Source organism: Paraburkholderia sp. Cpub6 (genome assembly GCF_014201065.1).
Taxonomy (GTDB): Bacteria; Pseudomonadota; Gammaproteobacteria; order Burkholderiales; family Burkholderiaceae; genus Paraburkholderia; species Paraburkholderia tuberum.
In genome coordinates this window covers 1-55,466 of record NZ_JACHDM010000036.1, presented here as the reverse complement: position 1 = coordinate 55,466, position 55,466 = coordinate 1, and the positions used below count along the sequence as shown (strand labels likewise).

General features: G+C 64.6%; 51 protein-coding genes and 1 pseudogene. 15 read left to right on the top strand and 37 right to left on the bottom strand.

Translation table 11 applies throughout. The features are described from left to right. Positions 1-100: 100 nt before the first annotated feature. The 7 genes from HDG33_RS33670 to HDG33_RS33640 all read right to left on the bottom strand — a co-directional run bounded on the left by HDG33_RS33670 (position 101) and on the right by HDG33_RS33640 (position 9,713). Entirely contained in the window at positions 101-2,362 is a 2,262-nt protein-coding gene (locus HDG33_RS33670; protein WP_184039784.1) for an ATP-dependent DNA helicase, read from the bottom strand. Continuing rightward, positions 2,359-4,128: a VRR-NUC domain-containing protein gene (locus tag HDG33_RS33665; RefSeq protein WP_184039781.1), complete on the bottom strand. Its 1,770-nt coding sequence runs from the start codon at positions 4,126-4,128 to the stop codon at positions 2,359-2,361. The genes HDG33_RS33670 and HDG33_RS33665 overlap by 4 nt, the downstream gene beginning before the upstream one ends. A 69-nt stretch (positions 4,129-4,197) precedes the next feature. Next, complete coding sequence (locus tag HDG33_RS33660) at positions 4,198-4,782, bottom strand: LUD domain-containing protein (protein WP_184039778.1); 585 nt, start codon at positions 4,780-4,782, stop codon at positions 4,198-4,200. After that, the gene (locus HDG33_RS33655) at positions 4,769-6,172 is read right to left on the bottom strand and encodes a lactate utilization protein B (protein ID WP_184039775.1); all 1,404 of its coding nucleotides are present in this window, start codon (positions 6,170-6,172) and stop codon (positions 4,769-4,771) included. The genes HDG33_RS33660 and HDG33_RS33655 overlap by 14 nt, the downstream gene beginning before the upstream one ends. After that, positions 6,169-6,912, bottom strand: coding sequence for a (Fe-S)-binding protein (locus HDG33_RS33650; RefSeq protein ID WP_184039772.1), 744 nt, complete (start codon positions 6,910-6,912; stop codon positions 6,169-6,171). Before HDG33_RS33650 ends, HDG33_RS33655 begins: the two co-directional genes overlap by 4 nt. Positions 6,913-7,057: 145 nt before the next feature. Continuing rightward, entirely contained in the window at positions 7,058-7,804 is a 747-nt protein-coding gene (locus HDG33_RS33645) for a FadR/GntR family transcriptional regulator (RefSeq protein WP_184039770.1), read from the bottom strand. A gap of 94 nt (positions 7,805-7,898) precedes the next feature. Then, positions 7,899-9,713: a S10 family peptidase gene (locus HDG33_RS33640; RefSeq protein ID WP_184039768.1), complete on the bottom strand. Its 1,815-nt coding sequence runs from the start codon at positions 9,711-9,713 to the stop codon at positions 7,899-7,901. A 215-nt stretch (positions 9,714-9,928) separates the two neighbouring features. Here HDG33_RS33640 and HDG33_RS33635 point away from each other — a divergent pair, with 215 nt between their 5' ends. Next, entirely contained in the window at positions 9,929-10,918 is a 990-nt protein-coding gene (locus tag HDG33_RS33635; RefSeq protein ID WP_184039766.1) for a ferritin-like domain-containing protein, read from the top strand. Between the two features lie 86 nt (positions 10,919-11,004). On the opposite strand, the gene HDG33_RS33630 is transcribed toward HDG33_RS33635, so the two are convergent. Both HDG33_RS33630 and HDG33_RS33625 read right to left on the bottom strand, forming a co-directional pair. Then, the gene (locus tag HDG33_RS33630; protein WP_184039764.1) at positions 11,005-12,180 is read right to left on the bottom strand and encodes a pyridoxal phosphate-dependent aminotransferase; all 1,176 of its coding nucleotides are present in this window, start codon (positions 12,178-12,180) and stop codon (positions 11,005-11,007) included. A 194-nt stretch (positions 12,181-12,374) separates the two neighbouring features. After that, positions 12,375-13,862: an RNA polymerase factor sigma-54 gene (locus HDG33_RS33625; protein WP_184039762.1), complete on the bottom strand. Its 1,488-nt coding sequence runs from the start codon at positions 13,860-13,862 to the stop codon at positions 12,375-12,377. A gap of 509 nt (positions 13,863-14,371) precedes the next feature. Here HDG33_RS33625 and HDG33_RS33620 point away from each other — a divergent pair. Further along, positions 14,372-14,710, top strand: a complete 339-nt coding sequence (locus tag HDG33_RS33620) for a BON domain-containing protein (protein WP_018425284.1) — start codon at positions 14,372-14,374, stop codon at positions 14,708-14,710. Between the two features lie 94 nt (positions 14,711-14,804). On the opposite strand, the gene HDG33_RS33615 is transcribed toward HDG33_RS33620, so the two are convergent. The 6 genes from HDG33_RS33615 to HDG33_RS33590 all read right to left on the bottom strand — a co-directional run bounded on the left by HDG33_RS33615 (position 14,805) and on the right by HDG33_RS33590 (position 18,300). After that, the gene (locus HDG33_RS33615) at positions 14,805-15,257 is read right to left on the bottom strand and encodes a PA2169 family four-helix-bundle protein (protein ID WP_184039760.1); all 453 of its coding nucleotides are present in this window, start codon (positions 15,255-15,257) and stop codon (positions 14,805-14,807) included. 291 nt (positions 15,258-15,548) lie between these two features. Continuing rightward, positions 15,549-16,130 carry a hypothetical protein gene (locus HDG33_RS33610; protein WP_184039756.1) on the bottom strand — a complete coding sequence of 194 codons (582 nt, stop codon included), beginning with the start codon at positions 16,128-16,130 and terminating at the stop codon, positions 15,549-15,551. Between the two features lie 97 nt (positions 16,131-16,227). After that, a complete protein-coding gene (locus HDG33_RS33605) occupies positions 16,228-16,572 on the bottom strand; it encodes a DUF1488 domain-containing protein (protein WP_184039753.1) in 345 nt (114 codons plus the stop codon). Beyond that, entirely contained in the window at positions 16,569-17,141 is a 573-nt protein-coding gene (locus tag HDG33_RS33600; protein ID WP_184039750.1) for a DUF4142 domain-containing protein, read from the bottom strand. Before HDG33_RS33600 ends, HDG33_RS33605 begins: the two co-directional genes overlap by 4 nt. A gap of 60 nt (positions 17,142-17,201) precedes the next feature. Beyond that, complete coding sequence (locus tag HDG33_RS33595; RefSeq protein WP_184039747.1) at positions 17,202-17,753, bottom strand: type 1 glutamine amidotransferase domain-containing protein; 552 nt, start codon at positions 17,751-17,753, stop codon at positions 17,202-17,204. 202 nt (positions 17,754-17,955) lie between these two features. Continuing rightward, complete coding sequence (locus tag HDG33_RS33590; protein ID WP_184039744.1) at positions 17,956-18,300, bottom strand: chemotaxis protein; 345 nt, start codon at positions 18,298-18,300, stop codon at positions 17,956-17,958. Between the two features lie 176 nt (positions 18,301-18,476). On the opposite strand from HDG33_RS33590, the gene HDG33_RS33585 reads away from it, so the two are divergent. Continuing rightward, positions 18,477-19,784 (top strand): DNA topoisomerase IB, encoded by a 1,308-nt coding sequence (locus HDG33_RS33585; protein ID WP_184039741.1) that lies wholly within the window; start codon positions 18,477-18,479, stop codon positions 19,782-19,784. A 77-nt stretch (positions 19,785-19,861) separates the two neighbouring features. On the opposite strand, the gene HDG33_RS33580 is transcribed toward HDG33_RS33585, so the two are convergent. Next, a complete protein-coding gene (locus tag HDG33_RS33580) occupies positions 19,862-20,173 on the bottom strand; it encodes a hypothetical protein (protein WP_184039738.1) in 312 nt (103 codons plus the stop codon). 299 nt (positions 20,174-20,472) lie between these two features. Here HDG33_RS33580 and HDG33_RS33575 point away from each other — a divergent pair, with 299 nt between their 5' ends. Beyond that, positions 20,473-20,979: a PRC-barrel domain-containing protein gene (locus tag HDG33_RS33575; RefSeq protein WP_184039735.1), complete on the top strand. Its 507-nt coding sequence runs from the start codon at positions 20,473-20,475 to the stop codon at positions 20,977-20,979. A 62-nt stretch (positions 20,980-21,041) separates the two neighbouring features. Further along, positions 21,042-21,455, top strand: a complete 414-nt coding sequence (locus tag HDG33_RS33570) for a DUF3175 domain-containing protein (RefSeq protein ID WP_184039732.1) — start codon at positions 21,042-21,044, stop codon at positions 21,453-21,455. Positions 21,456-21,493: 38 nt separating this feature from the next. Here HDG33_RS33570 and HDG33_RS33565 read toward each other — a convergent pair whose 3' ends face one another. From HDG33_RS33565 to HDG33_RS33550, 4 genes are all read right to left on the bottom strand, one after another. Then, on the bottom strand, positions 21,494-24,259 hold the full coding sequence (locus tag HDG33_RS33565) for a LuxR C-terminal-related transcriptional regulator (RefSeq protein WP_184039728.1): 2,766 nt from the start codon (positions 24,257-24,259) through the stop codon (positions 21,494-21,496). Between the two features lie 159 nt (positions 24,260-24,418). Continuing rightward, positions 24,419-25,204 (bottom strand): response regulator transcription factor, encoded by a 786-nt coding sequence (locus HDG33_RS33560; protein WP_184039725.1) that lies wholly within the window; start codon positions 25,202-25,204, stop codon positions 24,419-24,421. Further along, positions 25,164-25,490, bottom strand: coding sequence for a hypothetical protein (locus tag HDG33_RS33555; RefSeq protein ID WP_184039721.1), 327 nt, complete (start codon positions 25,488-25,490; stop codon positions 25,164-25,166). The genes HDG33_RS33560 and HDG33_RS33555 overlap by 41 nt, the downstream gene beginning before the upstream one ends. After that, positions 25,480-26,091, bottom strand: a complete 612-nt coding sequence (locus HDG33_RS33550) for a YadA-like family protein (RefSeq protein ID WP_184039718.1) — start codon at positions 26,089-26,091, stop codon at positions 25,480-25,482. The genes HDG33_RS33555 and HDG33_RS33550 overlap by 11 nt, the downstream gene beginning before the upstream one ends. Positions 26,092-26,150: 59 nt before the next feature. Here HDG33_RS33550 and HDG33_RS33545 point away from each other — a divergent pair. Both HDG33_RS33545 and HDG33_RS33540 read left to right on the top strand, forming a co-directional pair. Next, positions 26,151-26,408: pseudogene (locus HDG33_RS33545) on the top strand (PLP-dependent aminotransferase family protein); the annotation flags it as partial. A gap of 71 nt (positions 26,409-26,479) precedes the next feature. Further along, positions 26,480-27,052, top strand: a complete 573-nt coding sequence (locus HDG33_RS33540; protein ID WP_184039715.1) for an aromatic acid exporter family protein — start codon at positions 26,480-26,482, stop codon at positions 27,050-27,052. 25 nt (positions 27,053-27,077) lie between these two features. On the opposite strand, the gene HDG33_RS33535 is transcribed toward HDG33_RS33540, so the two are convergent. After that, complete coding sequence (locus HDG33_RS33535) at positions 27,078-28,058, bottom strand: AraC family transcriptional regulator (protein WP_184039712.1); 981 nt, start codon at positions 28,056-28,058, stop codon at positions 27,078-27,080. Between the two features lie 117 nt (positions 28,059-28,175). Here HDG33_RS33535 and HDG33_RS33530 point away from each other — a divergent pair, with 117 nt between their 5' ends. Then, entirely contained in the window at positions 28,176-28,517 is a 342-nt protein-coding gene (locus HDG33_RS33530) for a carboxymuconolactone decarboxylase family protein (RefSeq protein ID WP_184009880.1), read from the top strand. 69 nt (positions 28,518-28,586) lie between these two features. Next, positions 28,587-28,784: a hypothetical protein gene (locus HDG33_RS33525; RefSeq protein WP_184039793.1), complete on the top strand. Its 198-nt coding sequence runs from the start codon at positions 28,587-28,589 to the stop codon at positions 28,782-28,784. A 170-nt stretch (positions 28,785-28,954) separates the two neighbouring features. Here HDG33_RS33525 and HDG33_RS33520 read toward each other — a convergent pair whose 3' ends face one another. Then, complete coding sequence (locus HDG33_RS33520; protein ID WP_018425310.1) at positions 28,955-30,010, bottom strand: aldo/keto reductase; 1,056 nt, start codon at positions 30,008-30,010, stop codon at positions 28,955-28,957. A gap of 261 nt (positions 30,011-30,271) precedes the next feature. On the opposite strand from HDG33_RS33520, the gene HDG33_RS33515 reads away from it, so the two are divergent. Then, the gene (locus tag HDG33_RS33515) at positions 30,272-34,951 is read left to right on the top strand and encodes a DEAD/DEAH box helicase (protein WP_184039709.1); all 4,680 of its coding nucleotides are present in this window, start codon (positions 30,272-30,274) and stop codon (positions 34,949-34,951) included. A 204-nt stretch (positions 34,952-35,155) separates the two neighbouring features. Beyond that, on the top strand, positions 35,156-37,162 hold the full coding sequence (gene pdeR / locus HDG33_RS33510; protein WP_184039706.1) for a cyclic di-GMP phosphodiesterase: 2,007 nt from the start codon (positions 35,156-35,158) through the stop codon (positions 37,160-37,162). A gap of 18 nt (positions 37,163-37,180) precedes the next feature. Here the strand turns inward: pdeR and HDG33_RS33505 are convergent, their stop codons facing one another. Together HDG33_RS33505 and HDG33_RS33500 are read right to left on the bottom strand one after the other, a co-directional pair. Then, the gene (locus HDG33_RS33505) at positions 37,181-38,284 is read right to left on the bottom strand and encodes a malate/lactate/ureidoglycolate dehydrogenase (RefSeq protein WP_184039703.1); all 1,104 of its coding nucleotides are present in this window, start codon (positions 38,282-38,284) and stop codon (positions 37,181-37,183) included. A 123-nt stretch (positions 38,285-38,407) separates the two neighbouring features. Further along, positions 38,408-39,868: a M20 family metallopeptidase gene (locus HDG33_RS33500; protein ID WP_184039790.1), complete on the bottom strand. Its 1,461-nt coding sequence runs from the start codon at positions 39,866-39,868 to the stop codon at positions 38,408-38,410. Between the two features lie 168 nt (positions 39,869-40,036). Between HDG33_RS33500 and HDG33_RS33495 the strand changes: the two genes are divergently transcribed. Next, on the top strand, positions 40,037-40,348 hold the full coding sequence (locus tag HDG33_RS33495; RefSeq protein WP_184039700.1) for a superinfection immunity protein: 312 nt from the start codon (positions 40,037-40,039) through the stop codon (positions 40,346-40,348). A 103-nt stretch (positions 40,349-40,451) separates the two neighbouring features. On the opposite strand, the gene HDG33_RS33490 is transcribed toward HDG33_RS33495, so the two are convergent. The 4 genes from HDG33_RS33490 to HDG33_RS33475 all read right to left on the bottom strand — a co-directional run bounded on the left by HDG33_RS33490 (position 40,452) and on the right by HDG33_RS33475 (position 44,060). Then, the gene (locus HDG33_RS33490; RefSeq protein WP_184039698.1) at positions 40,452-40,721 is read right to left on the bottom strand and encodes a YodC family protein; all 270 of its coding nucleotides are present in this window, start codon (positions 40,719-40,721) and stop codon (positions 40,452-40,454) included. Positions 40,722-41,206: 485 nt separating this feature from the next. Continuing rightward, positions 41,207-42,754, bottom strand: a complete 1,548-nt coding sequence (locus HDG33_RS33485; protein ID WP_184039696.1) for an MFS transporter — start codon at positions 42,752-42,754, stop codon at positions 41,207-41,209. A gap of 58 nt (positions 42,755-42,812) precedes the next feature. Next, positions 42,813-43,442, bottom strand: a complete 630-nt coding sequence (locus HDG33_RS33480; RefSeq protein WP_184039694.1) for a TetR/AcrR family transcriptional regulator — start codon at positions 43,440-43,442, stop codon at positions 42,813-42,815. 192 nt (positions 43,443-43,634) lie between these two features. Next, positions 43,635-44,060, bottom strand: a complete 426-nt coding sequence (locus tag HDG33_RS33475; protein ID WP_184039692.1) for an OsmC family protein — start codon at positions 44,058-44,060, stop codon at positions 43,635-43,637. Positions 44,061-44,380: 320 nt separating this feature from the next. On the opposite strand from HDG33_RS33475, the gene HDG33_RS33470 reads away from it, so the two are divergent. Beyond that, entirely contained in the window at positions 44,381-44,689 is a 309-nt protein-coding gene (locus HDG33_RS33470) for a DUF4148 domain-containing protein (protein ID WP_184039690.1), read from the top strand. Positions 44,690-44,843: 154 nt separating this feature from the next. Here HDG33_RS33470 and HDG33_RS33465 read toward each other — a convergent pair whose 3' ends face one another. The 5 genes from HDG33_RS33465 to HDG33_RS33445 all read right to left on the bottom strand — a co-directional run bounded on the left by HDG33_RS33465 (position 44,844) and on the right by HDG33_RS33445 (position 48,878). Beyond that, positions 44,844-45,398 (bottom strand): carboxymuconolactone decarboxylase family protein, encoded by a 555-nt coding sequence (locus HDG33_RS33465; protein ID WP_184039688.1) that lies wholly within the window; start codon positions 45,396-45,398, stop codon positions 44,844-44,846. A 32-nt stretch (positions 45,399-45,430) separates the two neighbouring features. Further along, complete coding sequence (locus HDG33_RS33460; protein ID WP_184039685.1) at positions 45,431-46,759, bottom strand: aspartate aminotransferase family protein; 1,329 nt, start codon at positions 46,757-46,759, stop codon at positions 45,431-45,433. 5 nt (positions 46,760-46,764) lie between these two features. Next, a complete protein-coding gene (locus HDG33_RS33455) occupies positions 46,765-46,995 on the bottom strand; it encodes a hypothetical protein (protein WP_409259121.1) in 231 nt (76 codons plus the stop codon). 224 nt (positions 46,996-47,219) lie between these two features. Beyond that, positions 47,220-48,074, bottom strand: a complete 855-nt coding sequence (locus HDG33_RS33450; RefSeq protein WP_184039682.1) for a MurR/RpiR family transcriptional regulator — start codon at positions 48,072-48,074, stop codon at positions 47,220-47,222. Between the two features lie 81 nt (positions 48,075-48,155). Then, positions 48,156-48,878, bottom strand: coding sequence for a haloacid dehalogenase type II (locus tag HDG33_RS33445; protein WP_184039679.1), 723 nt, complete (start codon positions 48,876-48,878; stop codon positions 48,156-48,158). Positions 48,879-48,970: 92 nt separating this feature from the next. Here HDG33_RS33445 and HDG33_RS33440 point away from each other — a divergent pair, with 92 nt between their 5' ends. Next, positions 48,971-50,092, top strand: a complete 1,122-nt coding sequence (locus tag HDG33_RS33440; protein WP_184039676.1) for a branched-chain amino acid ABC transporter substrate-binding protein — start codon at positions 48,971-48,973, stop codon at positions 50,090-50,092. 29 nt (positions 50,093-50,121) lie between these two features. After that, positions 50,122-51,129, top strand: a complete 1,008-nt coding sequence (gene lhpH / locus HDG33_RS33435) for a trans-3-hydroxy-L-proline dehydratase (RefSeq protein ID WP_184039673.1) — start codon at positions 50,122-50,124, stop codon at positions 51,127-51,129. A gap of 133 nt (positions 51,130-51,262) precedes the next feature. On the opposite strand, the gene HDG33_RS33430 is transcribed toward lhpH, so the two are convergent. From HDG33_RS33430 to HDG33_RS33415, 4 genes are all read right to left on the bottom strand, one after another. Further along, positions 51,263-51,934, bottom strand: coding sequence for a hypothetical protein (locus tag HDG33_RS33430; protein ID WP_184039671.1), 672 nt, complete (start codon positions 51,932-51,934; stop codon positions 51,263-51,265). A gap of 61 nt (positions 51,935-51,995) precedes the next feature. Then, complete coding sequence (locus HDG33_RS33425) at positions 51,996-52,622, bottom strand: DUF429 domain-containing protein (protein WP_184039669.1); 627 nt, start codon at positions 52,620-52,622, stop codon at positions 51,996-51,998. Next, entirely contained in the window at positions 52,619-54,898 is a 2,280-nt protein-coding gene (locus HDG33_RS33420) for an amylo-alpha-1,6-glucosidase (RefSeq protein ID WP_184039787.1), read from the bottom strand. The genes HDG33_RS33425 and HDG33_RS33420 overlap by 4 nt, the downstream gene beginning before the upstream one ends. A 328-nt stretch (positions 54,899-55,226) precedes the next feature. Next, positions 55,227-55,466, bottom strand: a 240-nt coding sequence (locus HDG33_RS33415; RefSeq protein WP_311548408.1) for a citrate/2-methylcitrate synthase, incomplete at its 5' end; no start/stop codon positions are given.

The following is a 55,466-nucleotide window of genomic DNA, read 5'->3' as shown; positions in this document are numbered from 1 at the left end:
GAAATGAGCGTCGATTCGATTCGTTATCCAGAAAATTTGACGCGTCTTGATCTGCAAGCCGATCCGACAGTTCATTAATCAGCGTTTCCCTAGCGCGGTTCTAGCGAACCTGCCACCAGCGCGGCAACAGGCGCCGCACTTCCGGCCTCCGAAAGCGGTCGTCGATCAGATGCACGACGCCGCGGTCCTCTTCGGTGCGGATCACGCGCCCCGCCGCCTGCACGACTTTCTGCAAACCCGGATACAGGTACATGTAGTCGTAGCCATTGCCGAAGCGCGCATCGAGCGCGCGGCGCATCTGCTCGTTGACGTCGTTGATCTGCGGCAGACCGAGCGTCGCGACGAACGCGCCGATCAGTTGCTGCCCGGTCAGATCGACACCCTCCGAAAACGCGCCGCCGAGCACCGCGAAGCCGATGCCCTGATTCATCGTCCTGAAGCGCGCGAGAAACGCATCGCGCGCGGCTTCGTCCATGCCGGGTTCCTGCGCCCACACCGGCAAGCCGGGGTGCCGCTCGCGCAGCAGCGCGACCACGCGTTGCAGATAGTCGAAACTGCTCAGGAACCCCAGATAATTGCCGGGCTGGGAGTCGTACTGCTTCGCGATCAGCTCCACGATCGGCGCGAGCGAGCGTTCGCGGTCACGCCAGCGCGTCGACACATGAGCGGCCACGTGCACCTGCAACTGCTCCGCGCGAAACGGTCCCTCGACGTCGAGCCATTGCGTGTCCTCGGCTAGCCCAAGTGTGTCGCGATAGAAATGCTGCGGATTCAGCGTGCCGGAGAACATTACCGTGGTACGCGCGGCCGCATAGCGTGGCGCGAGGAACGGCGCGGGGATCACGTTGCGCACGCAGAGCGTCGCACTGGTTTTGTCGCGCGGCGCGTAGCGGTCGGCGCTCAATGTCACGTCGAACATCGAGTGCTCACCGAACTGCTCGGCGAGCGCGACGAAGTGCATCGCGTCGAAGAAAATGCGCAGCGCATGTTCGTCGATCGACAACGGCGCGTCGGCGAGCTGATCCGTTACCGCGCCGATCAGGTTCTGCGCGGCGGACAGCAATTTACCGGGCACCTCCGCATACACCTGATAGCTGGACGTCTGCGTGCGCTTCACCGCATTCCACTCGCGCTGCAAGCGTTCGAGCGGCTTCTTCAGCGCCGCCGGCGCGCTCTTGCGCGCGAGCCGGAACGCGCTTTGATCCAGCGACGCGGTATACATGCGCCGCGCGCGTTCGAGCAGGTTGTGCGCTTCGTCGACCAGCACGCCGACGCGCCACTGGTTGATCTGCGTGAGCGCATGCAGCATCGCGCTCCCGTCGTAGTAGTAGTTGTAATCGCCGACGATCACATCGGCCCAGCGCGCGAGCTCCTGCGACAGATAGTACGGACAGATATTGTGCGTGAGCGCAGCCTCGCGCACCGCCGCGCGATCGAGCCGTGGCGTCGCCAACGCGGCGGCGCGCGCCGCATCGAGACGGTCGTAAAAGCCGCGCGCGAGCGGACAGGACTCGCCGTTGCAGGCTTTGTCCGGATGCTCGCAGGCTTTGTCGCGCGCGACCAGTTCGAGCGTTCTGAGCGGCAACGGCGCGCTCTGGTGCAGCGAGTCGATCGCATCGAACGCGAGCGCGCGGCCTGGCGTCTTCGCGGTCAGAAAGAACACGCGATCGAGCCGGTCTTCGCCACAGGCTTTCAGCAACGGAAAAATCGTCGCCAGCGTCTTACCGATACCGGTCGGCGCCTGCGCCATCAACGGCTTGCCGTCGCGTGCCGCGCGATACACGGCCACCGCGAGCTCGCGCTGCCCGCGCCGAAACCGCCCATACGGAAACTGCAACGCGACGAGCGCCGCGTTGCGCGCGACGCGATGCGCGTCTTCCTGCACGGCCCAATCGAGAAATCGTTCACACTGGTCGACGAAGAAGATTTCGAGTTCGCGCGCGCTGTGCTGCTGCGTCAGCACGGTTTCCTTCTGACTGCCGATATCGAAGTACACGAGCGCGATCGTCAGCTCGCCGAGCCCGCGCGCCCGGCACAGCAGATGCCCATACACGAGTGCCTGCGCCCAATGCAGCACGCGATGATTCGCGGGCATACGCGCGAGATCGCCGCGATACGTCTTCACTTCTTCGAGCCGGTTCGCGATTCCGTCGTAGCCGTCCGCGCGGCCACGCACGGTCAGACTGCGATGCGTGCCCGTCAGCGTGAGTTCGGTTTCGTAGCCGCTCGCGCGACGGCCGGCGACCATCTGATGACCCGCGATGCCTTCGAGCGAAGTCGGCGCGGGCGTGAAGCGCAGATCGAGATCGCCGCGCCGGGCGGTGAATTCGCACATCGCGCGGACGGCCACCACGTAGCTCATACGACGCGCTCCGCTGCGGCTTGCGTCGTGGCGTCCGCTTCGCTCTGCGCCTCTTGCCCGGCCCAGCGCACGTCGACGACGCGCACCGGCATGCCGTGCTGCGCGCAGTACTCGAGCCAGCGGATCTGGTTGTCCTGCAGACGATCGCCGGGGCCTTTCACCTCGATCAGTTCATAGCGACGCTCGGCCGGCCAGAACCGGATCAGGTCGGGCAAGCCCGAACGATTGCCGCGAATGTCGCGCAGCAAGCGCTCGAAGCACAGCTTCAGATGCGCGGCGGGCAGACAGTCGAGCGCGAGCGCGATGAGGTCGGGCGTCAGCAGTCCCCAGAACACGAACGGCGACTGCATGCCGGCCTTGTCGTGCAGATGCCGCAGAATCGTGTCGCGATAGACGCCGCTATCGAGCTGCGCGAAGCACGCGGCGAACTGCGTGGCGCGACGCGCGTGAAAGTCCGGCGCGTGCAGATCGGCCGGTCCGCGTTGGAACGGATGAAAAAACGCGCCGGGCAACGCCGTGAACACCGGCTCCCAGCACAGCAGGCCGAACAGCGAATTGATCAGCGCGTTCTCGACGTAGTGCACCGGCGCGGCGTCGCTGCTCAAATGATCGCGCACCAGGTACTCGACGGCCACCGGCGTATCAGGCTTCGGCAGCACCAGCGTGCCGCGCTCCACAGGCCTCGCCGCTGGCGCGCGCGGCACCGGCTCGCCGCACTTGCGCCGCAAGCGCGGCAACATCCGGGCGACGCGCTGCGCCTCTTCTTCGCTCTCAGGCGCGGCATCGGCCTGCGAGGCCAGCGCCAGCGCTTCGCCGTAACGCTCGCTGCGCTCGAGCACGCGCATGCGTCGAAGACGCGTGCCGGGCCAGGCGCACGCGTCGTACACCGCGAGCGCGGTGTCCCACTGCCCGCGCCGCTCGCAATCCTGGCCGATCCGGAACAGCAGTTTCGCGCGACGCGTTTCGAGCCACGGATTCGCGGTGCCGATCGAGCGGACGGTCGCGATCAGTTCGTGAAGGTTGGGGGTGTCGGTGCCGACCGGTAGCCATTCGAGCGCTTCGCGGCACGCGTGCAGCGCGAGATAAACGTCGACGTCCGCGCGTTGCTGGAACGCGCGCGACAAAGGCCCGAACGCGACCTTCTCGTACTGGAACACGCCAAGATCGGCGAGCACGAACTCCGACCAGTCCTGATGCAGATTGCCGAAGAACATCAGGCGCAAGCGATCGCACAACGGCGCGATCGCGACGTGCAGCACGCGGTCCGTAGAAGCGTCGTGCCAGGCGGCGAGCGGACGTGATGTGCACGCTTGCGCGTCGCCGCTTGCGGTTTCATGAAACTCGCGCAGCGTTTCGAGCAGATCCGGTTTGCGCAAAGCCTTTGCGCCGGGAATCCGCGCGATCGCGTCCGAGAAGATGTCCAGCAATTGCGCACGCGTGCTGAGCGCAAACAGGTCGTCGAGAGACAGGGCCGGCTCGGTGTCGATCCAGCGATGCACCGTCATCGGCATCGCCGCCTGCAACGGACAGCCGATTTCGTCGTAAGCCAGGCGGCTCGCGCGGAACAGCATGCCTTTGCGCATCAGCATGCGCACCAGCAGCGCACGCGATGCCTGCGGCAACGTCGCGAAAGTTTCCAGAAAAGCGTGCTCTTCGTCGTCGAGCAGATGGTCGTAACGCGCGGCGAGCCACGCAAGCGCGCGCTCGAAATTCAGCAGGTAGTAAGGGGCTTCAGAGCGGATCTCTGAGCGAGCATCGGTTGCCACGGACTTTGTACGGGACCTGTATGTTTATACAGTGATGATAGCAAAGTCCGGCGCTGCAACCGCCTCGCATCAGCCCGCGAGCCACACGACCGTCAGCGAGCGCACGCCCTGCGCGCCGCGAATCAGTACGCCCTCGATATCGGCGGTGGCCGAAGGGCCGGTAACCAGCGCCGCGTAGCGCGCCCTGCGGAAATCGTCGCGACGATAGACGTCTTGCAGTCCATCGAGCAATTGCGCCGGATCGAGCAGCACGACCAGATGCTGAACGATGTAGCCCAATGCATTGACCACATATTCGCGCTCGCTAAACCACACCGAGCCGGTTTCGGCGACGCCAAAGCGCGCACGGACCAAACCGACGTCGACGTCCTGCAGCGATGCGGGGTCCGTATCCGCGCCGATCACGCGCGTGCCCGGCACTTCGGCGCTCGCCGATGCGATCGATGCCGCCGCGCCAAAACGCTCGCGGATCAGCTCGCTGACGTCGCTCGCGCTGGCCGCTTCGACGCAAGTGCCGCCCATCGTTTGCAACGCCGCGGTGAAGCGCGCCCGCAGATCGCCGCCAACCGCTTCGAACAGCGGCACGTCGGGACGCGGCCGCGCGGCCGGTTGCGCGGCGCGCACCTTGGCGAGAAAAGCCTCACGCGTTGTCATCGCCGCCTCCGCGATTCTTTTTGTACCAGGCATGAAAAGTCATCTTCGGCGCTTCCGGCAATTCGCGCTGCCGGCCCCAGATATTCAGAGGGTTGTACAGCACGAAATTCGGCAGCCGCCGCAACGCGCTGCCCATCGACGACACCGTCGCGCGATACAAGGTCGGACTCGATAGCAGACGCCCCGCCATCTTCAGGACCTCCTGCTTCACGAACGGCACTTCGTGCTGCTCGGCGATCACCGCGCGCCATTTATAGATCTGCTCGTGAATGTTGATCTTCACCGGACACACATTCGTGCAACTGCCATTGAGTGTCGATGCGAACGGCAACGCGCTATAGCGTTTCAGATCGAACGTCGGATTGATGATCGCGCCGATCGGCCCCGAATAGGTGCCGCCATACGACAGGCCGCCGCTGCGTCGATAGACCGGACACGTATTCATGCACGCGCCGCAGCGTATGCATTTGAGCGAGTACCAGAAGTCCTCCATCGCGAGCCGTTCGGAGCGGCCATGATCGACGAGGATGAAATGCATCTCGGTGCCCGGCCGCGGCGCACGAAAATGCGACGTGTACTGCGTGATCGGCGAACCCAATGCGCTGCGCGACAGCATGCGCACGAACACGCCGAGATCCGACACCTTCGGTATCAGCTTCTCGATTCCGATCGATGCGATATGCAGCGGCGGCACGTTCGCCGAAAGATCGGCATTGCCTTCGTTCGTGCAGACGACGACCGTGCCCGTTTCCGCCACCGCGAAATTGCAGCCGGTCATGCCAGCCGTTTTCTCGCGCACGAAATACGGCCGCGTATTCATGCGCTGGCTTTCGGCCAGATAGTGGATGTCGCTATTGCCCGGATCGGTGCCGATGGTCCGGCCGAACAGCTCGGCCACGTCCGCGCGCAGCTTGTGCACGGCCGGCACGACCATATGACTCGGGTCCTGATGATCGAGCTGCTGGATGCGCTCGCCGAGGTCCGTTTCCATTACGGTAATGCCGCGCGGTTCGAGATACTCGCGCATCCGGCATTCGTCGGTCAGCATCGACTTGCTCTTCACGAGCGTCGTCATGCCGCGCTCGGACATCAGCTTGTGGACGATCGCGTTGTGCTCTTCCGCGCTCGCTGCCCAATGCACAACCACGCCATTGGCCTCGGCCGCCGCCGCGAACTGCTCCAGGTAGTCGGCCAGATGCGACAGCGTGTGTTCCTTGATGCCCGACGCCAGCGAGCGCAACGTTTCCCATTCGGCAATGCCGTGCGCCTGCGCGTCGCGCTTCTCGCGCAGGTCCCACAGACGCTTGTCGTGAAACGCGACATGCTCGGTCTTGCTGATGAAAGAACCCGCGGCTTTGGCGTGATCGATGCGGTGATGGTCGCCGCTCATGCGCGTGCTCCATTGAGAACCTGCGCGATATGAATGAAGCGCGCGTCGGCCTTCATGCGTTCCGCGCAACCCTGCTGGTGCATCAGGCACGACATGTCGCCCGAAACGATGTACTCGGCGCCCGCATCCAGATGGTCGCGCACCTTGTCCTGCCCCATGCGCACCGACACCGCCTCTTCGGTGACCGAGAACGTGCCGCCAAAACCGCAACATTCGTCGGGCCTCGCCGGCTTGACGAACTCGATGCCCTTCACGCCTTCGAGCAACGCGCGCGGCTTCGAAAACGGCGTGCCGGCGATTTCCGACGCCGACGCCTGCTTCAGATGACGCAGCGCGCTGCAACTGGTGTGTAGACCGACGCGATGCGGAAACTCGGCCCACGGAAATTCGCGCGCGCCGATCACGTCGTGCAGAAACTCGACCAGTTCGTAAGCGCCTGCGCGTACTTTCTTCACTTCGTCGGTCTGCTCGAGCGCGGTCAGATGTTCGCGCACGTGATGAATGCAACTCGCGGACGGCCCGACGATGTAGTCGTAACCCGCGAAGTTGCGCGCGAATAGTCGCTCCGTGGCGGCGGCGTCCGCATGCGCGCCGCTATTGGCCATCGGCTGGCCGCAGCAGGTCTGCTGCGGCGGATAGTCGACCTCGATGCCGAAACGTTCGAGCAGTTCGAGCGTCGCGATACCGACCTCGGGATAGAACGCGTCGATAAAGCACGGGATAAACAGCGCGACTTTCATAGGCTCTTCAGGAAAAGCGGCGGGAACGATGTCTGTTGACCGGTGTGGCCTGTCTGGCCGTCTTGGTCATGTTGGTCTGACCAAGACTATAAAAAAGTCCGTTGGCGGTGTCAATTCGGACGGCGCGGGCCTTGAAATCAGGGAATCAGGAAATCACCGCGGCCGACGGCTTCGTCGCATCGTCCTTGTAAATCTCTCGCACGAACGCCAGATGCCGCTCGGCGGCCTTGCGTGCCTTGGGCGCATCGCCTGCGACGACCGCGTCGTAAATCGCCTGGTGCTGGCTCATCAACTGCTTTTCCATCGCGTCGTCGTAATCGATCAACCGATGATACTGGCGCATGCCCTCGCGAATCAGCGCATGAATGCCGTGCATCACATGCGCCAGCGCGACATTGTGCGTGGAGTCGGCGATCGCGAGATGAAACGCGGCATCGAGTTCGGCGAGATTCGCGCGATCGCGCGAGAGCGACGCGGCCTTCAACGCCTCGAACGCCGCGCGGATTTTCTTCAGATCGGTGGCGGTTGCGCGCTGCGCGGCATAGACCGTCGAAATCGCTTCGAGCCCCTGGCGCAACTCCAGAATGTCGGCGCTGGCGCGCGGATTCCGCAGCAACAGTTCGGCAAGCGGCTTCGAGATGATGGGCGCGGTCACGTCGACCACCGTGAAACCGCCACGCCCCGACGTTTCGATGTAACCGTCCGCCTCCAGCCGGATCAGCGCCTCGCGCAGCGATGGTCGCGACACGCCGAGCTGCGCCGCGAGATCGCGCTCGGCCGGCAGACGGTCGCCGGGCATCAGCGCGCCCTCCGAGATCAACTGCTTGATCTGGTCGGACACCACGTCGGAAATGCGCTTGCGCGCGAAGGACGGAATCGGGGTGAATGGCATAAGCGGCGAACGATGAAGCCGGTTGACAGAGCGCGCGGCTACTCCACGGTGCTGGGAATTATACCGTTCGACACCATGCGACGATTCGCCGATCTTAACGCGGCTGCTCCGTATAAAAGCTCACGAGGTCACGCTTCATCGCGTGCAGCGCGGCATCGTCGAGATACACCATATGACCGGTCGGATAGTAGGCGCTGCGCACGTTCTCGCGCAGCGACCGATCGAGGCCGAGATGCGCGAGCGCATATTCGGTCGCATAAAACGGCGTGGCGAGATCGAAGTAGCCGTTCAGCGATAACACCCGCAACTGCGGATTCTGCCGCATCGCTTCGGCCAGATCGCCGCCCGCGTAGGGCAGCTCCAGCCGTTCGCCCCACCATTCGCGATGTTTCCAGTCCCATTGCTTCAACGCGTCGTCGCTGAACACCAGGTAACGGTCGGTTGGCGTGTAGTGCAGGTCGTCCGACAGATGCTGATGAAGCGCCGCATTGAACGCATTCGACACGCTGCTCACCGACGCATCGAAGTCCGGATCCTCCGATGCATCGTCGTAGTTCAGGCCTTCGAAACGCGCATCGTAGCGGCCCACGCTGCGCGACTCGTTGCGCAGCAACTCGTTTCGAAAACGCGACGGATAAAGACGCAGACGGTTACGCTTCACGAACCCCACGTCCAATCCGGTGAAGTACGCGATGCGCGCGGCGATCGCGTCGCGCTGATCGTCGGGCAGCGCATCGCCCTGTTCGAGCGCCTGCGCATAGGGTCCACGGGCGAACGCGCGTGCTTCGTCGAGAAAAGCCGGCAGGCTCGCGGGCTTCGGCGTGACCTTGTCGTGATACCACGCGATCGCCGCGAAACTCGGCAGATAGCTCTCGCTCCTGAAATCGTTGCCAGGCGCGAACGCCGCGGAATTGAGCACCGACGACAGCAGGATCACGCCGTTCAGCGCGATATTGTTCTGCCCCAACTGATAAGCGAGCATCGCGGCGCGCGCGGTGCCATACGATTCGCCGAGCAGGTACTTCGGCGAATTCCAGCGCTGATTCACCGTCAGATAACGGTCGATGAATTGCGCAAACGCACGGACGTCCTGATCGACGCCCCAGAAGTCCTTGCCCGTGCCATGCCCGACCGGTCTCGACAGGCCCGCGCCGACCGCGTCGATGAACACGAGGTCGCTGGTGTCGAGGAGGCTATCGGGGTTGTCGTCGAGCTTGTACGGTGCGGGCGGCGTGCTCGCGGGGCTCGCGGTGCGCACCCGTTTCGGGCCGACCGAGCCCATCATCAGGAATACGCTGCCGGCGCCTGGGCCGCCATTGAACAGAAAGGTGATCGGACGCGTCGCAGGCGTTCTGCTCGGCACCGTGTACGCGACATAGAACACGCTCGCGTTCGGCGCGCCGGTCTTGTCGTGCAGCAACAGATTGCCCGCGCTCGCCGTGTAGTCGAGCTTGCGGCCGTTCAGGCGAAGCGAATGCGTGGTGACGCTGGTGGTTTCGGGCGGCACGGGAATCGCGGGCGTCGAAGCCCTGTCGTTGCGAGGCGTTGCCGTCGCGTCGGCCGAGTCCGGTGCATTCGATGCAGCCTGCGTGTCGCCACGCGCCGCCGTCCGCTTGCGCGGCTCGCCGTTCGGGCGCGCCGTCATCGCGTGCGGCTCGCTCGATTCGCCGACCAGCGACGCGTTCGCCTCCGGTCCCTGGCGTGGTGCGATCGGCGCGAATGCGGCGGCGTCCGTGCTTCCCCCCGTTGCCGTACTTTCCGAGGTGCTCGACGCATCGGCCTGTTCGGCTGCCATGCACCGTTCGCCGAACGGCACCACACCAGCGACAGAAAGCGTCACCATCAGCGCCGCGGCCGGTAATCCGGCTGTCAGCAAGCGGCGCAATGAAGAAGAGAAGCGATGGATCATGAAGTTTTCCGCGGCGAGTCGAAACGCGCTGGAATCGGGCTAGCCGGGTTCGGGAGCACACCCGGCGCTCGATTCTTGACGCAAGTTTGCGCGGCGTCAACCGTCGGCGCCACCGCACGCCGAACATTACAAAGCGCTTTTTCCTCGACGTGGCGCAGACCTGCGCAGTCGTGGCAGAATCGACAGCGCCTTCGTCGCCTTGTCGAGAATACCCAATGGACCAACTGGTACTGGATGCATTCGACGCTGCCGCGCTGATCCCCGGCTTTCGCGCGCCGCAACTGCCGCACGAGCAGCCCGACCCCTCGACCCTCGCCGCCGCCGACCACGCGATGCGGCACTGGACTAGCACCGTCAGCGGCCCGCTGCCGCCCGGCTCCGACGTGCACCGGCAGGAAATGTGCCGCATGTTTCGCGAGACCTTCAATCCGTATCGCCCAGCCGTGCTCGCATGGCCGCAGCTCGAAGCCGCGACGCTCAAGCGCATCGTCGATCTGCCGATCTGGGACATCGCCGTGCAAACCGAAGGCAGGGCGCGCCTGCGCATGGCCGCCTACGCGGCCTCGCTCGACACCCCGGACCTGCGCGACGCACTTGCGCTGAACGCGTGGGAAGAGAACCGCCATAAGGAAGTGCTGTCGCGCATGGTGCATGCGTATGGCATCGCGCTCGCGAGCGAGCCGTCGTACGTCTATCCGAAAGACACGGAACGGGCTTACCTCGTGACCGGCTATAGCGAATGTATCGACAGCTTCTTCGCGTTCGGCCTGTTCGAGGTGGCGCGGCGCTCGGGCCTGTTCCCGCCGGCACTGACCGAGACATTCGAGCCGGTGATGCAGGAAGAGTGCCGCCATATTCTGCTGTTCGCGAACTGGGTCGCGTGGCATCGCGCGCAGCTTTCATGGTGGCAGCGCATCCGCTTCGAGCTCAAGGTGGCGGGCGTGTGGGCGTTTCTGGTGTGGGAGCGCATTGGGCTCGCACGTGCGATGGATGGTGAGGGCAACGTCCACGAGCACGATAACAACTTCACGGTAAACGGCGCGCAGTCGGTAACGGATGTCGATATCAGCGTGCCCGAATTGATGCAACTGTGTCTACAGGAGAATGAGCGGCGATTTGCTGGGTATGACCCACGGCTGTTGCGGCCCGAAACGATGCCGCGGCTGGTGCGCTTCGGCTTGAAATTCGTGCGCAGGAAAAAGTAAGCCGCGCCGAACGCACTGCCCAGCCACCTTCGGCTGGCCGTGGTGCCCACCGACCGGATCGTCGCAATCTACAACCCACCGCCCTCTCAGCCCCGCCCCCCTTCCACGAACCGCGCGATCCTCTCGCACGCCTCGATCAATCGATCCTCGCCCACCACCAGCCCCAACCTCACGAAGCCGTTCGCCGTCTCCCCGAACGCACTCGCGTCGAGCACGGCCACGCCTTGTGCGCGAAACAGCTGCCATGTGAACTCGGTCGTATCGAGCCCGGTCCCGCTGACGTCGACCATCATGAACATGCCCGCTTCGGGCAACAGGCACCGCAAGCCCGGCACACGATGCAAGCGCTCGAACACGACGTCGCGCCGCCGCCGGTAGATCTCGCGAATATCGGCGACGATCTCCGCCCTGTTCTCCAAAGCCGTCAACGCGGCCTGCTGGATGAAACCCGGCAGGCCGTACAGCATCGCGAGCGCGAGCCGCGCCATGTGCTCGATCAGCGTCGCGGGCCCGATTGTCCAGCCGACACGCCACCCCGCCATCGCATGCGACTTCGACAGGCTGCCGAGCGTGACCGTGCGCTCCGCCATGCCGGACAACGACGCAATGCTCACGTGATCGCGTTCGAACGTGAGTTCCGCATAGACCTCGTCGGACAGCACCCACAGGTCGTGCTCGCACGCGAGCCGCGCGATGCGTTCGAGATCGGCGCGCTGCATCACCACGCCGGTCGGGTTGCACGGCGTCGCGAAGAATATCGCCCTCGTGCGCGGCGTGATCGCCGCTTCGAGCGCGTCGCAGTCGACGTGAAACGCGCGCGCCGGATCGACCGGCACCGCGACGAGCGTCGCACCCGCCGCGCGCACGCAAGCCTCGTAGGTCAGGTACATCGGCTCGGGAACGATCACTTCGTCGCCCGCTTCGAGCAGGCACAGCGACACCGCGAACACGCCGTTTTGCGCGCCGGCGGTCAGCACCACGTTGGCGGCGCTCACGTCGCGGCCCGTCGTGCGCGCGTGCTCGGCGGCGATCGCGGCGCGCAGCGGCTCGCGACCGGCCATCGCCGTATAGTGCGTATCGCCGGCCCGCAACGCATCGATGGCGCGCTCGACGATCGGCGCGGGCGTCGAGAACTCGGGATCGCCGACGCTCAGCACGATCACGTCTTCTCCCCTGGCAGCCGCCTGCTGCGCGACCCGATGAATTTCCCACGCCGACGTGCGCCGCCCTTGCAGTCGCTCGACCAGATTCGAATACTTCATTGCGCTCACCCGTTGTAGTGCGATCCGTTCCGCCGATCTCTTTCCAATTGACCCGCCAATGTAAAGGCACGCCGGCGAAACGTCCAGATACGAAAAAGGGTCATGCGAGCGGATAACCTCGCATGACCCTGTGCGCAATGTACTGCTGTTTGAATGACTGTTTTGCTTCAAACCCCCGTTAAAACTTCGGCGCTTCAAAGCTGCCGGCGCAGTTCAGCCGGCGGCACCTTCATCAGATGCCGGTATTTCGCCACCGTGCGTCGCGCGACCAGCACGCCCTGATCCGCGAGCATCTTCGCCAGCGTCACGTCCGACAGTGGATCGCGCGTATTTTCCGCGGCGATCATCTCCTTGAGCAGCGCGCGCACCGCGGCGGCCGAGCAGGTTCCGCCGCTTTCGGTGCCGAGCTCGCGCGGGAAGAAATGCTTGAACTCGAAGATGCCGCGCGGCGTCGCCATATATTTGTTGCCCGTCGCGCGCGAGATCGTGGATTCGTGCAGGCCCAGCTCGTCAGCCACGTCACGCAGCACCATTGGCTTCAGCGCGATCTCGCCGTACAGGAAGAATGCCTTCTGATGCGCGACGATGCATTCGGCAACCCGCTGGATCGTATCGAAGCGCTGTTGCGCGTTGCGGATCAGCCAGCGCGCCTCCTGCAGCTGCTGCGCGAGCGGCGAACGGCTCGCGCCGGCCGACTGCGCGAACAGCTGCGCATACATGCGATGGATTCGCGCCCGCGGCTGCACCGCCGGATTGATCGACACGACCCACTTGTTGCGCACCTGACGCACGATCACGTCGGGCACGACGTAGTTATCCTCGGTGCGGCCGTAGCAATTGCCGGGCTTCGGATCGAGCTTGCGCACCAACGCGCAAGCCACACGCAATTCCTCCGCGCTGCAGCCGATCTGTTTTTGCAACTCGGCCTGCTCGCGGCGCGCGAGCCTTTCCAGATGATGCTCGGCGATCTGCCGCGCGACGTCACGTCCCGGCGTATTGGCGGGTAGCGCATTGATCTGCAGCGCGAGGCATTCCGATAGCGAACGCGCGCCGAGCCCCGGACGATCGAGCGCCTGCACGAGGCGCAACGCCACCAGCAGTTCTTCCTCGGTCAGCGTGGGTTCCAGATCGACGCTATCGGCCAGGTCGGCCAGCGACTGCCGCAGATAGCCGTCGTCGTCGAGCGCCTCGATGATGAAACGGGCCACCGCGCGATCGCGGTCGTCTAGCCGGTACAGGCGCAACGCGTCGTGCAACTGTTCGCGCAGCGTGGGTTGCGAGCGAGCCCAATCGGCCGGGTCGCTGCCGTCCGCGTCGCCGTTCTGGCGCATGGAGTTGCGCGAACCGTAGTCGCCGGAAAAATCGGCGGGCATGTCGTCCTGGCCCGCGCTTTCGAGCGTATCGCTACCGGCGCTTTCCGCCGGCAGTCCGTCCGGCTCGGCGGCGGCAAGCGTATCGATGGCGGGCGGCGCGTTGGCGTCTTCACCTTCGCCTGGCGTCGTGCCGGCGAGCGCGACGTCCTCCGCTTCGGATGAGTCGTATTCGAGGAACGGATTGGTATCGAGCGCCGTGCGCAATTCCTGCTGGAACTCGAGAGCCGACAATTGCAAGAGCCGCACCGACTGCTGAAGACGAGGCGTCAGTGCGAGAGACTGCCTTGTACGTAGTTCGATTGAAGGCATTGGAGTGATCCCGTTCGTTAGTAGCCTCAGACTCAACGAGCCGAGTTCACTGACCAACGCAACGTCCGTACCAGATCGCGCAAGACGCTGTTTTGATTGCGCTTTGTTTATTCAGGAGGATGAATTGCCCTGACCGGGCGCGCCGGTTTTTACAAACGGCAGGCAATTTCCGGTCCCTTTCTTCACCTCTCCGGCGGCCTCGCGCATGGCCGCGCCGCAGCCCTATTCGTCAGTCGAAACTCACCAGTGCATGCGGCTTTCGCGAGCGGCATGGATTGGCTCGCAGCCGGCAGGCACGATGGTTGCGGAGCGACGGTGTGTGGACGGACGCCGCCCTTCGCAAACGCCTCGATCGAGCGCGGATGCGAGTACAGCGTCCGGTGTCGAGAAACGGGCCCCTGACGGTACCGTAGCGGCGACGACCCCACGTGTGTCATCAGCGGCTTCGGCCGCGATCGGCCACCGGCCAACAAGACCGCCATTTTCATTACCACCTGATGGAGAGAACCATGAAGACGATCCAGCTTCTGAAGACCGCAGGCAGCATCGCCGTCGTCGCGTTCGCGCTGAACGCGAACGCCCAGACCAGCGCTTCGGCCCCGCCCGCGGCGTCGGAAAGCGTCGGCCAGCATATCGACGATGGCACCATCACGACCAAGGTCAAGGCTGATCTGCTTGCCGCCAAGAACGTCAAATCGACGCATATCCACGTGAAGACCCGCAAGGGCGTCGTGTGGCTCACGGGTTCGGTGCCTTCGGCCGACGACAAGTCCGCCGCCGAAGATGTCGTGCAAAGCGTGAAGGGCGTGACCAGCGTGAAGAACCATCTGAAGGTCGCGGCTGACTGATATCCGCGCGATCGGGTCGCACCGATTCGACTGAACAGAACGTAACAGAGCCGGCTGGCAGAGCCGGCTCTTCCTTATTGCACTGACGCGTCGATCAGCGCTTCATCGCCGCATACTGGTCGCGCAGATCGCGCACGCGGTCGTGCGTTTGGAGCACGCCCTGGTACTGCCGCTCGACGATTGCCCGCACGTCCGCCGGCAAATCCTTCTCCAGCGCGTCGTGATAGCGTTTCTTCGCGACGTCCTCGCCTTTTTCGCACTCGGCAAGAATCGCATGGTCGCTGCGATTCGCTACCGCCGATTTCACGTCGACCCAGCCGCGATGCAGCGCACCGCTCATGCTGCCGCCGGTTTCGGGCTTGCCGCCCAGGGTCTGAACGGCATCCTGCAACTCACGCGCGCCGCGCGAGCAGTCCTCGGCACTCGAGCGGAACAGCATCTTCAGCTGGTCGTCGTGCGCATCCTCGGCTGCCTTCATAAAGCCCTTTTCGCCATCCTTCGACGTTTCGACCAGATCATTCAATACGGAAACAACGTTGGTAGCCATTCAATACCTCCAAGGGTTTCGTTCGTCGCGGAATCCGCCGCGCGGGCCTTTTTATGTGCCTCGCGATGAATCGGTTCGACGCGCGGCGGGCTGCATTTGATAGCACGCATCACGCGTGCCCGGCACCTCGCGCGAGCCGATGCGTAGCGAAAGGCAGCTCGAACGATCACAGCCGCCGCGCGATGCGCGGCAACCGCGGGTATAGCGCGACGTCGAAACAGCGCGGTAAACGGAAAACGGCCCGATGATCGTCATCGGGCCGTTTTTTGTCTGTATGCCGAGTCGCCCATATCACGCGCGCTTCTCCGCGAATTCCTTGATTGGCTCCGGCGTCTTCAGCGGATCGAAATCGGCCCAGCGTCCCTGCTGCCAGCGGCCGGTCGCCTTCTCGATCGACACACCGCCCGCTTCACGTAGCACGCGCGCGGCGTCCAGCTGATTGTCGGGCGACACGTGCACGGCGACGAGCACGCCCGAATCGCGCGACTCCTCGTGATACGGCACGCGATGGTCCGATTTGCCGCGCTCCGTGGTGCGCGACATCGCGCCGACCAGCGAGCCGACATACGCGCCGACGCCGGCCGCGATCAGCGACACCAGCAGCGGCGCGGAAAACACCGCGAAGATCGCCACGCCAATCACCGCGCCAATCACCGCGCCGATCGTCACGCCCATGCCCGCGCCTTTAGGCGCTTCTCGCGCGCCGGGGTCGGTATCGGTGTCGCCGCCGATCGGGAAACGCGCATGCTGGCCGCGCGGATTGACGAAAAACAGCGTGACGTCCTCTTCCACGAAACCCGCATCGAACAGTTTTTGCGCCGCGCTTTCCGCAGCGGGAAAAGTCGTGAAGCGTGCTGCGACGATGAGTGACATACGGCCTCCTTATCGTTAATTGCCGCTCGCGGACCATCCTGTCGCCGGTAGCACGAGTCGGAAGCAGTGCGCCCAGTCAATGCGACACGCAGCGGCGCTACGCCGCGGCGCCGCGATCCGGTTCCAGGCCTTCCACTCTGAACAGTCCGCTATGCAACACTACGCCTTCTCCGTTGTTCTGGTCGAGCGCTTCCGCGCAGACCGAGCGGATGCGCTGACGGCCTCTGTCGAAAGCGGCCATCAACGCCGCTTCAAGCGCGGACTCCGCGCCGAAATGATCTTCCAGAGCCTCGGCAGTGATCGTGCAAACCACTGGCTCGCCATCGACGCGCGCAAGAAAGCGCACGGTCAGATTGGCGCCGTCGAAGGCCGCTTCGTCATCGGGGAAAGTGATCTGCATCAGAGAGTCCTCATAAGCAGGCCGTGGCAGGATCGCGTTCATGACGAGCCCTTCAATTTGCCGGCCAGTTGCTGCGCCATCTCGAGGTGATGCTTGATGGTTGGCAGCGCTTGCGCGGCCGCGGCCTTCAGTTGCGAGTCGGTGCCGCTCTCGCTTTGCTGCTGGAACAGGTCGACCGCGCGCTGATGCGCTTCCACGCCGACCTGCTCGACATAGGCCTGATCGAACTCGGTGCCCTTCAACGTCTGCAGTTTGCCGACCAGCGCGGAATCCGCGGACGGCGTTTGCTTGAAGCCCTTCTTCGCGACCAGCCCGGCCATTGCGTGCGACAGCTTCGTGTGGTCGGCGATCATCTGTTGAGCGAACTTCCTGACATGCGGATCGTTGGAGTTCTTCAGCGCGACCTTGCCAGCGGCGATTTCAGTGGCGTCCGACTTCGACGCTTCGAGCACGAACTGCTGATCCGCGGGTGACAGCGTCGTGCCGCCGGTCGGCGCTGCGCTCGCGGGCGCATCGCTCGCCTGCGCGCGGGCCGTGTCGATCGATGCCGCGCTCACGCCCAACACGGCCAGCGCGGCAGTCAACACTTGTAGGGAATACCGGAATTTCATGCATTTTCTCCCTGTCGAATCACCGATGCGCAGGCTCCGAAGCCAACCGGCCGCCCGCGATCAAGCCGCCTTGCGCTTCGTCAGTTGCCCGATCAGCGCCTTGTTGAACGCGGGAAGGTCGTCGGGTTTGCGGCTCGAAATAAGATTGCCGTCCTCGACCACTTCCTGATCGACCCACGTGCCGCCCGCGTTGCGAATATCGTCCTGCAGGCTAGGCCAGCTCGTCACCGTGCGCCCCTTGATGATCCCCGCCGATACCGGCAGCCACGTGCCGTGGCAGATCACCGCGATCGGCTTCTTCGCGTTGTCGACCGCTTTGACGAACGCCTGCGCCTGCGGCAGCAGTCGCAGCGCGTCGCCGTTCACGACGCCGCCCGGCAACACCAGCGCGTCATAGTCGTCGGGACTGGCCTTGTCGAAGGTCGCATCGACGTCGACGGCATGACCCTTGTCGACGTGTTTGAAGCCCTGGATCTTGCCCGGCTTCGCCGAGATCACGTGGACCGTCGCGCCCGCCTCGGTGAGCGCGCGTTTCGGCTCCATGAGTTCTGCCTGCTCGAAACCATCTACGGCGAGTACCGCTACCTTGTAGCCATTCAGTGCATCAGTCATGCGTGCTCTCCTTCGTGCGGCGCCGCGCTCATGCACTTGCCCGTGATGCATGTGCATAGGTCTGCGCCTTCGCTAAGCGTGGTTAAGCAAAACACGTGCCTGGTTAAGGCAGCGTTCAGCGGGCTGACATTACGTTGGCGGTGCACCGACGCTGCGGTTGCCCCGTTCAGCTCGAGCCGCCGCGTGTGCAAAAGCGTCGTGGTCAGACGTCGTTTTCGTCTTCGTCGGAGCGTTTCGCGCCCGGCGGCGCTTGCGGTTCGACGACGTGGTCGGTGTCGATATCGCGGTCCATCTCCAACGTCGAATCGCCATCGGCCGACGCGCGCTCGCCCGTACCTGAGCGATCGGTATCGCTGCCGAGTGCGGCGTCGCCGGCTTCGAGCGCGTGATTGTCGAGCTCCGTATCGACGTCGAAATCGTGACGCTTCGCGCCCGCCACGTCGCTGCCGCTATCGGACGAGTCGCTGGGACCCAGCGCGCCCGTCGTGCCGGACGTTTGCTTGACGGTCTGCTGCGGCTCTTGATCGGGGTTGAGTGTGCTGCTCATGAAAGCTCCCTTTCCGGTTGGTCACGTCGACTTTTCCGCAAGGACCGTTCCGCCTCAGCGCGCTGGTCACCTACCAGTGGAGTGGCATCGCCCTTGCTTCCCGCCGATCACACGGCACACATCGCACCTACCCGGCGAACCGGTTCGAACCGGGTTTGAAACTTCTACCTGCAACAATGGCTACCGCGACTCATTCCACGACCACATCACGCAGCCCGACCACCGCGAACGGCAACACCGCACCCCAACCGATGCCGCCGGGACTGCGCCACGCCGACGACACGAGGCCCGGCTACACACGCAAGCGCGACCGGAACGGCTTCATTTATTTCGACGTCGACGGCAAGCGCATCGTCGATGAGGACGAGATTCAACGCATCAATTCGCTCGCGATTCCACCCGCGTACGAAAACGTGTGGATCTGCCCCGATCCGCGCGGTCATCTGCAGGCGACCGGCCGCGACGCGCGCGGCCGCAAGCAGTACCGCTATCACCCCCGCTGGCGCGAAACGCGCGACGCCGACAAGTACGAACGGATGGCCGAGTTCGGCCGCGCATTGCCCAAAATCCGCGCGCGCGTGGCGCGTGATCTGAAGCTGCCCGGCATGCCGCTCGACAAGGTCGTCGCGGCCATCGTGCAGTTGCTCGACACGACGCTGATCCGCATCGGCAGCGCAGAATACGCGCGCGATAACCACTCGTACGGATTGACGACGCTGCGCAAGAAGCACGTGAAGATCAGGGCCGGTCAATTGCGCTTCCAGTTTCGCGGCAAGAGCGGCATCGAGCACGACGTGACAGTGGACAATCCGAACATCAAGCGCATCGTGCGACGTTGCGCGGAGCTGCCCGGTCACGACCTGTTCCAGTATCTCGACGAAGACGGCACGCGCCACAGCGTCGGCTCGACGGATATCAACGACTACCTGCGCCGCGTAAGCGGCGCGGACTTCACCGCCAAGGACTACCGCACGTGGGCCGGCAGCGTGTACGCGCTGGCGGCATTGCGCCGCTTGATGTGCAGCAGCGCGGCCGAAGCGCGTCGTCATATCGTCGCGATCGTGAAAGAAGTGGCGACGCTGCTACGCAATACGCCCGCCGTCTGCCGGCGCTGTTATATCCACCCAGCGATCATCAGCGCGTTCGAGGCGGACGAGTTGCAGAGCCTCGCGCCAGGCCAATCGCGCCGCGGACTCAAGGTAGATGAAGTGGCCTTTGCGGTGCTGCTCGCGCAGGCGGAAAAGCGTACGGCGAAACTCGCGCGCGCATCCGGTGGCAAAGGACGCAAGACGCGGGAGTCGTCGGTCGACGACAGTATCAACGGTTCGTTGACGAGTCTGCTAGAAAAGTCGCGCGTGGTGCGCAAGAAAGCCACCGCCGCGAAAGAGAAAAGCGCCGCGGCACATTTGCGAGCCACGGTATGCGTGCGTACGCGGCGCGCTGCGCGGGAAATGGCCTCCGAACCGAAACCAAGGGCCCAGTGACGGGCTCAGCGCTGAATCGACCCCGGCGCGTTACGATGAACGCACAGGTGCATGGCCGCGCCCGCATCGATCCAGCGTTACTGTCCCTTCGCATCGCTGCTGGCATTGGCGCCGGGCGTGTTCGTCGTATCGGTCATCGGCTTGTTTGCCTTCGACTTCTTGTGATGATGTTTCATCGACGAAGTCGATCCCATGGTGCTGCCCGTGACGTTCGATGCGGGCTCGTTGCCCGCCGTCGGCGCCGCGGTCGCCGCGCCATGCGCGTTGCCGCCGCCGGTGCCGCTATTGCCGTTACCGCCGCCCGCCTGCGCGAACGCGGCGCCCGACGCGACGGCGCCCGACGCGACCACACATGCCGCGAACAGCCATGCCTTCGGATACTTGCTCATCTGGGTTCTCCCTGAAGTAAAAGGACGGGTGCGATCCTTCGGTTCCCTGCTGCCATCGCTGAGAGTCGAGCAAGGCCTATGCCGCGCGATGCAGTCGTCGCATGCGCGCATCGCGCTTTGTTGAGCAGCGCTTGCGTCGGCACTGACGAAATAATTGCAAACGCGCTCGCATCCTTTACGCGCGCGCTGCCTCGTCGCGCGGATGCGCCGCGCGCCACGGCGTAACGGCGCCGCATGGCTGGATGGAACGGCCGTTGCTAAATGCCTCGGTACATTCACCCCTTCAAAAGGAGCCCATCATGGTGATGCAGACCCAGACACAAGGTGCGAACATCGTCGGTAAAGGCGCCGCAACCGCGGAAGGCCCAGGTCCGGATGTAATGGCCGCGGCTACGCTCGACGGCAACAAGGTTATCAGCAGCGACGGCGAGCACATCGGCAAGATCAAGGACATCATGCTCGACGTGCGTTCGGGCCGCGTCGCGTATGCGGTGCTGTCGAGCGGCGGTTTTCTCGGCATCGGCGACAAGCTGCTCGCGATTCCGTGGAGTGCGCTGACACTCGATACGCAGGAAAAATGCTTCGTGCTGAACATGGTGGCCGAGCGCGTGAAGAACGCACCGGGATTTGATAAGGATCACTGGCCATCGATGGCGGATCAGACGTGGGCCACCACCGTGCATCAGTACTACGGCAGCGAACCGTACTGGGGCGGCGACGTCTATACGAGGCGCGACAACCTCGGCGTCGATGACATTCCCGCGGGTTCGTCGGATGCGCCCGAGGCCGGTGGCGTGAAGCTCTGATCGCCAAATCGACCATTTTCGACGCGTGGCGAGTCGGACATTCCGCTTCAGGAGACAACACAATGGCGACCCGAAAGACCAGCAGCAAATCGAAACGCCCTGTGTCTCGTGGCAAGTCGGGACGGCCACCGCGTCAACGCCACGCGCGGGCGCACGCCGCGCATCGCGCCAAAACCGCGAAGTCGAACGGCGCGTCCGGCGCGAAGAGATGGTCGCATCACGTAATGGAAACGAGCGACGCGATGGACATCCAGAAGGATATTTTCAAAACCGGCAGCGCGGAGTCCATCGCGCAATCGTTGAAGCACTCGTCGACGGCGAGCCGTCGACGCAAGGGCACGCCGTTTCAATCGGCGATGTCGATGCTCAATTTCTACATCAATCGAGCGGGCCGAAACCTGCCGAAGGAGCGGCGCGATACGTTGCAGCGGGCCAAGCGCAAGCTGCGCGAAGCGTTTGGACGAGAGCCGCGGTGAGGTGACCGGATGGCGGCGCCATCACGTGGCACGGCGCTTCAGTCGGCTCCAGGCTGAATGCCGAAGGCAGTCTGCACGGCTTCGTACCGCGAATTGACGTTCAGTTTTTCGAACACGTTCTTCATGTGCCATTTGACCGTCTCGGGTGCCAGATTCAATGATCGTCCGATTTCCTTGTTGGACAGCCCGCGAGCGACGTAGCCCAGTATTTCGAGTTCTCGCGCGCTCAGTGTGCCCGGCGTTATCTTCGTGTCGGCATAGCTCGACGAAGTAGATGGCGTGTTATCCGCCTCGTCGAAAGCCGACAGCACCGTGCCGATATACGTGGCGTGCCCGGTCGCGATTTCCGATGACGTGCGGCGAAAGCGTTCCAGTAACGCACGCATCGGCGGCCCCTCGTCCACGAAGCTATTGATCATCCCCATCGCGCCGCCGATCCGCAGCGCGTTTCCCAGCGCGGCGAACGCCTGTTCCGAAGCACCGTTCTGCTCATGCGCGAGAGAAAGCAGCAGCGAAACGACGGCCTCGGCATAGCGCCAGCCCAGTGCAACCAGATTGTCGAGTGAGCGCGAGAGAAAACCAACGGCGTCGCCGGCGGCATTCTCAGCGAGTAGAACGCGGGCTTGCAGCACGCAGTAGCTTGCCCACGTTTCCATCGCCGAGCCCCGTCGCCCTTCGCACATCATCGGTACACTCGCGCTCAGTTCGTCGGTGACCTGTCGCGCCTCGACCACCCTACTGTCGGCAAGCAGCTGTCTGACGGTTTCCGCATCGCACGCGAGCTTCAGACGCAACCATCGACGGGTTATCGCGAGCTGTCGACCGTCCTCGAGAACGGCGAGCGCCGGCCCTTTTTTGCCATCCCGCCACAGCAGGCGCGACGCGGTAAGCATATAGCGCATCAATGCGGCGAGCGGCGAAGTCTCCAGCGCGATGGTCATGCGACCGTCGATCAACTTGCGCGCCTTGGACAGCTCGTTGCACTCGTAGTAAATCGACGCAAGGCAACCGGCTACCGCGGCCGCGCCCGCCGACCACTCTCCTAGCTTGTCTTCGGAGTACCGCATCGCGACCTCCATCACCCGCCTCGCATCGGGAAGTTCGCCGTGTATCAGCGCGGCGATGCCGTACACCGCGTCGCGCAACATATCCGCGCTGTTCGGTTTCCGGCTGAGTCCCACCTGATCGACCCGCGCTCTCCATACGCGGGAGATGTAGGCGAACTGCCCTCTATACATCAAGCCGAAAATCTCCGCGCTTTGCCCGTAGTGGCGTACCCACGGTTCCGCAGGCGCCGTCGATGCCTCAACGGCACGCCCGAGTTCCAGCGCATGTTCGCTGTCGTCGTTCACGCAAGCGATCACCGCGTGGATCGCGTTGATCTCCGCCCATGCGACCTCGTCGGCTACCGACCGATCATCACGGGCCATTCGTTCGAACTCGTCGGCAATCTCGCCGATCTCCTTCGACGCGCGCGCGGTCTCAAGCGACATCGCGAGAGCCCAGGCTTTCACCAGACGCAAGCGCAGTCGACCCGCGATCACGTCCGGCGGCAGTTTGCGAATCCAGCCCGGCAGCCTGAACGGGTCGCCGCGTTGGAGCATCTCCATCGCACAGTTTTCGGCCCACTGCGCCGCCTGCCCGATGTCGCCCGCGGCCAGCGCATGTCGCACGGCTTCGCGCCACAGGCGAGCCCGCGCGAACCACAGGCTGGCCCGGCGATGCAGCAACGGAACCTGTCGTGGCGTCTGACGCATGAGACGGCGGCGAAGCGCATCGCTCAGCAATGCGTGATAGCGATACCAGTTCTGCGTCTCATCGAGCGGCCGGATGAACACGTTATGCCGCTCGAGCCAGTCCAGCTTTTCTCCGCTTTCGCCCTCACCGCCCATGACATCGTCGCACAGCGTCGCCGTAAGCCGCTCGAGAATCGACGTGTAAAGCAAAAACGTCAGCATGGGCGGCGGCAAATGCGCAAACACCGTATCGTTCAGGTAGCGATCGATGCCGAAGCGGGAACCGGCGAGATGACTGGCGAGCGCGGCCACGTCCTCGATCCGGGTCAGTCCGAGCGAAGCCAGTTGCAAACCGGCCACCCAGCCTTCGGTCGCGCTGTTCAACAACTCGACGCTGTTGCGGTTGAGCAGCGCGTTACCGGTGTGGTCGAAAAACGACTGAGCATCGTCGAGCGAAAAGCGCAGATCGTCGACATTCACACGCGAAAGTTTGTCGGGCGAGCGCAGCCCGCTCAGCGACAGCGCCGGTTCGCCGCGCGCGCCGAGCAGCACGTGCAGGTTGTCGGGCGCGTAGCGCAGCAGGCGCGACACGATCGCGAGAACGGGTTTCGCGCTCAGACGGTCGACGTCGTCGAGCACCAGGAAAACACCGCGGCCGTATGCGGCGATGCCATTGAGCAGCACTGAAATGACCGTTCTGACCGGCGTGTGTGCATCGTTATCGAGAAGTTGCTGTGCCTGCCACGCGATCTCCTTCGACGCGCGACAAAGCGCCGCAACCAGATAGGCCCCGAGTTGCTGCGGATCGTCGTCTTCTCCATCGAGACTGAGCCACGCAACGGGACGCTTCTTTCTCGTTTGCGCTTCGCTCCACGCAGCAAGCAAGGTCGTTTTGCCGAAACCCGCGGGCGCGGTCACGAGCGTAATGTGACGCGGACGTCGTTCATCGAGTCGCCGGAGCAATCCCGGCCGTTGCACGCAACCCGCGGGAAGACGCGGCGGCATCATCTTGGTCTGGATCAGCGACACGATCCATTCACGCTCGAAACTATCAGCGGTTGTATTCATGAGATGTCCTCTCACCGGCTATCCGTGAGAGGCATGGAGGGTCGTTGTGAATTTGCTTTCAAGATACGCCGAACCGTATGACGACTCAATGAGGAGCCGCACAACGAGGCGCGACCAGCGCAATCCGCTTCAGGTCGCTCATGGCCTCCTGTCGGATCGCTAGCGGAGATCGCTTTGCGCGCCCTGCTCGGACCTGTCCTTCTCCGCGACAGCGTCTTCCGGCTCGGCGCTCGCCGGCGCTTGCGCTTCCGCGCTGCCAGCAGCGACCTCGTCGAGCCGGTAGCCGTGCGTATAGACTGTCGTCAATCGCACGCCGTTGTCCGGATGCAGGGTCAGCTTGCGTCGCAGCCGGTAGATATGCGTGTCGATCGTGCGCGACGTACTATCCAGCTCGCGGCCCCACGCAAGCTTCGCCAGAAGGCGCTTGGAAACGACCCGTCCGAGGTTCGCGAAGAAATAGGCCGCCACGTCGAATTCCTTTTCCGTCAACAAGATCGATTCGCCGTGCAGAAAAACACTGCGCTGCGTGACGTCGAAGACATACGGCCCAACCGCGATTGCACTTTCCACCTTGATGCTGCGTCGTGTGCGACGCAACAGCGCGCCTACCCGTGCCCCCAGCTCTTTGGCCCGGAACGGCTTGACGACGTAGTCATCCGCGCCGGCGTCCAGCGCCTGCACGATGTCCACTTCCAGAAGCCGGCTGGTCACGAACAACACCGCGGGTTCGCGGCCCAGGTGACGGCGTATCCAGTACAGCACCTCGAAGCCGCTCATGCCCGGCAATTCCCAGTCGAGCACCACGAGATCGACCTCGTTGGCCTGAAGAAAACTGATTGCGTCCTTGCCCCGCTCGACCTTGTTTATTCGATGCCCGGATTGCCCGATCTCCCTTTCGACCGAATCAGCTTGCGCGGGATTGTCTTCCACCAACAGGATATTCATCTATCGCCTTTTTTCTTTCGCCCTGGCGACTTGAAGACCGGCCCGCTCGACAGATGCGGCGAAAGACATTCGCATCTGGAATTTCACTCACACGAGCAACCAGTTCAAACAGGACGAAAAAGCCAACATAGAAAATCGCATACGGCACCAGGTCGGCGTGAGCGGCCAGCGGCGCCGGCCCCGTATGCCTTGTGAATTTCGAGAAGAACGATAGAGCCAGTCGCTTTTCAAATCGCCCCCCTTTGGGAGGGGGGATTGTGTTTTCGAAGGGGGGGTCATATTGCACGATCACCCCCCCCCTTATCAGTGATTCGATCTGGCGCGCGAGCATCCGGCCGCGCGTCGGCGGCGATAATGCATCGGGATCGTCGCGGACATACAGCCGGTTTCCCCGTCGCGCTCGTACCGACGCCGCCCTTGACCTTCAGGTTGGCGGTCACGCGCGCGGAAAAGCCGATTGCAACGGCCGTGTAGCCCTTGTAGTTGCCCGAGCCGATTCCAACCGAGAGGGTCTTGCCGGGGTCGACGTCCGGGATCATCGTCAACGAGGTCGCGCCGGCGATGCCTGAATAGGCCTGGCGCGCCACCGCGTTCACCCCCTGCTGAACCGAGTCCAACCGCTGCATGTTGACCGCGTCGGTCGGACTGACGCCCGGCGCGACGTGCGAGATCGTCCGTTCGTGACCGAGCGAGCCGATCGACACCGAGTTCGCGTCGCTGGCGGCGGAGCCCGCACCGAGCGCGACCGAGTTGGGCGCGGCCGCAACCGCATTCGCGCCGAGCGCCGACGAACCCGCGCCGCTCGCCTGTGCGCCCGACCCCAGCGCAACGCTGGCGCCGACACCGCCGAGCGTCACGCTTGCATGGGACGCGTTGTCGTACAGCACCGCGTCGTTGTCTGCTGAAGCTGGTCGCGGTCGAGGTCGACAGCGAGGTCAACTGGCCGAAGAGCGACCCTGCATGCATGTTCATGTGGTTGCGCGTGCCGCCGGCGTGGCGCTCGGACGACTTCGCGGCAAACGCGCTCGCGCGCGGGGTCAACACGATGCCCGCATCCGCGTTCGCGGTCGATCGCTCGACGGTCGAGCACGGCGTGCGCATCAACCTCGCTTGCGCCGAGTCGCGCGAGCAGTTGACGCGTAGCCTGCAGATTCTCGCGCACACGCTGCGCGACCGGCCGCGCGCGCTGTTCGGCACGATCTAGCTAGCGGTGGAAGCGTGAAGCGGACCCGCTAGAATATGGCACCCCCTGCCCAGCCGAGCCGCCTTCATCCGATGACTCCGTCCGACGATTCAAGCCCTTCCTCGCGCACGCACGCCGCCGATGCGCTGTTCGCTTTCCTGAAGACGCTGCCGCTCGGCGACCGCTTGATCGAGGGCGGTTTCATGGCCGTGCAGGCCGTGGCGGGCGCGAGCCTCGCGTTCGGCATCGGTCGCACGCTGCACACCGAGCAGGCGTTCTGGGCCGCGATCACCGCGATCGCGGTGAGCCAGCATAGTTATATCGACACCCGCAAGCTGTCGCGCGACCAGTTCATCGGTGCGATGGTCGGCGGTATTTGCGGGCTGATCGGCACGCTCGCGGGCGGCGGCCATTTTGCCGCGTACGCGGCGACCGTGGCGGTCGCGATCCTGATCTGCTGGGTCGTCAACGTCGGCAGCGCAGCGCGCCTCGGCGGCATCACCGCGACGATCATGCTGCTGGCGCCAGGCATCGGCCCGGCGTGGGACAAGGCCTTTCTGCGGCTTGCCGAAGTGACGCTCGGCACGGTCTGCGCGCTCGTGGTCGCGCGACTGATGGCGTCGCTCGAAAGGCGCGCGTTCAGCAAGGGCGGACCGCCCAGATAGAATCACTCACGCGTTGCGTCTTTAGTCAGTCATCCAGAGCATTGTCCGTTGGTGTGCGGCGCCGGTAACGTCCCGGCGTCACACCGACGCTTTGCGCGAACGCCTTGCCGAACGCCGCCTCCGATTGATAGCCGACCGCCTCGCCGATGTCCGCCGCGCTGCGTTGTGTGCGCAACAGCAGATCGCTGGCGATCGCCATGCGAATCTGCGTCAGAAAATCCATCACGGTCACGCCCGCGCGCTCGTTGAAGTGGCGCGCGTAGGTCGCGCGCGACATCGCCGCGCGCTCGCCGAGTTCAGAGATCGTCCATGCGCGTTCGGGCGCGTCGAGCATGGCCTGCACCGATGCGCCGAGGCGTGCGTCCGTCAGCAACGCGAGCATCCCGGTGCCGTTCGCATTGCGCTCGCCGTGCACGCGCAGTGCCATCGCGAACAGCGCGTGGCTCAAGGCCGTCACGATCGCGAGCGCGCCAGGCTGACGCCGCTCCGCTTCGCCGCGCATCAGAGTGATCATCGTCTGCAACGCATCGAGCGTTTGCGCGTCCCCGAGCGATACGTGCAGCGGATCGGGCAGCACATTGAGCAGCAATGCCGATGAACCGGGTGCATAGACGAAGCGGCCGCACAGCAGATCGACGCCGTCATGAATCGCGGTGTCGTTGGGCGCGTGCGCGGCCGTGGCAGTGGTTTCGTGGCCATCGTTGCGCCGCACCGGCAGCATGCCGTCATGCCCGAGCGTCAACGGCAGGCCACCCGCCGAGCGCTTTACGTCGCGCATGCGATGCGCGGCGCCACGCGGAAACAGCATGAAATCGCCGGCCTGCAATTCGAGCGGCTCGCCGGCGGCGGTCTCGATCACACAGCTGCCGTCGAGCACCAGATGAAACGGCGCGACGCCGGCCTCCAGCGGCGCGTGATCGATGTCGAATGCGCCTGATAGCAGGCAGCGAAGATCGAGACTCGCTTGCGGCCGGGCAAGGTCGATCAGGCGACTGAGCGTGTCCATGAGACGAGCGCGCTAAAAGTTGAGTCGAATCAGTATTCAGGATATCGCGGCGCGGCGCAATACTTTGTCCCACGACGCCGGCAACCGCCGGCGCGCAACGGACCAAGGAGCACTGCCATGTTGAACTGGATCGATTACCGCAAGGAACTGTTCGGCCGTATCGGCGAAATGTCGAAGCTCGCGCCCGAAAGCGTGAAGGCGTATCAGGCGATGTCGAGCGCCGGTCAGAAGACCGACCTGCTCGGCGCGAAAACGCGCGAGCTGATTGCGCTCGCGGTAGCGGTCAGCCTGCGCTGTGACGGCTGTATCACGGTCCACACGGCCGAGGCGCTGAAGCACGGCGCGACCCGCGAGGAAATCGCCGAAGCGCTCGGCGTCGCGATGGCGATCAACGCGGGCGCGACGCTGGTGTATTCGGCGCGCACGCTGGACGCGGTCGCCGCGCATACGCAGGGGTAAGCGAGACTGATGATTAGACGCAGCGATCGCCAAGTCATCGTCCGTCCTTACGTGCCGCATCGACCCGTCATGTCCGGCGATGCGGCGCGCGGCCCTTGTTGCAGCGATCGATCAAACGCCTACCAGCCTGGTGACCGTTCCTCAGAACTGAATCGTCGTGCGCAAACCGGGAACTGCTTCGTTCTTGATGCGCTGGGTCGTTACGCGGAAATCTTCTCGTACAACGACAAGACGGAGACTTTCAGTCTCGCGGACGTCGAGACCTGAGCGAGTGCCGAAACGAAATGGCCGCGGAGAACCTGAGAGCGGTGAATCGTCTTCACGAGTTGGCGTTTTTTCCAGTCGACCGCCTCAGGCCCGCGCGCGCGAGCATGAAACTCGCGCGGCCCATCGATGAAGATTCGGGCTTCCAGGGCGAACGCGAGTACGCCGTCGCGTTATCGCTGCACGACGTGCCGAACCTCGGCCAGCTGCTGCCGGCGTTGCTCGCCCTGCCGCTCCAGCATCCAGCCGGGGTACTCCGCCGGCAGCGCGCTGACTTCGGCCAGCTTCGCGAGCTCATCGGCGGATAGCGCGACGTTGGTCGCCGCGATGTTGTCGTCGAGCTGCTCGATTTTCTTCGCGCCGACGATGACCGTGCTGACGACACGCTGATGCAGCAGCCACGCCAGCGCGATCTGCGCGACCGAGACGTTTTTCGCTGCAGCGATTTCGCGCATCACGTCGATGCAGTCATACGCGCGTTCGCGATCGACCGGCGGAAAATCGAAGTTCGTGCGACGGCTGCCCGCTTCGGCCTGCTGCTCGCGTCCGTATTTGCCGCTCAGCAAACCGCCCGCGAGCGGACTCCACACCATCAGGCCGAGGCCTTCGCTTTGCAGCATCGGCACGAGTTCGCGTTCGAGATCCCTGCCCGCGAGTGTGTAATACGCCTGCAGCGTTTCGAAGCGCGCGGTGCCGAGCCGCTCGGCGATGCCGAGCGCCTTCGCGATCTGCCACGCGGCCCAGTTCGACACGCCGACGTAGCGCACGTGGCCGTGCTGCACAAGCGTATCGAGCGCGCGCACGGTTTCTTCGATCGGCGTGGCCGGATCGAAACCGTGGATCTGATACAGGTCGACGTGATCGAGTTGCAGACGCTTCAGGCTCGCCTTGATGCCGTCGAGGATGTGATAGCGCGACGCGCCGCGCGCGTTTGCGAACTCGCCGGTCTGGCCGAACACCTTGGTCGCGATCACGACCTTGTCGCGCGGTACTTGCAGATTCTTCAGCGCCTGGCCGGTGATCTGCTCGGACAGGCCGCCCGCGTAAACGTCGGCGGTGTCGATGAAATTGATGCCCGCGTCGAGCGCCCGGCCGACCAGCCGCTCCGCGTCGTTCTGCTGCAGATCGCCGATCTGCCGCCAGATGCCTTCGCCACCGCCGAAGGTCATCGTGCCCAAACACAACTCTGAAACAAACACACCGGTACGGCCCAACTGGTTATATCGCATCGTCGACGCTCCATCGTGGGTGCAGGAAGAGTCGTCAAGCGTACTGCAATTGGCGGAGGTTGGTAGGCGTGGCACACACGCCGCAAAAGACTACGAATTCCAGCAGCGGCGCGAAGCCCGATGCGCCGCGCACGAGCGGCGAAAACCTGCGAGACTGACGGCTATTGCGCCGTCAGCGTGGAATGACCCACCACCGCCAAACCGGTCGACATTGCCCGGCACCGACTGGATATCCCCCGCGCCGCCCTCATCTGCACAAGCATGACTTCGGCAAAGACTTCCGCCGCACTCGACGCGGCGCCCCGCTCCCGCAAGGCCCGCTCCACCGCGAGCGCGGCGCGCGCCGCCGCGCCAGCCTTACCGCCAGCCCAGCAGGCGCTCGACGGCTTTCACCCTGCCGTCGCCAACTGGTTCCAGCAAACCTTCGCCGCTCCGACCGACGCACAAACCGCCGCGTGGCCGCAGATCCGTAGCGGCCGCTCGACGCTGGTCGCCGCGCCGACGGGCTCCGGCAAGACGCTGACCGCATTCCTGTCCGCGCTGAACGACCTGGTCTCGCAAGGCCTCGCGAACGGCGGCACGCTGCCCGACGAAACGCTGGTCGTCTACGTGTCGCCGCTGAAGGCGCTTTCGAACGACATCCGCGTGAATCTGCAACTGCCGCTGCAAGGCATCGCCGCCGAACTCGACAGGCTCGGCCTGCCGCCGCTCGACATTCGCACCGCGGTGCGCACCGGCGACACCACGCAGCAGGAACGCAATGCGTTGAAAAAGCGTGCGCCGCACATTCTCGTGACGACGCCCGAGTCGCTGTACGTGCTGCTCGGCTCGGATTCTGGCCGCCGCATGCTGGCAACGGTGCGCACGGTGATCGTCGATGAGATCCATGCGCTCGCCGGCAGCAAGCGCGGCAGTCATCTCGCGCTGAGCCTCGAACGGCTCGACGCCCTCTGCGCCCGGCGCCTGCCGCGCATCGGGCTGTCGGCGACGCAAAAGCCGGTCAGCGCGGTCGCGCGGTTTCTGGTCGGCGGCGCGAGCCTCGAGAGCGACGTACCGGCCGAGTGCGCGGTGATCGACGTCGGCCACGTCCGCGCGCGCGACCTCGCGCTCGAGATCCCGCCGGTGCCGCTCGAAGCGGTGATGGCCAACGAAGTGTGGGAGCGCGTCTACGACCGGCTCGCCGAGCTGGTCGCGCAGCACCGCACGACGCTGATCTTCGTCAACACGCGCCGGATGGCCGAGCGCGCCGCGCGTCATCTGACCGAGCGGCTCGGCAAGGACGCGGTCGCCGCGCATCACGGCAGTCTCGCGAAAGAACATCGTTTCGACGCCGAACAGCGCCTGAAGCGCGGCGAACTGCGCGTGCTGATCGCGACCGCTTCGCTCGAACTCGGCATCGATATCGGCGACGTCGACCTCGTCTGCCAGATGGGTTCGCCACGCGCGATCGCGCCGTTCCTGCAACGCGTCGGCCGCTCGGGCCACCACGTCGGCGGCATGCCGAAGGGGCGGCTCTTTCCCGCCTCGCGCGACGACCTGCTCGAATGCGCGGCGCTGCTCGATTGCGTGCGGCGTGGCGAACTCGATGCGCTACGCATCCCGCGCGCGCCGCTCGACGTGCTCGCGCAGCAGATCGTCGCGGAAGTGTCGAGCGCCGAGTGGAGCGAGGATGCGCTGTTCGACATGCTGCGGCGCGCAGCGCCGTACGCGGATCTGTCGCGCGAGCAATACGACGCGGTGCTGCGCATGCTCGCCGAGGGCTACACGAGCCGCCACGGTCCGCGTGCCGCGTACGTGCATCGCGATGCGGTAAGCGGCACGCTGCGCGGCCGGCGCGGCGGCAAGCTGGTCGCCGTAACGTCGGGCGGCACGATCCCCGAAAACGCCGATTACGCCGTCGTGCTCGAACCGCAGGCGATCAATATCGGCACCGTCAACGAGGACTTCGCGGTCGAAAGTCTCGCCGGCGATGTGTTCCAGCTCGGCAACGCGTCGTACCGGATTCTGCGAATCGAGAGTGGCCGGGTGCGGGTCGAGGACGCACAAGGGCAACCGCCGAACATTCCGTTCTGGCTCGGCGAGGCGCCGGGGCGCAGCGACGAGCTGTCTTTCGCGGTCACGAGATTGCGGGAGCAGGTCGAGCGTTTGCTGACGCAGGGCGAGCCGGCGTCACACGCGGTTGCGTCGGTGCCAATCGCCGCGGCGCAATTCGAAGCAGCCGCAACGCGCGCGAAATCCGCGGCAAAGAGAGGACGCAAAGCCAAAGCTGCCGTGGCGCAGAGCGCGACGCAGACCACAACGGCGTCCGCAACCGCCGCAGCCACGTTGCCCGCGAGCGAAGCCGAACCCACGGCCGCGCGCCTCGACCGCGCCATCGCCTGGCTCGCCGACGAGCTCGCGCTCGACGAGTCCGCCGCGCGCCAGATCGTCGAATACCTGGCGCGTGCCCGCGCCGCGCTCGGCGTACTGCCGACGCAGAGCACGCTGGTGATGGAGCGCTTCTTCGACGAATCGGGCGGCACCCAGCTCGTGATCCACTCGCCGTTCGGCAGCCGCGTGAACCGCGCGTGGGGGCTCGCGCTGCGCAAGCGCTTCTGCCGCAGCTTCAACTTCGAGTTGCAGGCCGCCGCCACCGAAGACGCGATCGTGCTGTCGCTGACCGGCAGCCACTCGTTCGTGCTCGACGAGGTCTGGCGCTATCTGCACTCGAACAGCGCCGAACATCTGCTGATCCAGGCACTGCTCGATGCGCCATTGTTCGGCGTGCGCTGGCGCTGGAACGCGACGACCGCGCTCGGCCTGCCGCGCTACACGGGCGGCCGCAAGACCGCGCCGCAACTGCAGCGCATGCGCAGCGAGGACCTGCTCGCGAGCGTGTTTCCCGAGCAGGCCGCGTGTCTGGAGAACGTCGTCGGCGAACGCGAGGTGCCGCGCCACCCCTTAGTCGACCAAACCATCGACGACTGTCTGCACGACGCGATGGACAGCGAACGCTGGCTCGCGCTGCTGCGCCGCATCGAGCGCGGCGAGTTGCGGCTCGTCGCGCGTGATCTGCCGGCGCCGTCACCGCTCTCCGCCGAAATCCTGACCGCGAAGCCCTACGCGTATCTCGACGACGCGCCGATCGAGGAGCGCCGCACCCAGGCGGTGCTGAACCGCCGCTGGACGGACCCTGAAAGCGCCGACGATCTTGGCGCGCTCGACGCCGCCGCGATCGACAGCGTGCGCGACGAGGCGTGGCCGCAGGCGCGCAACGCCGACGAAATGCACGAAGCGCTGACGGGCCTCGCGTGCATCACCGGGGCCGAGGCGTTCGCGCACGACGATTGGCCGACGCTGCTTGCGGCGTTGGCGAAAGCCGGCCGGGCGACGCGCTTGCCGCTGGCCGCGCAAGCCAACGCGAGCTCGGGCAACGACAACGCCAGCGACAGCGCACTGTGGCTGCCCGCCGAACGCCTCACCTGTTTCGAAGCGCTCTACCCCTGCATCGCGCGCAATCGCTACACGCCGCCGCTGAGCGCCCCGAAGGGCTACACCGAGAGCTGGAGCGCCGACGACGCGCTCGTCGACGTGTTGCGCGCGCGGCTGACCGGCTTCGGCCCGCTGACGGTCGAGGCGATCGCGCGTCCGCTCGGTTTGCCGGCCGACCGGATCGAACAGGCGCTGATCCGGCTCGAGGCCGAAGGCTATCTGTTGCGCGGCCGCTTCACGCCGCACACGAGCGACGAGGAATGGTGCGAACGACACCTGCTCGCACGCATCCACCGCTACACGGTGAGGCGGCTGCGGCGTGAGATCGAGCCGGTCGAGCGGCACGACTTCATGCGCTTCCTGTTCGAATGGCAGCATCTGACGCCGACGTCGCGCGCCGAAGGCCGCGACGCGCTCACCGCCGCGCTCGACCAGCTCGAAGGCTTCCAGGCCGCGGCCGGCGCGTGGGAGGAAGACATCCTGCCCGCGCGCGTGCGTACCTACACCAGCAGTTCGCTCGATGAGCTATGCCGCGCCGGCAAGATCGTCTGGACCCGCTTGACCGAGCGGGCGCGCGGCGCCGCCGGTCCGGTCCGCGGCACGCCGATCGTGCTGCTGCCGCGCGTCCAGCTGCGTGCGTGGCGCGCGCTGCTCGATCCGGCGCGCCAGGTCGAGTTGTCGGCGCTCGCGCAAAGCGTGCACGACACCCTCGCGCAACACGGCGCGATGTTCTTCGACGAACTGCTCGCCGAGGTGCGCGTGCTGCGCATGGAGCTCGAAAACGCGCTCGGCGAGCTGGTCGCGGCCGGCCTCGCGAACTCCGACAGCTTCGCGGGCTTGCGCGCGTTGCTGAAGCCAGTCGCCAAACGCAACGCGTTTTCCAGCAGCCGGCGCGCGCGAGCGAGCGCGCTGATCGGCGGCATGGACGACGCGGGGCGCTGGGCGCTCGTAAGCCGTCCGTCCGCCGTCGCGCCGGAAAATCCCCCCGAACGGCGGCGCCAGTTGCCGCCCGAGGCGCTCGAACACGTCGCAATGACGTTGCTGCGCCGCTACGGTGTCGTGTTCTGGCGCGTGCTCGAACGCGAGGCCGAATGGCTTCCGCCGTGGCGCGATCTGCTGCGCGTTCTGCAGAGGCTCGAGGCGCGCGGCGTGATCCGCGGCGGGCGGTTCGTCAACGGACTCGCGGGCGAGCAGTTCGCGCTGCCCGAGGCGATTCCGCTGCTGCGCGAGGTGCGCCGGCAGCCGAACGACGGTGCTCTTATCTGCGTTGCTGGGACCGATCCGCTGAATCTCGTCGGCACGCTGCTGGTCGGCGACAAGGTGCCGGCCGTGACCGGAAACCGCGTGCTGTATCGCGACGGCGTGGTGGCGGCCGCGCTGGTGGCCGGCAAGTTCCGGTTCGACGCGGCGCTCGACGCCAACCCGCCCGAACGCGAACGCGCCCGCGCGCTGCTGGCGCGCCGCCTCTAGCGACGTCATCGTGGCGTCGTTCTGGCGGGTAATAATCGCGCCGCGCGCGGCCGCGCCGGCCCATACTCATGGTTAGCAAAACGTTAATGATTCTTCGCTCGAATTGTCACGCTTAGATACAATGAGGCAGTTTCACTTTAGTATGAGGAAGACTGTCTGCCGCCGCCCGCCTTGATAGGACCGCCGGCACACTCCGGGGATTTCATGAGCGACCAGCTACACGACCAGGTGCTTCACGCGCGGTTCGGCACGAGCAGCCCTTGCTGGCGCCTGGCGGCCGCCAGCGACACGCTGGAACTCGTGCCTGCGCACGGCCACGCGGCTGTCGGCGTCGCCATTTCCCTCACCTCCTCTCAAGCTTCCCAAGTCCGCGCGCTGAGCGGCGTGACCTCCCACGTCGTCGTCGACGTTCAGTTGGACGCCGCGCCGCTGCGGCTGCATCTGGTCGGCAAGAAACTCGATTGTCATCGCTGGGGCGGCACCGCGTCGGCCGATGGCGACACCGAATCCGTCGCGCGAGCGCTGCTGCACGGTCTGTCGTTCGCTGAACAGGTCGTCTCGGAGGTCAATTCGGTCGTCGTGATCGTCGACCGGAACGGCCGGATACAGCGCTTCAACCGGCTCGCCGAGGAGCTGACCGGACTCAGGGAAGAGGACATCATCGGCCGTAGCGTCTGGACGTTGTTCATGTCGTCCGACGACGGCGGGGTCTCGAACGAGGTCAGCGCGAACTTTTTCAATCGTGGCGAACCGTACGAGATCGAACGGCGCATCAACACGGTGCACGGCGAACGGCTGTTCCTGTTTCGCAACAAATTCGTGCGCAGCGGCAGCGGCATCGAAGAGCAGTTCCTGATCTGCTCGGGCACCGACATCACCGAGCAACGGCTCGCGCAGGACCGCCTGATCGAGCAGGCCACCACCGACCCGCTCACTGGCCTCGCCAATCGCAACGCGATCCAGGAGCGCATCCAGATCGCGATCGAACTGGCGGCGCCGGGCGAAACCGTCGGCGTCCTGTTTCTCGATCTCGACAACTTCAAGAAGGTCAACGATCACTACGGCCACGTGTTCGGCGACCGCCTGATCTGCGACGTGTCGGACGCGATCCGCGACTGCCTGAATCCGGGCGACTCGCTCGCGCGTCTGGGCGGCGACGAATTCATCGTGCTCGCGGCGAAGGGCTCCGCGCACGACCTGGAAAACACCGCGCAGCGCATTCTCGATCGTATGCGCGTGCCGTTCGCTGTCGGGCTCGTCGAGGTCTATACCGGCTGCTCGATCGGCATCGCGCGTTCGCCCGAGCATGGCGAAACCCTCGAATCGCTGATCCGTTCGGCCGACACGGCGATGTACGTCGCGAAGGACGAAGGCAAGCGCACGCATCGCGTGTTCTCGCCGGACATGAATCGCCGCGTCGCGGAGTTCATGTGGCTCGACACGAATCTGCGCCGCGGACTCGAGGAAGGCCAGTTGGCGCTGCACTATCAGCCGAAGCTGAACCTCGCGACGGGCGCCGTGCAAGGCGCCGAAGCGCTGGTGCGCTGGAATTCGCCGGAGCGCGGCCAGATCATGCCGGCGGAATTCATCCGTTATGCCGAGGAATCCGGACTGATCGGCGTGCTCGGCCGCTGGGTGATGGAAACCGCAGCGAAACAGGCGGCCCGCTGGAAAGCGGCCGGCTATGACCTGCGCGTCGCGATCAACGTGTCGGCGCGACAACTCACGGATACCGCAGTGGTCCGCCATTTCACCGAGGCATTGCAGCACGCGAGTCTCGATCCATGCCTCGTCGACCTCGAACTGACCGAGAGCTGCCTGATCGAAAACGAAGCGGCCGCGATCGAGCTGATCAAGCAGTTCCGCCAACTCGGCGCGCAGGTGCATCTCGACGACTTCGGCACCGGCTACTCGTCGCTGTCGCAACTCGGCCGTATTCCGCTCGACGTGATCAAGCTCGACCGCAGCTTCACGGGCTCGATCCACGCGGATATGAAGGCACAGGCGCTGGTGCGCTCGATGGTCGCCGTCGCGCAGGAGCTCGATTTCCAGGTGGTCGCCGAAGGGATCGAAACCGAGGCGGAAGAAGCCTTCATGAAGGGGCTCGGCGTCGATTACGTGCAGGGCTTCCTGTACGCGAAGCCGATGCCCGCCACCGAGTTCGAGCGCTGGCTGCTCGATAGGCGCAGCAAGCTCAGGCTGATCGCCTGAGCCCTGCTGTCGCGCGCTTCAGCCGAGGCGCGCGGACCAACCACCCACTTCGTCTTCATCCATCCCGACGGCGCGCGCCGCGCAGTGGATTTGCGTCAACGTAGCCGCGTCGATCGGAATGCCGGCGGCCTCGCGCTGCGCGCGCGTCACGCGCTCGGGCTCGCCGGGTTCGTAGATGCGCTCCGCGCCCGCCGCGAGCGGCGACGCCTTCACCCACGCGAGGAACGCATCGGCTTCGGCTTGCGCATCGGGCGCGTCGAATGCGGTCGGATCGATGATCACCGATAGCATGCAGTTGATGATCGCGTGCGTGGTACCGAGCGTGTCCGCATGCGTCGTGAAGCCGCCCGACAGCGCGCCGCCGAAAATCTCGCAGATCGCCGCGAGCCCGAAACCCTTGTAGCCGCCGAACGGCGTCAGCGCGCCGAACGGCGCTTCGTGCATGACTTTCGGTTCGAGCGTCGGCATGCCTTCGTGATCGATCAGCGCGCCGGGTGGCGTGTGCTTGCCCTGGTTATAAGCGACGCGCGTCTTGCCGAACGCGATCGTGCTGGTCGCGAAGTCGAGCACCAGCGGTGGCTTGCCGGGCCGCGGATAAGCGGCGCAGAACGGATTCGTGCCGATGCGCCGGTCCGCGCCGCCGAATGGCGCGACGAGCGGATCGCCCGCCACGTTGACGAAGTGAAACGACACCAGCCCGGCGCGCGCGCACTGCTCGGCCCAATGCCCGATGCGGCCGATATGATGCGCGCCGCGCAAGCCCACCGCGCAGACGCCAAGCCGCCGCGCGCGCTCGATGCCCCGCTCCATCGCCTCGAACGCGATCACCTGACCGAAGCCCTTGCCGCCTTCGACGGTCAGTACCGCGCCCGCGTCCTTCACGACATCGGCGTGTCGATTCAGTTGCAGTTGCTGGTCGGCGAGCGATTCGACATAGCGCGGGATCATGCCGACGCCGTGCGAGTCGTGCCCGGTCAGATTCGCGGCCACCAGATGATCGGCCACCAGCTCCGCTTCGCGCGGCGTACTGCCCGCTCGCTCCCAGATCGCCCTGACGTAGGCATGCAGTTGATCGGCCGGAATCCGGAGCGTGGTGGTTTGGGCAGTCTGGGAGTCGGTCATTCAGCGTGTCGGTGAGATTCGAACGGAAGGAATGAAACGGCGGGAAAAACAGCTGCATCAAAGCAGCATCGATAAACAGCGGGCCCGGGTCACGCCCGAGCCCCACTCAAACGAAACCAGAACTCACGGCGCCGCGGCAATCACTTCGGCAACCGCGGCCGTCAGCTTCTTGCCGTACGGCACGTGCAGGAACTCGTTCGGCCCATGTGCGTTCGACTTCGGCCCGAGCACGCCGCACACCATGAACTGCGACTTCGGGAAGCCCGCCTTCAGCACGTTCATCAACGGGATCGTGCCGCCGAGACCCATGTAGGCCGCGTCGGCGCCGAAGTGCTGACGCGACGCATCGTTGAGCGCGGTGGCGAGCCACGGCGCGACCTCCGGTGCGTTCCAGCCGCTCGCCGCGCCCGCATCCGGCTTGAACGTGACCTTCGCGTTGTACGGCGGATCGAATTCGAGCAGCGCCTTCAGTTCGGCGACCGCCTTCTCCGCTTCGATGGTCGGCGGCAGTCGCAGCGACAGCTTGAACGCCGTGCGCGGACGCAGCACGTTGCCGGCGTCGGCGAGCGCGGGCAAGCCAGCCGCGCCCGTCACCGACAGCGACGGACGCCACGTCGAATTGAGCAGCGCCTCGCGCGGATCGGTCGTGGTGGGCAGCACCTGACGGCCGTCCTGGCCGCACGCCCACGGCATCTTCTTCCAGACGTCATCGCCGAGAATCTTTGCGGCGGCCTCCGCTTCGCGCAGACGATCGGCCGGCACCGTGCAGTGGAAGCCCTTCGGCAGCAGCGTGCCGTTCGCGGAGTCTTCGAGACGGTCGAACAGCTGCCGCATGATGCGGAAGCTCGACGGTACGATGCCGCCGTAGACGCCCGAGTGAATCCCTTCGTCGAGCACCTGCACTTCGAGATCGCCGCCGACGAGTCCGCGCAGCGACGTAGTCAGCCACAGCTGATCGTAATTGCCCGCGCCCGAGTCGAGACACACGACGAGCCCGACATTGCCGAGCCGCTCGCGCAGCGCGTCGACGTAGGGCAGCAGATCGTAGCTGCCCGACTCCTCGCAGGTTTCGATCAGCCCGACGCAGCGCGGACGCTCGACACCCTGTGCATCGAGCGCGGCGAGCGCCGTCAGGCTCGCATAGATCGCGTAGCCGTCGTCCGCGCCGCCGCGGCCGTAGAGCTTGCCGTCTTCGAACTTCGGCGTCCACGGACCGAGGTCGTTGCGCCAGCCATCGAACTCGGGCTGCTTGTCGAGGTGGCCATAGAGCACGATGGTTTCGTCGCTGCCCGAGCGCGTCGCGGCCGTCTCGAAGAAGATCACCGGCGTGCGGCCCGGCAGCCGGATCACCTCGAGCTTCAGGCCGCGCACCGGTTGCTGCTCGGCCCATTGCGCGGCGTCGGTGATCACGCGCTCCAGATAACCGTGTTTCGCCCAGTCGGGATCGAACGCCGGACTCTTGGCCGGCACCGCGATGTAGTCCGTCAGCGCGGGCACGATCTCGTCGTTCCACTTGCGCTCGACGAATTCTCGTAGCGTGTCCGGGTTGAGTTGAGCCTGCTGGGTCGTGTCGTCGGTGATCATGATCGGGTCCGTGAAGTACTGTTCGGTCGAAACGATCATGATAGTCCCGATGCGTGTCGGGCTGAACCCCTTGCGGTGATTGGGGTGGAGACTGGAACGCGCAGGTGCGAGGCGCGCGGCCGCCATTCGCGCGACAATCGCTATATGCATCGCGCATCAGGAGCTTGTATGGGTGGCAACGTGGCCGTTCAGGCCATCGGCGCGGCGTTCGCGCTGGCGCTGTATTTTCTGCCGGCGATCATCGCGGACCGGCGCAAGCGCCGCGACGTGCTGACGCTCGCGCTCTTCAATGCCTGCCTCGGCTGGACCGTGCTCGGCTGGGTGCTCGCGCTGTATTGGGCGCTACAGCCGAATCCGGCGGAGAGCCTCGCGCGGGACGTCGTGGAGACACGCAAGGTGTCGACCTTGCGTGCGTTTTCATCGGCGCTGACGCTGCGCGTGCGGCGACGCGAAGCCGCGCGCGAGCGGCCCAAGCGCTGAAACGATTCGGGCGGCTCGAGCAAGACGAGCAACAAACGAACAACAGGAAACCGATTGATTGACGTGCACGGGCGTCACTCAGGGGCGTCACTCGGGGCGTCACTCAGGCCGCGCGCCCGATGCGACTCCACTGTACCGAGCCCGCCGGAATGGAGCGCGGCTCCGCCCGCACGGCTTGCGCCGCAAAGCTTTCGTGACGCAGTTCGCCGTGTTCGTCGAACCACTCGCAGATCACCCAGTCGCCGGGATTCAGCGCGACCGGACCTGCGTACGTCACGGTCATGCGCGGGCCTCCTTCTTTTAACTTTACGACGTCGCCCACATTGAAGGCGGCGGATGTTGTCTGGAATGCGTCAATGGTAGCGGTCAGCATATTGGGTCCCCCTATCTTGAGCGTTTATTAAGTTGAGCCCGGCTTTATCGACTCCGACCTGTTGAACGTAAACTCTAAAGTTAAGACAGATTAACAATCGAATTTAAACGCGGCAAGCGCTTTTTTATTGATACCGTTTTCACTAGGCTCGCAGTCCATGCTCGCTGGCTAAAGTTCCCGGCATTACCGAAAACAATCATCGCGACACCTTGCGGCTAACCCTATGTGCGCTACCGCACAGACGCAACACTTACTGCAGGCCGTTTGCAGGCCGGTAGAAAATGCGAGGCCGGTTTCGTCTGATTAGAAAAGCTAAGGCGATGTCGTCGAGCCGTTAATCGGATGAGCCAGTTTGATCTAAATCAGAATTACCTGTGAACGAGCAGATCGCCGGTAAATACCATGCAGTTCGTTATACCGCTTCGTTCAAATTGAAGGATTTTTCAGCGAGCCAACAAATGAAAACGATTACCAGCGGATTAATTTCAAACTGCGGGGGCGACTGAGCGCCGCACGCCTTTCTGATGACGCACCAGCAGCACGCTAAGGCCGATACACACGAACATCAGCACGGCATTGATAGCGAGGCTCAGCTGGAACGCGTGCGCATAAGAGGCGGCTGCCGAACTGCCGCCGAGCGCCCCGAAGAACGCGCCGCTGATCGCCGCGGTGCCGAACGCGGAGCCGATCTGCAACGTCGACGAGACCACACCCGATGCAAGCCCGGCCTTCTCGGGCACCACCTCCTGCAGCACGATGCGCATGATCGACGGCAACAGCAGACCATGTCCGACGCCCGCACACACTAGCCCGCAGAAGAACAGCAGATCGGGCGTCGCGGATTGGGTCGCGGACCAGCCGGTCACCGTGAAGCCCAGCGTCATCATCGAGAAACCGAGCGTCAGTACATGGGCGCCGATGCGCTTGACCACGGCCGGCGACGTCAACGGCCCGATCACGAAGCCGAGCGCGAACGGCATGATCGCGATGCCCGACGCGAGCGGCGTCCAGTGCAGGCCGGTTTGCAGATAGATGCCGTAGGTCAGGAAGAACGCGCTATTGCAATAGAACAGGAACGCGAGCACGAGACCGAGCGCAAACGCGCGATTGCGGAACAGTTGCAGATCGACGAGCGGATGCCCGCCAGCGCGCTCGACGCGCCGCTCGGTCGCGACGAACAGCGCGAACACCGGCACCGCGAGTGCGAACATGGCGAAGGTCCACGCGGGCCAGCCGGCTTCACGGCCATGCGTCATCGGATAGATGACGAGCAGCAGCACCGCCGACAGCAGCGCGACGCCCTTCAGATCGACGCCGGTATGCGTGGCCGGCTGGTTCTCCGGCACGAACTTCCATGTGCCGATGAACGCCGCGATGCCGATCGGGATGTTGATCAGGAAGATCACGCGCCAGTCGAGCCCGAACGGGTGATACGTGATCAGCGCGCCGCCGCCGAGTTGCCCGACGATCGACGACAAGCCGAACACGAAGCCATACAGACTCATCACGCGCGTCTGCTGATGCAACGGCACGACCGCACGAATCGTCGCGAGCACTTGCGGCGCCATCACCGCGGCCGCGATGCCTTGCACGATGCGCGAGATCACGAGCATGTGGCCGCTCGTCGCGAAGCCGCACAACGCCGACGCGATCACGAAAGCCGCCATGCCCGTCATGAACATGCGACGGCGGCCGAACAGATCGCCAAGGCGGCCCCCCGTGATCAGCAGCACCGCGTAGGCGGACGCATAAGCCGACACGACGAGTTGCAGTTGCGCGTCGCTCGCGTTGAGGCCCGTGTGAATCGACGGCAGCGCCAGATTGACGATGAAGTAATCGAGCGGGGCGAGAAAGGCGCCGACGAACAGCACGGCGAGCGCGAGCGCCTGGCGCTGAAAGCCGGGCGCCGACGCTTTGGCGGCGACAGCCATGCCGGCCATCGCCGGGCCGGGACCGGTCACGGCTGCGCTCGCCGCGCAGCTGACGGATCCACCGAATGCCGCCGGAGCGGACTTGATTGCCTCAGGTTTCATGACCGATCGTTCAAAAATTGGTTAAAAAATTTTTGCGCCACTCCTCGCGGACGAGGCGTTACACCAGCGCGCGCATCGCCACATCGACGATACCGATCAGCGCATCTTGCTGATGCGCGACCCGCCCCATGACCCGCAAGCCCTGCATCACGCATAACAGGAAATCGCCGACGGCTTTTTCGTCGAGCGTCGAATCGAATGCGCCGCTCGCCTGACCGCGGATCACCGCCGCAGCGAGCAAAGTCGCCATGCGGCGCTGAATCGCGGCGACGCGCGCGCGCAGCACTTCGTCATCGGGCTGCATTTCGAGCGTCGTATTCGTAATGAAACAGCTGCGCCGGCCGCTCAATGCGCAGGACACCCTCGCGTAGTGCAGCAGCGCGTCGCGCAGCGCCTGCTCCGGCTCGGTCGTCGCGCTCAGTCGCTGCGCAAGCCGCGCGACCGCGCCTTCCGAGTAATGATCCAGCGCGGCGAGCATGATGCCGTGCTTGTCGCCGAACACGCCGTACAGGCTGCCGCGCAGCAGGCCGGTGGCCTTGCACAGATCGTCGATCGACGTCGCGTGGTAGCCGTGATCCCAGAACACCTGGCTCGCGTTCGCCAGCACGGTGGCCGTGTCGAACTCGCGCGGACGGCCGCGCTGACATGTTTCGCCAGATTTTTTCGCGGCTTGCTTTGAATGACTCAATTGCGATGACCTTGTTGCCTGGTTGCGTCGGTCCGTTGATATTATGACTGGATGTTCAATAAATCAAGGATGCATTCCGTAGGCCTACTCGCGCCGGGGTCATCCGTTCATTCGAAAACCGGCATCAAAAAAACCGGCGGCGGACATGGCCCGTCGCCGGCTTCGTTGCGCGCTCACAGTGACTGCAGAGGCTCAGGTCTCGAGCTTCGCATCCATCGTAATCGTCGCATTCAGCACCTTCGACACTGGGCACCCGGCCTTCGCGTCCGCGGTGGCTTTGTCGAACGCGGCCTTGTCTCCGCCCGGAATCTTCACGGTCACGTCGAGATGCACTGCGGTGATCGCGAAGCCGCCGCCGTCCTTGTCGAGCGTGACGGTGGCCGTGGTGCCGATGCGCTCCGGCGTGATGTTGGCCTTGCCCAGCTCCGCCGACAACGCCATCGAGAAACATCCCGCATGCGCAGCCGCGATCAGTTCTTCCGGATTCGTGCCGATGCCGTCCGCGAAGCGCGTCGCGAACGAGTACTGGGTGTCCTTCAGGACGCCGCTGTCGGTGGAAATCGAGCCCTTGCCGTTCTGCAGGCCGCCTTGCCAGACTGCCGATGCCTTGCGCTTCATTGCTCTCTCCTGTTTGTGCCTTGCCGCGCACGCTGCTCGACCAAAGATGATGCCCGCCGCGGCGGTCCGCCCGGATGTGTCCGCGCCTGGGCATCGGTCGCAGGTGCCGCGCGGCTTGCAGGCGCGGGCTTGGACCGGATTTCATCATAGGCGCTTCCGCGTCCCGGCGCGGAAAAGCGCCTTTTTCACTATCTCAAAACTGGCAACAATATTTCGCCAGAAAGCCGCTTTTTTGCTGACCTCGTAAGAAATAGACTGCGTTCAACGGATCGGGGAACGCGGTTCACACCGATCCACCATACAATCAATTGGAGGTCGTCATGAAATCGCTTCTTTCCGCAGTCGTCGTCGCATCCGCTCTTATCGTTCCGGCACTGTCGTTCGCCCAGCAGGCAAACGGTCCGGTCACGCGCGCTCAGGTGCGCGCCGAACTCGTAGCCGCGCAAAAAGCAGGCCTCCTGAACCAGAACGACACCACCTATCCGAAGGCCGTGCCCCAGGACTCGACGATCGTCACCGCTTCGGCGCAAGGTTCGCAAGACGTCGGCGGCGCGAAGGCCAGTTCGTCGGACGCGGGCGCGCCGGCGACGGTGCAGCAACGTCTCTTTTCGACGTATCGCGGTAACTGAGCGCGGAAACTGAGCGTGGTAACTGATCGTGATAACTGAGCGCGCAAGTCGTTAACGCAGCGCGCAGTAAAAAGCCCCGGTTGCGAAGTTCGGCAACCGGGGCTTTTCGTTGGCGCGCGCGGCGCTGCTGCGCAGCCGCTCGTTGGCAAAAGCGCTATTCGGGAAACGGCAGGCTTTGCTGCCCCAATGCGCGCATGTCGAACACGTTCAGCGTCATCGCGACCAGCGCGTAGTAGCCGAGCAGGCCGACCAGGTTGATCACGACCTGATGCCCGAAACGCCCGACCGCCTGCGCATACGTCGCGGCCGTCACGCGCTTCGTCTCGTACAGTTCGCTCGCGAAGTCGTAGATCAGCGCGTCGTCGGCATCGGCGAACTCGGGGCGGCGCCCCTGGCGGATCGCCTCGGCGTCCGCTTCGCCGACGCCCGCCTGCAGCGCGATCGGATAGTGGATGTACCACTCCGCCTGGGCCTGCCAGCGCGAAGCGGTCACCAGAATCGCGAGTTCCGACAGCCGCAGCGGCAGCCCGGTCTGGTAGCGGCAAAACGCGCCGAGGCGTTGCGCGTGCTGCGCGAGACCGGGGCTGTGAATCCAGCCGAGGAACGGCCCATTCAGGTTGCCGCGCGGGCCGGACAGGATTTCGTCGAGCACCGCCTTCTGTTCGGGCGTGGCAGTGGACATGTCGAAGTGAGGCAAGCGCTCGGTCATCATCGTTCTCGCAAAAGGCGGTGGATCGAATCTCAGCGGGCGGCGAGCGACGCGCCGATCGCATCGCTGAGGCGGCTGACGATCTCGTCGATGTCGCGCTCCGTGCAGATGAACGGCGGCGCGAGCAGCACGTGGTCGCCGCTCTTGCCGTCGACGGTCCCGCCCATCGGATACACCATCAGGCCGCGCGCGAACGCTTCGCGTTTGATCGTCGCGTGCAGTTTCAGTTTGGCGTCGAACGGCTCTTTGGTAACGCGATCCTTGACGAGTTCGACGCCGACGAACAAGCCGCGCCCGCGCACGTCGCCGATATGCGCATGTTGCGCATAGTGCTCGCGCAGCCGGCCGCGCAACTGCTCGCCGCGCGCCTGCACGTTCGCCAGCAGATCGTCTTCCGCGATCACGCGCTGCACTTCGAGCGCGGCCGCGCACGCGGTCGCATGGCCGATATAGGTATGGCCATGCTGGAAGAAGCCGGAGCCGCCGACGATGGTCTGATAGATGCGGTCGCTGACCAGCGTCGCGCCGATCGCCTGATAACCCGCGCCAAGGCCCTTGGCGATGGTCAGCATATCGGGCGCCACCCCGTCTTCGTCGCACGCGTACAGATAGCCGGTGCGGCCCATGCCCGACATGATCTCGTCGAGAATCAGCAGCACGCCGTAGCGGTCGCACACCGCGCGGATCTTGCGGAAGTATTCGCGCACCGGCGGCACCGCGCCCGCCGTGGCGCCGACCACCGTTTCCGCGACGAACGCCGCGACCGTGTCCGCACCGAGCGCGAGAATCTTCTGCTCGAGTTCATCGGCGAGACGCTGAGCGAACGCTTCTTCGGTTTCGTCCGCGCGCTGCTCGCGATATGCGTAGCACGGGCTCACGTGATGCGCTTCGATCAGGATGGGCAGGAACGGCTCGCGGCGCCATGCATTGCCGCCGATCGCGAGTGCGCCGAGGGTGTTGCCGTGATAGCTCTGCCGACGCGCGATGAAATGGCGCCGCTGCGTCTCGCCCTTCTCGACGAAATACTGACGCGCGAGCTTGAGCGCCGCCTCGATCGCCTCCGAGCCACCCGACACGAAGTACACGTGCTCGAGTCCGGCCGGCGCGCTCGCGACGAGCCGGTCGGCCAGTTGCTCGGCCGGCTCCGTCGTGAAGAACGACGTGTGCGCGTACGGCAACCGTTGGGCTTGCCGCTTGATCGCGTCGATCACGCGCTGGTTGCTGTGACCGAGGCACGACACGGCTGCGCCGCCCGACGCGTCGATATAACGCTTGCCCGTGGAGTCGATGATTTCGATGCCGTCGCCCGCGACGGCCACCGGCAAGGATTGCTTCGGAAAGCGATGAAAAACGGTGGACATGATGTTCAGTTCCTGGTGAGGGCGGCGGGCGCTGAAACGCGGGCCGGTTCGGGCGTCGCGCATGCGACGAAAGTGTCGAACGCGCATTGCCTCCGGCGATACGCTTTCATCGACACACCAGCGTTGCCGATTTCGAACAGCGCGGTGGCGAGGGTGTTTTCGTCGTCGGGATCGTGAGGATCGTCGCGATAGATCGGCAAGCCCGACAGCGCGCGATCGTGCAGTACGTCGAGCAAGGCCGCCGGTTGCAGCGGGCCGGCCGCGGCGAGGCGATTTCGCCGAGCCGGTAGCCGATGTCGTACGGCTCGCCGCTGACCTGAAAAACACTGAATTCCTGCATCGACGCCACGGGGTCGCACCATATTCAACAATCGGTACGTATTTATACGCCAATACAACATTTGTTGTCAAATGCCGTTGAACGATATCGAGCGGAGCGCGGCGTGCCTCACGCAATCGCTCAAGGCACGTACGCGCCCTTCGCATGCAACGATTGTTCGGCGAGCGCAAGCTGCTCGAGCGCATCCGCGCCTTCGAGCGCGAGCAAATGCGCGACCAGCGCTTCGGCGATCGCTGTGGCGGCCACCAGCGACGGAAAGAACGACGGGCTTTCGTGCGAGAAGATCAGTACCTTGTCGGCGTTCAACGCGATCGGCGACACGGCGCTGTCGGTGATGGCGATCAGTTTGCTGCCTTTTTCGAGCGCGGCCTCGGCGACGCGCGCGGCTTCGACCGAATACGGCGCGAAGCTGATGACGATGGTCGCGCTGTCGCGCTCGATCGTGCGCAGTTGCATTTCGAGCGTGCCGGCCTCGCCGTTGAGCAGCGACACCGACGGACGAAACAGCCGGTAGCCATAGACGAGACCGAACGCCACCGCGTAACACGAGCGGAAGCCCGCCACGTGCACGTGCGACGCACGCCGCAACACGCGCGCGGCCTCGACGATCACGCGGCCGTTATGCGCGGCGGTCGTTTCGAGATTGTGCTGCTGCGCGACGAGAAGATCGTTCGCGAGCGCATCTTTCGATTTGACCATCGAGCGCGCCCGGCTCGTCAACGGCTCGGGCCGCGTGCGCACGCGCGCGACGAACAGATCGCGCAATTCGTTCCAGCCGGGAAACCCCAGTTGCTGCGACAGCCGCACCAGCGACGCGGGCTGCACCTGCGCGCGCTCGGCCACCTTGCGCATCGACGACACCGCGACCTCGTCGGGATGATCGAGCAGGAAGCCCGCTCCCATCTGGAACTGCGGGCTCAGTTCGGGAAAGCGCGCCCGAATCAGGGCGACGAGCTGATCGAAGCTGTCTGGCATGGTGAGGTCGGTCGGCGCCGGAGTGAGAGATGACAACAAATGTTACCACCGGGCAGGCGCGTTTCAACGGCGCGAAGATGCTCAGTTCACCAGCGCTTCCCGATGCGCGTCGACGAAGTCCGCCATGCTGTCGAAGCGGAAGTCGATGTCAGGCTGCGAGCCCGGGTTCATCGTCGCGCCAAAGCCCGGCTGCGAATGACGGCGGTAAATCCAGCACGATGCCAGGCCGAACTCGTTTGCGGCCTTGTGGTCATGGAAGAGGCTTTCTGCCGTGTGAAGGATTTTTTCCTTCTTGATGCCGCGCTGATCGAGCTTCTGAAGCATGTACTCGAAGTTGCGCGGCGACGGCTTGTAGGACCCGACGTCCTCAGCCGTGATGATGGCGTCGAACTCAACCTGCAGCCTGGCGTTGCTGAAGGTGAAACTTTCGTTGTCGATGTTCGACAGGATGACCAGCTTGTAGTGCTTCTTCAGATATTGCAGCGCGACCGCGGAGTCGGCGAATGCCGGGCAGTTTCTGATCGACTGGCCGTACGCCACGCATTCTTCGTGTGTATAGGGCAGGCCCCACTCTTCAGCCATGCGCTTATATACGATGGGAAGCAGTTCCTGATAGCGCTTCGCAGGGGTGAAGTTCTGCTGCGACGACTCGTGGCGAGCGTGCGCTTCGAGAACCTCGTCACGCGTGAGCGGCGTCCTGGCTCGCTCCAGCAGAGGCCTCAGGCCTTCAAGGATGCCACTCTCCCAGTCGATCAAGGTGCCGTAGCAGTCAAAAGTCAGTGTATCGAAATCGGTCAGTCTCACGACTCCTCCTGTCGGATGGCGTGCTCAAAGGTTGAACCCATGCCGAAGCGGAGCTAATCTGGTCAAACACGGGTCCAATACCAGGAGACTATATGCGCCACCTCGTCCTAACAATGGCTGTCTTAACAGCCGCCGGCATCACCGCATCCGCCAATGCTCAATCGGTGGTCACCCTCGGTCACTCGGCTCCGCTTACGGGCCCCCAAGCGCCGAACGGAAAGGACAACGAGAACGGCGCCCGCCTTGCTATCGATGAACTCAACAAGAGCGGTGTCACGGTCGCTGGCCAGAAGGTAACTTTCAAACTGGACTCCGAGGACGACCAGGCAGATCCGAAGGTTGGCGTTCAGGTCGCGCAGAAACTCGTCGACAGCGGCGTGATTGCTGTCCTCGGCCCGTACAACTCAGGTGTGGCTATTCCGGCATCGCGCGTCTATAACACCGGCGGGGTACCGATGCTGCCGGTTGCCTCCAATCCGGCGCTGACGAAGCAAGGCTTCAGGAACATCTTCCGTATCGGCGCGAGTGACGAGCAGCTAGGCGGAACGATGGGTCAGTTTGCGGCCAAAACATTGAAGGCCAAGACCGCCGCGGTGATCGACGACCGCACGGCATATGGGCAAGGTGTGGCCGAGCAGTTCGTCAAAGAGGCGAAGGCAAATGGAATTCAAATCGTGGACCAACAGTTCACGAACTCGTCGGCGACTGACTTCCTCGGCATTCTCACCAGCATCAAGGCCAAAAATCCGGATGTCGTCTTCTTCGGCGGATATGCTGCTCAAGGCGCGCCGATGGCCAGGCAGATGCGCGCACGCGGACTGCGAGCCAAGCTGCTTGGCGGTGATGGCATTTGCTCGGCCGACATGGGCAGGGTTGCCGGTGACGCGGCCTCTATCGTGTATTGTGCCCAGGGTGGCATCGCGCTCGACAAGACCCCAGCCGGCCGTGAGTTTCTGCAGAAATACAAGGCCGCGTTCAACACCGACACGCAGGTTTATGCGGTCAGCTACTACGACGGCGTAAAACTGCTGGCCGATGCGATGGTCAAAGCGGGAACCACGACCGACAAGGCAAAGCTCACCGCCCAGTTGGCAAAGACCAACTATAAGGGCGTGGCGGGCACCTACTCTTTCGATGAAAACGGCGATCTGAAGGGCGCACCCACGACCGTCTATGTGATCAGAAACGGCCTTCCGGTGCCCTACGGGCAGTGACGTTCAATCGAATAACCCCCAACGCACACATGAAAATCACTCGCACTATTTCGACAGTCGAGGTCCATACCGGCGGCGAAGCGTTCCGTATCGTGACGAGCGGGCTTCCTCGTCTTCCCGGTGACACCATCGTCAAGCGTCGAGCGTGGCTGAAGGAGAACGCCGACGAAATTCGTACCGCGCTGATGTTCGAACCACGCGGTCATGCTGACATGTACGGCGGATACCTGACCGAACCCGTCAGTCCCACGGCAGACTTCGGAATCATCTTCGTCCACAACGAGGGTTATAGCGACCACTGCGGACACGGCGTTATCGCGCTGTCTACCGCGGCGGTCGAGTTGGGCTGGGTTCAGCGCCAGATTCCCGAGACGCGAATCGGCATCGACGCTCCATGTGGCTTCGTCGAGGCGTTCGTGCAATGGGATGGTGAACACGCCGGCAACGTACGCTTCGTCAACGTTCCGTCGTTCATCTGGAAACGGGATGTCGCGGTCGAGACGCCGTCGTTTGGCACGGTAAAGGGTGACATCGCCTTCGGTGGTGCCTTCTACTTCTATACGGACGGTGCGCCGCACGGTCTCGCAGTCCGGGAGTCTTCGGTCGAGGAACTGATCAAGTTTGGCGCCGAGGTCAAAAAAGCTGCAAACGACGCCTACCCGGTTGAGCATCCCGATATCCCGGAAATCAACCACATCTACGGGACCATCATTGCCAACGCACCGCGGCACGAAGGCTCGACGCAAGCCAACTGTTGCGTGTTCGCCGACCGTGAAGTGGACCGTTCGCCCACCGGCTCAGGGACGGGCGGACGCGTCGCGCAACTCTATCTGCGCGGCGAACTGGCGAGCAACGAGACGCTCGTCAACGAGTCCATCATCGGCACGGTCTTCAAGGGGCGTGTACTCAGTGAGACGACCGTCGGCGACTTCAAGGCCGTCGTCCCCGAGGTCCAGGGCAACGCATACGTTTGCGGTTTCGCAACCTGGATCGTGGACGAGCGTGACCCGCTGACTTACGGTTTCCTCGTCCGATAACCGGTTCCTTGCAGTCGCTTTTAGCGCGGAACGCTGTGACAGGCATTCCGCGTTGTTTGATTGGCGAATCGCGCGGCCCGACCAATAGGTCAAAGTGCGGCTTCGTGCGCGAGGCCAGCGCGTTGGCATCACCTCATCGCCCGTTCTTACCTTGCGTCTTCTTTGCGGTCGCTCTGCTTCGGTTCCGAAGCGCGAAGAACACACCAGCTCCGAGCGCGACGAGCAGAACCACGATCAGGCCGCCACTGATGTCGCTCATGCCGGTCATGCCACGAGATTCGCTCTGGCTGGGCGCCGCCGAGGCAGCCACGGGCGCGGAAGCCTCCGCCGCGACGGGCTGCGGAAGCGCCACACCGGCGGCACTCCCTTGACGCACCAGAGAAGCCTCCGATGTCGGCGAGGCCTGGGACACCTGAGATGCATCAGATGCGGATACGACTGGAGGCGCTTCGGGATTGGGACCGACAGGTGCCATCGCCGCTTCCGAGGCCGTCACGAGAGGCGCGGCCGGCCCAGGCGCGGCCGCCTGTGGAGCGACGTCGACGGACCGGGCCATCGCCTTCCACTGCGCGAACACGCCATCCACGCAGTGCACATCGATGCAGGCGTTGCGCGCCTGCCGCCACTTCGCCAGTTGCGCGGACGAGAGTTTCCCGCTGCTCAGAAGAGCCTGTTGCTGCGCGAAGATGTCGTCGTACTCGTTGTTCAGGATCGCGTGATCGCAAATGACGCGCTCAGCGGGTTGCTGCGTGGTTGCACACTGAATGTCGTTCGCCGATGCCGCGGTCGAACCCAACGCCGCCATGGATAGCAGCAATACTCCGAATCGTCGTGCCAGGTGCACCCGTCCTCCCAGAATGTGAGTGTCAAAGTCCAGGCACCACGATGAATCCGCCTGGCTCGTCACCGTATGTATCGACTCTGCCTTCCAGCAGATAACGTGCCGCCAACGCGCATAGCGCCGCGTCGACGTCGTCGATCGAAATCAGCGACGCTGTTGCGATACCTTCCCGTCCGAGGATTGCCCGGCGCTGCGGACCCTTTTGCTTCGCGGATGCGACGTCCGTCCCGAGGAAAGCGCACGTGATCGCGTGGGGGAATGTCTCGAAGCACACGCGGTCATTGATTTTTTCGCCGCCGCTGAAAAGCGGAAAGTGCGCGACGAATGCGTCATAGACGCGCTCGCCGTTGAACATCCATCCATAGAAGCCGCTTTTGCTGGCGAGCGCCGTTTCGCGAGCCGGTGTCGCAAACGAAAAGATTCGCTGCCGCGCGAGCGCCTTCTCGGCTAGTCGTCCCGCGGCGCCTGTTCGCCAACGACACGGCGCATCGATGCCGACCGCCGCCACCCCGAATGCGCGACACCGTTCCAGCATCTGTTCGGGGGTCGCGTTGCCGAGATGGCTCACGATCTCGGTGCCGCGCAGCACGACCAGATGGTTTCCCTTCCGGTCGCCGCCAACATCGATGCCCGCTACCGTGGTCGGCGTCAAAGCAGCGCCACCACCCTCACATCGCCCTGCTCCGCCGACGCCACCACCTTCTCGCCGATCCGGCGGAACGTGATCGACACCGATGCATCCCCGACCCGCAGATCGCTGACCTCGAGCCAGTCGATACCTTCGGGCAGCATCGGCTGTTCGATCAGCACTTCGCGGCGCTCGGCGTCGATCGTGATGCCCAGACACGCCTCGAGCATCATGAACGGCGAGCCCGCCGCCCATGCCTGCGGCAAACACGCGACCGGATAGGCCGTGGGCGGCTCGCCGCGGCGTCGCGGGAAGCCGCAAAACAGCTCGGGCAAGCGCATGTCGAAATTGACCGCGGCCTGGAACAGCGCCTGCAGCAGCTTCACGGCCGACGCCTTGCCGCCATAGCGTGACAGCCCTCGCGCGCACAGCGCGTTGTCGTGCGGCCAGACCGAGCCGTTGTGATATGCCATCGGATTGAAGCGCGCCTGGCTCGCGGCCAGTGTGCGCACGCCCCAGCCGGTGTGGAACAGCGTCGAGTCGAGCGCCCGCACCACCGCCTCGCCGCGCTCGCGCGTGGGCAGGCCGAACGCCAGCAGATGCCCCGCGTTCGATGCCATCACGCGACACAACTCGCCATGACCGTCGAGCGCGATGCCGTAAAAGCCGACCTCGTCCATCCAGTACTTTTCTTCGACGCAGCGGCGGATCTTCTTCGCGCGCTCCGCGTATTGCGCGGCCGCGTCGCGCAGGCCGCGCAGCTTCGCGTAGTGAGCCATCGTGTCGAACGCGGCGCTCGCATAGGCCTGCACTTCGACGAGCGCGATCGGGCCGTCAGGGAAGCGCCCGTCCGCATGGAACACCGAATCGTGACTGTCTTTCCAGCCCTGGTTCGCGAGGCCGCCATCCGATTCGCGCTGGTAATCGAGCAGCCCGTGCCGGTTTTTGTCGCACACGCCCGCGACCCACTGCGCCGCGCGTTCGAGCGCGGGCCATAGTTCGTCGATCAAGCCGACGTCGCCGGTGCGGGCCGCGTAGGCGCCGGCCAGCACGATGAACAGCGGCGTGGTGTCGACACCGCCGTAGTACAGCGCGAACGGCACTTCGCCGGCCGCGGCCATTTCGCCCTTGCGCATCTCGTGCATGATCTTGCCCGGCGCGGCGTCGCGAAACGGCGAGTTCTCGCGCGCCTGATGCTCGGCGAGAAAGCGCAGCACGCCGGCTGCGAGATGCGGTTGCAGCCACAGCGTCTGCAGCGACGTGATCACCGCGTCGCGGCCGAACGGGGTCGAAAACCATGGGATGCCCGCGTACGGGTACGGGCCGGTCGCGAGATCCGTCGTCAGCAGGCCGAGGTCGGCGAACGAGCGGTCGATCCACGCGTTGAACAGCGGATTGCTCGAACGCACGCGCGCGCTCGCGTTGCGTCGCTCGCGCATCACCAGGTGCGCATCCACCATTGCCGCGCGTACCGCCGTGCGGCCAACGCGCGGGCGCTCCGCATCGATCTGCGAGAGATGCGCTTCGCTCAACGCATGCATCGGCTGCGACACGTCGGCGCCGGGCTTGCCGGTCATCGGCACGACATGCACCGCTATCGACAGATAGATCGACACGCAGGCCTGCGCGGGCAGCTTGACGGTGTAGTCGGCGCGGTCGGCGAACAGCTTGTCCGGCTGCGGCGAGAACGCGATCCGCACGTTGCGCGCCACGTCGTCGAGACCGATGTAGCCGAGCAGCACCTCCTGATTCTCGATGCGCGCGGGCTGCACGCGACCCTGTTTGTCGCGCTTCAGGCCGCGCACTTCGAACATGTCGCGGAAATCGCTGGAAAACGAAATCGACAGCGGCACGGTCGCATCGTGCGTGCCGTAGTTCGTGAGCTCGATCGCCTCGTTGAGCACGGTGCCCGACAGCACGCGCACACGCTCGACGTGGATCACGCCTTCGGGTGTGCTGTCGCCGCCGAGCGGCGGCAGCGGGCGGTTGGTCAGATGCGCGGTGAAACTGGTGTTGTCGCTGCTGACGCTGCCCGACAGCAGCGACGGCGCGCGGCCGCCGAAGGTCAGGCGCAGTTGCGACATCACGCGCGTATCGTTGACGAACAGGCCATCGTCGTGGCCGGTGATATCGCCGAGCGGATCGTTGACGATGAAGGTGTCGCCCGACTTGAGCACGTGCTGCGTAGCGCTCGCGACGTTAAGGTTTTCCGTCGGGATGAAAACGCCGTCCTGCTCGGGCTCGCGATGATCGACGCCGCCCGAGTGGGTCAGCCCGCCGAGGGCTTCTGGCTGCTGTATCAAGGTCGCTCCTATGGATTCGCTGCTGCGTTTGGTTGCACTTCGGGTCTCGCCTCGGATCGGCCAACCGGGGCCCGGTTGCCCCGTCACCCGGGCCCCGGTTGGCCGGCCCACGGTTGGCCGGCCCATCCGATTGTAGAGGCTCTTTCCGCGTGAGACGAGCTTATCGCCTCGGAGTTTCGGCTTTTTGGGCCGTTTTTTGACGGCGTTTTCGGTGGCACGGGACGTGCAGGCGGCAGGATGCGCGGAACGTAAAAAAACCCACGGCCTCGTGAGCCGTGGGTTGACGACCGTCGTTGAACGCGTTGTCGGGCGTCTATCCGGCCTGTTACCGCTTCGCGACCGGCTTCGCTTCACGCAGCGTCTCGCCGATGAACAGCTGACGCGGACGGCCGATCTTCTGCTCGGGATCGGCGATCATTTCGTTCCACTGCGCGATCCAGCCGACCGTGCGTGCCATCGCGAAGATGCAGGTGAACATCGACGTCGGAATGCCCAGCGCGCGCTGCACGATGCCCGAGTAGAAGTCGACGTTCGGGTACAGCTTGCGCGACACGAAGTATTCGTC

Bases quoted from the DNA above. Each gene is read 5' to 3' on its own strand.
- HDG33_RS33670 (WP_184039784.1), bottom strand. From the start codon at position 2,362: ATGAGCTACGTGGTGGCCGTCCGCGCGATGTGCGAATTCACCGCCCGG.
- HDG33_RS33660 (WP_184039778.1), bottom strand. From the start codon at position 4,782: ATGACAACGCGTGAGGCTTTTCTCGCCAAGGTGCGCGCCGCGCAACCG.
- HDG33_RS33655 (WP_184039775.1), bottom strand. From the start codon at position 6,172: ATGAGCGGCGACCATCACCGCATCGATCACGCCAAAGCCGCGGGTTCT.
- HDG33_RS33650 (WP_184039772.1), bottom strand. From the start codon at position 6,912: ATGAAAGTCGCGCTGTTTATCCCGTGCTTTATCGACGCGTTCTATCCC.
- HDG33_RS33645 (WP_184039770.1), bottom strand. From the start codon at position 7,804: ATGCCATTCACCCCGATTCCGTCCTTCGCGCGCAAGCGCATTTCCGAC.
- HDG33_RS33640 (WP_184039768.1), bottom strand. From the start codon at position 9,713: ATGATCCATCGCTTCTCTTCTTCATTGCGCCGCTTGCTGACAGCCGGA.
- HDG33_RS33635 (WP_184039766.1), top strand. From the start codon at position 9,929: ATGGACCAACTGGTACTGGATGCATTCGACGCTGCCGCGCTGATCCCC.
- HDG33_RS33630 (WP_184039764.1), bottom strand. From the start codon at position 12,180: ATGAAGTATTCGAATCTGGTCGAGCGACTGCAAGGGCGGCGCACGTCG.
- HDG33_RS33625 (WP_184039762.1), bottom strand. From the start codon at position 13,862: ATGCCTTCAATCGAACTACGTACAAGGCAGTCTCTCGCACTGACGCCT.
- HDG33_RS33620 (WP_018425284.1), top strand. From the start codon at position 14,372: ATGAAGACGATCCAGCTTCTGAAGACCGCAGGCAGCATCGCCGTCGTC.
- HDG33_RS33615 (WP_184039760.1), bottom strand. From the start codon at position 15,257: ATGGCTACCAACGTTGTTTCCGTATTGAATGATCTGGTCGAAACGTCG.
- HDG33_RS33610 (WP_184039756.1), bottom strand. From the start codon at position 16,130: ATGTCACTCATCGTCGCAGCACGCTTCACGACTTTTCCCGCTGCGGAA.
- HDG33_RS33605 (WP_184039753.1), bottom strand. From the start codon at position 16,572: ATGAACGCGATCCTGCCACGGCCTGCTTATGAGGACTCTCTGATGCAG.
- HDG33_RS33600 (WP_184039750.1), bottom strand. From the start codon at position 17,141: ATGAAATTCCGGTATTCCCTACAAGTGTTGACTGCCGCGCTGGCCGTG.
- HDG33_RS33595 (WP_184039747.1), bottom strand. From the start codon at position 17,753: ATGACTGATGCACTGAATGGCTACAAGGTAGCGGTACTCGCCGTAGAT.
- HDG33_RS33590 (WP_184039744.1), bottom strand. From the start codon at position 18,300: ATGAGCAGCACACTCAACCCCGATCAAGAGCCGCAGCAGACCGTCAAG.
- HDG33_RS33585 (WP_184039741.1), top strand. From the start codon at position 18,477: ATGGCTACCGCGACTCATTCCACGACCACATCACGCAGCCCGACCACC.
- HDG33_RS33580 (WP_184039738.1), bottom strand. From the start codon at position 20,173: ATGAGCAAGTATCCGAAGGCATGGCTGTTCGCGGCATGTGTGGTCGCG.
- HDG33_RS33575 (WP_184039735.1), top strand. From the start codon at position 20,473: ATGGTGATGCAGACCCAGACACAAGGTGCGAACATCGTCGGTAAAGGC.
- HDG33_RS33570 (WP_184039732.1), top strand. From the start codon at position 21,042: ATGGCGACCCGAAAGACCAGCAGCAAATCGAAACGCCCTGTGTCTCGT.
- HDG33_RS33565 (WP_184039728.1), bottom strand. From the start codon at position 24,259: ATGAATACAACCGCTGATAGTTTCGAGCGTGAATGGATCGTGTCGCTG.
- HDG33_RS33560 (WP_184039725.1), bottom strand. From the start codon at position 25,204: ATGAATATCCTGTTGGTGGAAGACAATCCCGCGCAAGCTGATTCGGTC.
- HDG33_RS33540 (WP_184039715.1), top strand. From the start codon at position 26,480: ATGACTCCGTCCGACGATTCAAGCCCTTCCTCGCGCACGCACGCCGCC.
- HDG33_RS33535 (WP_184039712.1), bottom strand. From the start codon at position 28,058: ATGGACACGCTCAGTCGCCTGATCGACCTTGCCCGGCCGCAAGCGAGT.
- HDG33_RS33530 (WP_184009880.1), top strand. From the start codon at position 28,176: ATGTTGAACTGGATCGATTACCGCAAGGAACTGTTCGGCCGTATCGGC.
- HDG33_RS33525 (WP_184039793.1), top strand. From the start codon at position 28,587: ATGTCCGGCGATGCGGCGCGCGGCCCTTGTTGCAGCGATCGATCAAAC.
- HDG33_RS33520 (WP_018425310.1), bottom strand. From the start codon at position 30,010: ATGCGATATAACCAGTTGGGCCGTACCGGTGTGTTTGTTTCAGAGTTG.
- HDG33_RS33515 (WP_184039709.1), top strand. From the start codon at position 30,272: ATGACTTCGGCAAAGACTTCCGCCGCACTCGACGCGGCGCCCCGCTCC.
- pdeR (WP_184039706.1), top strand. From the start codon at position 35,156: ATGAGCGACCAGCTACACGACCAGGTGCTTCACGCGCGGTTCGGCACG.
- HDG33_RS33505 (WP_184039703.1), bottom strand. From the start codon at position 38,284: ATGACCGACTCCCAGACTGCCCAAACCACCACGCTCCGGATTCCGGCC.
- HDG33_RS33500 (WP_184039790.1), bottom strand. From the start codon at position 39,868: ATGATCACCGACGACACGACCCAGCAGGCTCAACTCAACCCGGACACG.
- HDG33_RS33495 (WP_184039700.1), top strand. From the start codon at position 40,037: ATGGGTGGCAACGTGGCCGTTCAGGCCATCGGCGCGGCGTTCGCGCTG.
- HDG33_RS33490 (WP_184039698.1), bottom strand. From the start codon at position 40,721: ATGCTGACCGCTACCATTGACGCATTCCAGACAACATCCGCCGCCTTC.
- HDG33_RS33485 (WP_184039696.1), bottom strand. From the start codon at position 42,754: ATGAAACCTGAGGCAATCAAGTCCGCTCCGGCGGCATTCGGTGGATCC.
- HDG33_RS33475 (WP_184039692.1), bottom strand. From the start codon at position 44,060: ATGAAGCGCAAGGCATCGGCAGTCTGGCAAGGCGGCCTGCAGAACGGC.
- HDG33_RS33470 (WP_184039690.1), top strand. From the start codon at position 44,381: ATGAAATCGCTTCTTTCCGCAGTCGTCGTCGCATCCGCTCTTATCGTT.
- HDG33_RS33465 (WP_184039688.1), bottom strand. From the start codon at position 45,398: ATGACCGAGCGCTTGCCTCACTTCGACATGTCCACTGCCACGCCCGAA.
- HDG33_RS33460 (WP_184039685.1), bottom strand. From the start codon at position 46,759: ATGTCCACCGTTTTTCATCGCTTTCCGAAGCAATCCTTGCCGGTGGCC.
- HDG33_RS33450 (WP_184039682.1), bottom strand. From the start codon at position 48,074: ATGCCAGACAGCTTCGATCAGCTCGTCGCCCTGATTCGGGCGCGCTTT.
- HDG33_RS33440 (WP_184039676.1), top strand. From the start codon at position 48,971: ATGCGCCACCTCGTCCTAACAATGGCTGTCTTAACAGCCGCCGGCATC.
- lhpH (WP_184039673.1), top strand. From the start codon at position 50,122: ATGAAAATCACTCGCACTATTTCGACAGTCGAGGTCCATACCGGCGGC.
- HDG33_RS33430 (WP_184039671.1), bottom strand. From the start codon at position 51,934: ATGGCGGCGTTGGGTTCGACCGCGGCATCGGCGAACGACATTCAGTGT.